Here is a 57,671-nt window from a genome sequence, read left to right as displayed (position 1 = left end):
TGCGGCCAGGTGGCAGACAAGCAAATCACAGCTTCATTTGACAGCCTGGAAGGTGCACGGCTTTTGGCCTGTGAAGTGGATGTACTGACCTATGAGTTTGAAAATATCTCCGCTGAAGTGGCCAACCAACTGGAGCTTAACAGTTACTTGCCCCAAGGATACCGTCTGCTCTATACGACGCAGAACAGAATCAGAGAAAAAGCCGCCATAGAGTCAGCCGGTGTGGCCGTGGCCCCTTATGTTCCGGTCCGCTCTGTAGATGATCTTCGTCACGGATTGGCCTGCTTGGGACGTCCAGCGTTGTTAAAAACGGCGGAAGGCGGCTATGATGGCAAAGGGCAGTTTGTGCTCTCTTCCGCTCGTGATGTGGCCGAAGCTGAAGGGCGGGTCAGAGCGGCAAAACGGGAGTGGGTGCTGGAGCAGTTTGTTCCTTTTGTCAAGGAACTGTCAGTGATTGTGGCCCGTAATCCGCAAGGGGAGCTGAAAACATTTCCCGTAGCTGAAAATATTCATTGTGACAATATTTTACACCTCAGCATGGCCCCGGCCCGGGTGAGTGAGGCCATCAAGCAGCAGGCGGAAGCCATTGCCGTCAAGTTAGCTGAAGCGTTCCAATTGGTTGGTCTGTTAGCCATCGAGCTGTTTCTTCTGGACAACGGACAATTGCTGGTCAACGAGCTGGCTCCCCGGCCTCATAACTCAGGGCATTATACCCAGCAGGCTTGCCGCACGTCCCAGTTTGAACAGCATGTGCGGGCGGTGTGCAACCTCCCTTTGGCTGACACCACACTGATTCAGCCTACAGTGATGGTCAATATATTAGGTGAGCACCTTGCTGCCGTTTTGGATGTCTTGCCCCAGCTGGATCCCTCGTTTAAACTGCACTTGTACGGCAAAAAAGAGGCCAAACCCAAGCGGAAGATGGGTCATCTCAACGTGATGGCTGATGATCCGTCCCAAGCGCTGGCCAAAATCAAAGCACTAAAGATCTGGAACATGGAGGGAATCGAATGATTGAACGTTATACCCGAGAAGAGATGGGACGCATTTGGACGGAAGAGAACAAATTTAAGGCCTGGCTGGAAGTGGAAATCTTGGCTTGTGAAGCATGGGCTGAACTGGGCCACATCCCCAAAGAAGATGTGCACAAAATCCGCAGCAATGCCCGTATCAATGTCCAGCGGATTAAAGAGATTGAAGAGGACACACGCCATGATGTGGTGGCTTTTACCCGTGCTGTGGCCGAAACTTTGGGTCCTGAGTCCAAATGGGTACACTATGGCTTAACCTCGACCGATGTGGTAGATACGGCCTTGTCCTACTTGCTCAAGCAGGCTAATGACATTTTGAAGAAGGACCTGGAGCATTTTATCAATGTGCTGAAAGAAAAGGCGTTGGCCCATAAGTATACGGTGATGATGGGGCGCACCCACGGCGTGCATGCTGAACCGACCACTTTTGGTTTAAAAATGGCTTTATGGTATGCCGAGATGAAGCGTAACCTGACACGTTTTGAGCGGGCAGTTGAAGAGGTCGCCGTGGGCAAGATGTCTGGCGCAGTGGGGACGTTTGCCAACATCGATCCCTTTGTTGAACAGTACGTATGTGACAAACTCGGTCTTAAACCGGCCCCTATTTCCACCCAGACCTTGCAACGGGACCGCCATGCCCACTACCTGAGTGTGCTGGCCTTGATTGCCACCTCCCTGGAGAAATTTGCGGTCGAAATCCGGGGATTGCAAAAGACGGAGACCCGGGAAGTAGAAGAAGTTTTCGGCAAAGGACAAAAAGGCTCCTCAGCCATGCCCCATAAGCGCAATCCAGTCGGTTCGGAAAATATCACCGGTCTGGCCCGGGTCATCCGCGGCTACATGCAATCAGCTTATGACAACGTTCCTCTGTGGCATGAGCGGGACATCTCCCATTCGTCAGTGGAGCGGATTATTCTGCCGGATGTCACTATTTTACTGAACTATATGCTGAACCGCTTTGCCCGCATTGTGGAAAACCTGACTGTTTTTCCGGACAATATGAAGCGCAATATGGAGAAAACGTTCGGGCTGATCTATTCCCAGCGCGTGCTGCTCACCTTGATCAATAAAGGGATGAAGCGGGAAGAGGCCTATGACTTGGTTCAGGCCAAGGCGATGCAGGCTTGGGAGACCGAGCAACCCTTTAAAGCGTTGCTTGAACAGGAGCCAACCATACGAGAAACGTTGAGTCAAAAAGAACTGGATGACATTTTTAATCCGGAGTATCACCTCAAAAATGTGGACTTGATCTTTAAACGGGTCGGGCTTGAGTAGAAACCAGAGGGAACGGACCAAACCGGAAGGAGCGGAACGACGTGAGCCAGGAAACGGTTAATAAGCAAGGGCTGTTGTATGAGGGGAAGGCTAAGAAAATATATACCACAAGCGATGAGCAGTTGCTGTGGGTGGAATATAAGGATGATGCCACGGCCTTTAACGGAGAAAAGAAAGGGACCATTCAAGGCAAGGGACGGTTCAATAATCTGATCAGTGCGGCACTGTTTACTCATTTAACCCAGGCCGGTGTAGCCAATCACTTTGAGCGGCTGCTGTCTGAGCATGAACAATTGGTGCGCAAAGTGCGCATTGTGCCTGTGGAAGTGGTGGTCCGCAATTTGGCGGCGGGCAGCATGGCCAAGCGTCTGGGACTGGAGGAAGGGTGGGAACTTCCCCGCCCTGTCCTTGAATTTTATTACAAGGATGATCAGCTGGGTGACCCGTTGATTATTGAAGATCATATTGACGTGCTCGGTCTGGCTTCCCCGGAACAGGTGGAACAAATGAAAACCGTCGCCTTGAAGGTGAATCAGCTGTTAAGCCGCTATTTTGCTGGGCGGGACATTATCTTGGTCGATTTTAAACTGGAGTTTGGCTTGACAGATGACGGTCAGCTGTTATTGGCTGATGAGATTTCACCGGATACGTGCCGCCTGTGGGACCGGCACACCCGCGACAAGTTGGATAAGGACCGCTTTCGCCGTGACTTGGGCGGTGTAGAGGAGGCTTATCAGGAAATTTTAAAGAGAGTTGGAGGAGAAGCACATGTTTAAATTTAAAATCTTCGTGACGTTAAAAGAGGGTGTCTTGGATCCCCAGGGGCAAGCAGTTAAGCAGTCCTTGCATGCTCTGTCTTATCAGGAAGTGAAAGAGGTCAGGATTGGCAAATATTTGGAGCTGGAAGTTGAAGCAGAGAACCCGGAGGCAGCCCGGGAGCGGGTCAAGCAAATGTGCGACAAACTGCTGGCCAACCCGGTGATTGAGGAGTACCGCATTGAACAGGCGGATTTTGAACCGGTGGAGGGGTAACCATGAAATTTGCAGTCGTTGTCTTTCCAGGATCCAATTGTGACGTGGATATGTATCATGCCGTGAAGGATGGTCTGGGGGAAGAAGTCCATTACGTCTGGCACCAAGAGACAGATTTATCTGGGTACGATGCCATTTTATTGCCCGGTGGTTTTTCCTATGGCGATTATTTGCGGGGCGGGGCCATTGCCCGCTTTGCCCCGGTGATGGAGGCTATTAAGGCAGCGGCGGAACGGGGCATCTTTATTCTGGGTGTCTGCAACGGGTTTCAGATTTTACTGGAAGCAGGGCTCTTGCCAGGGGCGATGAGGCGTAACAACAGTCTCAAATTTCGGTGTTTTCATACCCCTTTGGAAGTCATCAATGCCAACACGCCGTTTACATTGCACTATGCAGCAGGGGAAGTGATCTCCATCCCCATTGCCCACGGGGAAGGGAATTATTATTGCGACCCGGCCACCCTGGCTGAACTTGAACAAAACAGGCAAATCGTGTTCCGCTACAAAGAGAATCCTAACGGATCTGTGGGTGATATTGCCGGGATTATCAATAAAGAAGGTAATGTGCTGGGGATGATGCCTCATCCTGAGAGGGCCGTAGAGCATCTCCTCGGCTCAAGTGATGGTTTGCGTCTGTTTACGTCCATTTTAAAGGCTTGGAGGGAGAAACATGTCACAGTCTAACACAGGGCTGAATGTGACCAACCTGGAACCAACCCCGGAGCAAATTGAACAGGAGCGCTTGTATAGAGACATGGGGCTCTCAGATGAGGAATATGAACGTATCAAAGCGATTTTAAAGCGGCGGCCCAACTATACGGAAACGGGATTATTCAGTGTGATGTGGTCGGAACATTGCAGTTATAAACATTCCAAACCCGTCTTGAAAAAGTTTCCCACCTCAGGGGAGCATGTGCTGCAAGGGCCCGGGGAAGGCGCCGGCATCGTGGATATTGGTGACGGGCAAGCCATTGTGTTTAAGATGGAATCGCACAATCATCCCTCCGCTATTGAACCGTATCAAGGGGCAGCTACAGGGGTGGGGGGCATTATCCGCGATGTGTTTTCCATGGGTGCCCGGCCCATCGCTCTGTTAAATGCCTTGCGTTTTGGGGAACTCTCCTCGCCACGGGTCAAGTATCTGTTCGAACAGGTGGTCGCCGGGATCGCCGGTTACGGGAACTGTGTGGGGATCCCCACCGTGGGCGGGGATGTCTACTTTGACCCCAGCTATGAGGGCAATCCCCTGGTCAATGCCATGTGTGTCGGGCTGATTGATCACAAGGACATTCACAAGGGTGTCGCCCAGGGAATCGGCAATGTGGTCATGTACGTGGGAGCAGGAACCGGCCGGGACGGGATTCATGGGGCCACCTTTGCCTCCGAAGAGTTGAGTGAGGAGTCGGAAGAGAAGCGGCCTTCCGTACAAGTGGGAGATCCGTTTATGGAGAAACTGGTGATGGAAGCCTGCCTGGAGCTCATCCGCTCTGGTGTCGTCGTCGGCATTCAGGATATGGGAGCGGCGGGGTTGACCTCTTCCAGTGCAGAAATGGCCTCCAAAGCAGAAACCGGCATTGAACTGTACCTTGATCATGTGCCCCAGCGCGAACCGGGGATGACAGCTTATGAGATGATGCTCTCTGAATCACAGGAACGGATGCTGATTGTCGTGGAGCCTGGCCGTGAACAGGAGGTTAAAGCCATTTGTGACAGATGGGGGGTTCACTCTGCTGTGGTGGGACGGGTCACCGCTGACCGCCGCTTGCGGGTGCTTCATCAAGGGGAAGTAAAAGCGGATGTGCCGGTGGACAGTTTGGCCAGTGACGCCCCGGTTTATCATGTACCTTCCAAAGTACCGGGATATTACCAGCGCTTTCAGGTCCTAGAGCCAGAACAAATAGAGGTAGAGGACCATACGGCAACATTGCACAAGCTGCTGGCCTCACCCACTATCGCCAGCAAAGAATGGGTGTACAGCCAGTATGATCACATGGTGCGCACCAACACGGTGGTGGGCCCGGGGTCCGATGCGGCAGTCCTGCGGATTCGCGGCACTCAAAAAGCTTTGGCTCTTACGGCCGATTGCAACTCCCGCTACATTTATCTCGACCCCAAGGTAGGCGGAGCGATTGCGGTGGCCGAAGCAGCCCGCAACATTGTCTGCTCGGGGGGCAAACCGTTGGCTTTAACCGACTGTCTCAACTTTGGCAACCCGGAAGATCCGGAAATCTTCTGGCAGTTGGAACAGGCTGTGGAAGGCATGAGTGAAGCCTGCCGCAAGTTGGGCACACCTGTTGTTTCTGGGAATGTCAGTTTGTACAACGAATCCGGCGGCAAGGCCATTTATCCGACGCCCATGGTGGGGATGGTCGGCTTAATTGAACATGTGGACCATATTACTGCGCAAGGATTTAAGCAGGAAGGCGACCTGATTGTCCTTTTGGGGGAAACAAAGCCTGAGTTTGGTGGCAGTGAGCTGCAAAAATGGCTCAAAGGAGAGATCAGCGGGCGCCCACCACAGCTTGATCTTGAACAGGAACTGGCCGTGCAGCAGGTGGTCTTGGAAGCGATTCGCCAGGGATGGCTCGCTTCAGCCCATGATCTGTCTGAAGGCGGATTGGCTGTGGCTGTGGCTGAATCATGTCTCAGCGGCCGACGGGGTGCGGAGTTGGACATTGAGACACAGCTCGCCCCGACAGCCATACTGTTTGCCGAGTCCCAGTCCCGCATATTGGTCAGCCTGCCGGAAACCTATGGGCAACAGTTGTTGCAACTGGCCGATTCCCGTGGGGTTAAGGCCAAAATCATCGGCCGGGTCTCAGCAAGTAATCAGCTGTCCATACGCATCAACGGAGGACAGGTGATTGCAGCTTCGCTGGATGAGTTAGGTCAGTCATGGAAGGAGTCTATCCCATGTCTTATGACGACTTGATGCTGGATAAATTGAATGAAGAATGCGGTGTGTTTGGCATCTATGGCCACGATCATGCACCGGAACTGACTTACTACGGTCTCTTTGCCTTGCAGCACCGGGGACAGGAAAGTGCCGGCATTGCCGTGGCGGACGGCCGTGAACTGCTGCATCACAAGGGAATGGGCCTGGTCACCGATGTGTTTTTAAACGACCGTTTAAGCCATCTGCAAGGCAACCGGGCGATTGGCCATGTGCGTTACACCACAGCCGGGGACAGCCGTATTGAAAATGCTCAGCCGCTTATTTTCAACTTCCGGGCGGGAACGTTGGCTTTGGCTCACAACGGCAATTTGGTTAACGCCGGACAGATCAAACGTTACCTGGAACGGCAAGGCTCTATCTTCCAAACGACGAGCGACACAGAGGTGATTGCACACCTCATTGCCCGCTCCGCGTATGACGAAATTGAGCTTGCTGTCAAAGAAGCCTTAAGCATGATCAAGGGGGCTTATGCCCTGTTGATCATGACCAAGGATAAACTGCTGGCTGCGCTGGATCCCAATGGTTTGCGTCCTCTGTCTTTGGGCCAGCTGGGTGACAGTTACGTCTTATCATCGGAAACATGTGCCTTTGATGTGATTGGAGCCAACTATATTCGGGAAGTTGAACCGGGTGAGTTGATCATCATTGACCACAATGACCTCCGGTCGGAGCGGTTTACCAATCAAACGCAGCGTACCATTTGCAGTTTTGAGTATATCTATTTTGCCCGGCCGGACAGTAACATTAGCGGCATCAATGTCCATCTCAGCCGCAAAGAGCTGGGTAAAAAATTGGCGGCTGAAGCCCCGGTAGAAGCGGATGTGGTGACTGGGGTGCCCGATTCCAGCATCTCGGCTGCGATCGGTTATGCAGAAGCCACAGGCATCCCATATGAATTGGGTTTGATCAAAAACCGTTATGTAGGGCGGACGTTTATACAGCCTAACCAGGCCCTCAGGGCGCAGGGCGTGCGCATGAAACTGAGTGCGGTACGTAAAGTTGTGGAAGGCAAACGGGTGGTGATGATTGATGACTCCATTGTGCGGGGGACTACGTCCAGCCGGATCGTCAAGATGCTGCGCGAAGCCGGGGCAACGGAAGTGCATGTGCGCATCAGCTCTCCCCCGGTGATTCATCCTTGCTATTACGGCATTGACACTTCCTCCCGGGAAGAGTTGATTGCGGCCAAACACTCGGTGGAGGAGATTCGCGAAGCCATTGGTGCTGATTCCTTGGCTTTCTTAAGCATCGAAGGCATGCTGGAAGCCATCGGCCGCTCCGATGCGGCGCCCAACCGGGGCCATTGTTTGGCCTGTTTTACAGGACGGTATCCAACGGAAATCTATACCGAAGAGCGAGAGACGGTATTGAAATAAGCGTGAAAAAGGACGTGACAGGGAATGAGTAAAGCTTACCGGGAAGCAGGGGTTAACCTTGGGGCAGGGTATGAAGCGGTCGGGCGGATGAAGCGCCATGTGGAGAAAACAAAACGTCCAGGCGTGCTGGGCGGTTTGGGAGGATTTGGCGGTCTGTTTCAACTCCCCTGGGAACGGTATAAGGAACCGGTCCTTGTATCTGGAACAGACGGAGTGGGAACCAAGTTGAAGCTGGCTTTTGAGATGGATCAGCATGTGACGGTTGGGATTGATCTGGTGGCCATGTGTGTCAATGATATTATCGTACAAGGAGCAGAACCATTGTTTTTCCTCGATTATCTGGCTTGCGGACAGTTGAACCCGGTTCAGGCAGAAGCCATCGTTAAAGGAATTGCTGATGGCTGTGTAGAGGCGGGGTGTGCCTTGATCGGAGGGGAGACGGCGGAAATGCCCGGTTTTTACCCTCCCGGAGAATATGATTTGGCAGGATTTAGCGTGGGGATCGTAGAAAAAGAGCAATTAATTACCGGGCAATCCATCATCCCGGGTGACGTCCTGATCGGTCTTCCTTCCAGCGGGGTGCACAGCAACGGATTCTCACTGGTGCGGAAAATCATCGCTGAGGTGGGGGTTTCGCTTTCAGACCGGGTGAACAGCCTTGACCGGGAATCCACCTTGGGTGACGTTTTGCTCACCCCCACACGGATTTATGTCAAGCCGGTCTTGTCCCTGCTCCAACAGTTTACAGTAAAAGGAATGGCCCATATTACAGGGGGCGGGATGATTGAAAATATCCCCCGCATGTTGCCTCAGGACTGCGATGCGGTGATTGAGTGGGGCAGTTGGCCTGTTTTGCCGGTTTTCCGTTGGTTGCAAGAGGCGGGCAAGGTGGCGCTTGAGGATATGGTTCAAACTTTTAATATGGGGATAGGTTTTGTGCTTGCCGTACCGGTGGAAGAACAGGATGGGGTGCTGGAGGTTCTAGAGCAGATGGGGGAAACTGCTTATGTGATCGGCACAATCGTTTCCGGCCAGCAGCAGGTCCGGTTTGAAGGTGATGGCTATGCAAGCTAAACGGATCGCTGTCTTTGCCTCAGGTAACGGCTCCAATTTTGAAGCGATTGTGGACAATTGGCAACGGACACAGTTTACGGCCGGTCAAGTGTCACTTGTGGTGTGCAATAAGCCTGATGCTTACGTATTGACCCGTGCCAAGCAATGGAGTGTGCCCACTTTTGTCTGTCAGCCCCGAAACTATTCCAGCAAAGCTGCCTATGAACAAGCCATTTTGCAAGCCTTAGAAACCCATGAGATTGACTTTATCGTTTTGGCTGGGTATATGCGCCTTGTGGGACCCACATTGCTGGCGCCCTACGAAGGTCGGATTGTCAATCTCCACCCTTCCTTGCTGCCGGCTTTTCCAGGGAAAGATGCCATTGGCCAGGCATTGGCCCATGGTGTGCGGGTGAGCGGCATTACCATTCATTATGTGGACGAAGGAATGGATACCGGGCCGATTATTTATCAACAAGCCGTTGCTCTGGATCCTGATGAAACACGTGAATCACTTACTGCCAAAATACAGCAAGTGGAACATCAAGCTTATCCGGAGATTGTCAAAGCCTGTGTCACTGAACAGGTGGTGCTAGAAGGAGGAAAAGTGAAATGGCGGAAACAACCATTCAGCGTGCATTGATCAGTGTCTCAGATAAAACAGGGTTGGTACCCTTTGCCCAGGCCCTTGCCCTCCGGGGAATAGAAATTATTTCCACTGGGGGCACAGCCCGCATGTTAAGCGAAGCGGGCATTAAGGTCACACCTATTTCGGCTGTGACCGGATTTCCCGAGATTTTGGACGGCCGGGTCAAAACTTTGCACCCGCGCATTCACAGCGGCCTCTTGGCTGTCAGGGATAATGAGCACCATACTGCCCAGTTAGAAGAGCATGACATTGCCCCTATCGATCTGGTGGTGGTCAACTTGTACCCTTTTGCCCAAACCATTGCCAAGCCGGATGTGACGTTTGAGGATGCGATCGAAAACATTGATATCGGTGGCCCCTCCATGGTACGGGCGGCAGCGAAAAATCACGCTTATGTCACAGTGGTTGTCGATCATGAAGATTACGGTGAAATCATCCGTCAGCTGGAAGAAGGCGGAGCGATAGAGGAGGAGACGCGCCGGCGTTTGGCTGCTAAGGCGTTCCGCCATACGGCTGCTTATGATGCCTTGATTGCCGGGTACCTGTCCGAGCAGGTGAACGAACGGACACCGGAGAGACTAACGGTCACCTTTGAAAAGGTGCAGGATTTGCGCTACGGTGAAAATCCCCATCAGCAAGCGGCTTTTTACCGCCAGCCCTTGAGTGATGAAGGGGGCATCGCCCAGGCTGAACAATTGCATGGCAAAGCCCTCTCTTACAACAACATTAATGATGCAGACGCAGCGCTGGCCTTGGTCAGAGAGTTTGAACAGCCGGCGGTAGTCGCTGTGAAACATACCAACCCTTGCGGTGTGGGCATTGGCGATGATATCACCAGTGCCTATCAAAAGGCTTATCAGGCTGATCCTGTATCGATTTTCGGCGGTATCGTGGCGGCGAACCGACCGATTGATGAACAGACAGCCCGTCAAATGGCAGAGATTTTTCTGGAGATTATCATTGCGCCGGAATTCACCCCTCAAGCCCTGGACATCTTGACACAAAAGAAAAACTTGCGACTGCTTAAAGTGGAAGAGATGACAAACACGAAACAACCCCCCTTCCGTTACCGCTCTGTTGGGGGAGGGCTCTTGGTGCAGGAGGATGATGTCAAGATCAGTGGCCGGGATGATATGCGCGTGGTCACGGAACGGGCGCCCAGTGAAGCAGAATGGGAGCAGCTCCTTTTTGGCTGGAAAGTGGTCAAACATGTCAAATCAAACGCCATCGTGCTGGCCAAAGGCAGACAAACCATCGGCATCGGTGCCGGGCAGATGAACCGTGTCGGTGCCGCCCGTATTGCTATTGAGCAAGCTGGGGAAAAAGCCCGGGGTGCCGTATTGGCTTCCGATGCCTTCTTCCCCATGAAAGATACAGTAGAAGAGGCGGCCAAAGCAGGAATTACAGCCATTATCCAGCCCGGTGGTTCAATCCGGGATGAAGAATCGGTTGCTGAAGCCAACAAGCACGGCATCACCATGGTCTTTACCGGTATGCGCCATTTTAAACATTAAAATAAAAGTGATTCAAAAATATCGCACTGAGCAGCTTGAAGAGGGAGGGAGCCGGATGAAAGTTCTGGTCATCGGTCAAGGAGGCCGTGAACATGCCTTGGCGTGGAAGCTGAAACAAAGTCCCCGTGTTTGTAAAGTGTATTGCGCCCCTGGAAACGGCGGCACTGCGATGTTGGCCGAAAACATCCCCTATAAAGAAACGGATGTGGAGGAACTGATCCACTTTGTCAAAGAAGAAGGGATTGAATACACGATTGTTGGTCCGGAAAATCCTTTGCTGGCCGGCATTGTGGATGCCTTCCAGCGTCAGGGATTGCGTATCTACGGCCCGACACAGGCGGCCGCCCTAATAGAAGGGAGCAAGTCGTTTGCCAAGGATCTGATGCAGAAGTACGGGATTCCCACAGGGGCCTATGCCACATTTGACAACATGGATGAGGCCTTCACGTATTTGGACCAGCAGCAGGCCCCTATTGTGGTTAAAGCGGATGGTCTGGCCGCCGGAAAAGGCGTGGTGGTGGCCCAGACCATCGGGGCAGCCAAACAAGCGGTGAAAGAGATGATGGCTGACAGGCGTTTTGGGAAAGCTGGTGCCAAAGTGGTGATAGAAGAATATCTGGAAGGGGAAGAGCTGTCCCTGATGGCTTTTGTAGACGGGGAAGTCGTGGTGCCTATGGTGCCTGCCCAAGATCACAAACCTGTTTTTGATGGGGATCAAGGGCCTAACACAGGAGGTATGGGCGCCTACTCCCCTGTGCCGCACATCCCTCAAAAACAGATTAACCAAGCGGTGGAGACGATTTTGAAGCCGGCCGCCAAAGCATTAGTGCAAGAAGGACGGCCTTTTCAAGGAGTTCTGTATGCGGGGTTGATGATGACGGCAGAAGGCCCTAAAGTGATCGAGTTCAATGCCCGTTTCGGCGATCCGGAGACCCAAGTGATTCTGCCGCAATTGGAAACGGATTTACTGGACATTATTGAAGCCACTTATTATCACCGGCTGGACCAAGTGGAAATCACCTGGAGCGACCAAACAGCGGTGACCGTTGTGGCCGCATCAGAAGGGTATCCAGGCGCCTATCCCACAGGCCGGGTGATCACAGGCACGGAGGAGTGGCTGGATGAGCAAGATATCATGGTTTTTCACGCCGGCACCAGGGAAGAAGGGGAGCATCTGGTGACCAGTGGCGGCCGTGTCTTAAGCGTCACCGCACTGGGGGAGGATATTATCTCTGCCCGGGATAAAGCGTATCATGTACTGAAAAACATCTTCTTTGACGGGATGCATTACCGGAAGGATATCGGCCAGAAAGCAATAGACAAAGCTTGATTTTAAATCATTTTTCGGGAGCAAAAGCCGGCTTGTCAAATCATGACCAACAAGCCAGCCTGCAGGTATCAACTGTGGGCTGGCTTTATTATATATGCCCTATTGGTACTATTTAAAATGTTATAATAAAAATTAAAATGAGAGGACAAACGAGAGGGGAAGTGGTCGGTTTGCGCATTCTGATACTGGGAGCTGGAGCAGTGGGAGGTTACTTTGGCGGACGTCTGGTTGAAAAAGGCGCCGATGTCACCTTTCTGGTCCGCCAGCGGCGGGCAGAGCAGCTTAAAGAACATGGGCTGGTAATCCGCAGTGTCCATGGGGACTATTCAACACCAGTCAATATTTTGCTGCCGGGTGGACAAGCTAGGCCTTTTGATGTTGTGATCATTGCTACCAAGGCTTATCATCTGGAACAGGCCCTTGGCAGCGTGCGGCCCTACATAGGTGAAGAGACAGCCGTGTTGCCCTTGCTCAATGGATATGCTCACATCGAACGTTTGCAGCATGAATTTGGTCCTGAACGGGTGCTTGGTGGTTTATGTTTTATCGAAGCAACATTAAATGAACAGGGAGAGATCATGCAAGCCAGCCCCCGGCATGACATTGTTTACGGTGAACTGGATGGCACTCTTTCCGAACGGGTGCGCCGGCTGGATGATACCTTTAATGGTGCGAACTGCACAGCAAGGGCCAGCTCGACGATTGTAACAGACATGTGGAATAAGTATATTTTTATCACCGCGCTGAGCGGAATGACCACCCTGTTTGATTCGCCCCTGGGACCGATCCTCAAGCAGGGCGAGGCTCGTCAGGCTTACCGGCAGCTGGTGAAGGAACTGGTTGCTGTAGCAAAAGCAGAGAAGATGCCATTGGAAGAAAATGTGGATGAGCAAACGATGAAAGTAACTGAAGCTTTGGCTTACGGGATGAAATCATCCATGCTGCGGGACATGGAAAAAGGCTTGCCCGTTGAGGCAGATCATTTGCAGGGCTATTTTTTACAGCTGGCCGGTAAGCATGGCCTGGCCACACCACTATTGGAACTGGTTTACGGCAAGCTGAAAGTGTACGAAATGATCCGAGGGCAGGATTAAAATGGGAAAAGCAGTGATATTTTAAAGATGTATGGTAAAATGCGGGTGGAGGGGAGAATAATGACACTGTTAAGCGACATTTTGTCATTTAATGAGCAGTTTGTTCAAAATAAGGAATATGAGCGTTTTCGGACAACCAAGTTCCCAAATAAAAAGATGGTGATTCTCACTTGTATGGATACCCGCCTGCTGGAACTTCTGCCCCGGGCACTTAATCTGAAGAATGGGGATGCCAAAATCATCAAAAACGCAGGAGCTGTCATCTCCCATCCGTATGGGAGCATTATGCGCAGCATTTTAGTGGCCCTGTATGAACTGCGAGCGAAAGAGGTGCTCATTATTGGACACCATGATTGCGGCATGGCTAAACTAAATGCTAATTCCCTGCTGGAAAAAGCAAAGGAGCGGGGAGTGACAGAGAAACATTTGAATCAAGTGAGCGATAAAGTTGATTTAAAACAGTGGTTAACCGGTTTTAACAGTGTGGAAGAAAGTGTGGCCAAGAGCGTGGAGATGGTTAAATCCCATCCCCTGTTTCCTGCGGATGTGCCTGTGCACGGACTGGTGATTGATCCAGAAACCGGACGGCTGGATCTCGTGGTCAATGGGTATGAGAAACATTGTGCAACTGAGCTTTAATGTGGTAAAGTAATAGCATAGCAAATGGGGGATCGAGATGAGTATCCGGCCAATGACTGCCAAAAATTATCGCAAGTTGATCAGCGTGTCCCAGCGGCAACAGCCGGCAACCGTTTGGTTTAAAGATGCCCATTATTTAAACGTGTACACGGGCCAGGTGGAAAAAGGCCACATCACTCTGTCAGGTGAACGCATTGCCTATGTGGGTGATCAAGAACCGTTGACAAATGATCAAACAACGATTGTTAAACTAAATGAGGAGCAAGTCCTTGTTCCCGGCTACATTGAACCCCATGCCCATCCCTTTCAATGGTATAACCCGCTGACCTGGGGAGAATGGCTGCTGACTAAAGGAACAACGGTCTCCATCAATGATAACATGTTTCTGATCAGAGCTTTAAGTGACCGGGAAGCGATTCAATTTATTGAAGAACTGGATAGCCGGGGGCAGCATATGTGGCTATGGTGGGCCCGGTTTGACGGCCAAACGGCGACGGCTCGCCATGAGGCCCGTTTCAGTGAAGAAAGTGTAAAAAAGTGGCTGGCTCATCCGTTGGTGATCCAAGGAGGAGAATTGACCTCCTGGCCGCTCCTGTTAAAGGGTGACGAGGAACTGGCTAATTGGATGCGGCTGGCCAGGCAAACTTATGGCAAACGTATTGAAGGCCATTTGCCAGGTGCATCTTCAGAAACTTTAAATATACTAGCTGCTGCCGGCGTTGGGGCTGATCATGAGGCCTTGAACGGAGAAGATGTACTGAAGCGGCTGCGTTTGGGCCTCTATGCGACACTCAGATACTCGTCCATTCGCCCTGACCTGCCTGATATATTGCGGGAGATCCGGGAAATGCCCGGAATTAACCCCGCTCTACTGATGTTAACCAATGATGGATCGATGCCCTATTTCGTCGATCAATCCGGGTGTCCGGAGATGCTCAAAATGGTTTTGGAAGCTGGCTTTGTACCTGAAGACGCTTACAGGATGGTCAGCCTGAATCCGGCAACGTATTACGGGCTTGATCAGGAATTAGGTGGCATCGCCCCCGGGCGCCTAGCTCATATCAATATACTTAACGGCCTGGAAAATCCGCAGCCGATCCATGTCATGGTGGAAGGAGAGTGGGTGGTGCGTGATGGTAAGCGCTTGCATCCGCTCTCAGGAGAATGGCTGACGCGTTATTTCCAGCCCCTGAAGGAAAACATAAAGATAAACACAGACGATTTAAAACGGGGGCAGGGCCAGATTGGATTACAATTGGTCAATAATGTGATTACCCGGCCGTATACATATGACCCTCAGCAACCTTTAGCAGATGATGAAGCTTATCTGTCGCTGGTGGCAAATAGGGGCGAATGGGTACTGAACACAAGGGTGAAAGGATTTACCGGCCCTGCCTTAAGCGGACTGGCCAGTACCTTTACCTCTTCAGAACATTATATCCTGGTTGGACGAGACTATAGGCACATGGTGAGTGCGCTGGATCAAGCGCTGCAGCTTGGAGGTGGGATCGCGGCCTTTTTTGAGGATGGTAATCAATTGATCATCCCGCTTCCGCTGGCAGGAGGCATGAGTCTGTTATCCATGGCTGAATTAAAAAGCATCAGTGAAACGTTTGTCAAACAGATGAAGGCCTATGGATATCCCCATCAGGACCCTATTTATTCGCTCTTATTCTTCACGGCCACCCATCTTCCCTATGTACGCCTGACCAGTGACGGGGTTTATCTCATTAAGGAACAGCGTACGGCCACTCCGGTGACGAGATTAGGGTGATACCGGCGTTTCGGCTTGTCTGTCAAATATCGCTTGTCTGCCTAATGTCGAACAGAGAGGATGAAACAGGTGAAGGGAATACGCCTTGTCTTGCTTACTTTCGTGATTTTATTTGCGTTTGCTGCTTGCACTCGTGATGCTGCCCATGAAGAAGCCCAGCCTGAACAGGGCCAGGAAGAGGAACAACAGGATCAGGAAGCGTCCGCAAACACAGGCGTCACTGCACCCTTGACTGGCCTTCCAGTGGATGAACCGCTAACCGAGCGGATTATCGGTGTCATGATCGATAACCACACCCAAGCCCGTCCCCAGTCAGGACTGGCTCAAGCCGATATCGTCTATGAGATTTTGGCTGAAGGCCCCATCACAAGATATTTGGCTTTGTTTCACAGTCAAACCCCCGACGTGATCGGCCCTGTGCGCAGTTTGCGCCCCTACTATATTGACATCGCCCGTGGCTTTGATGCTATTTTGGCTCATGCTGGAGGCTCACCGGCGGCCAAAGAAGAGATTGCCCGTACCGGCTATCCTTCATTTGATGACACAGGAAACGGCGGCTTTGTGTTTTACCGGGCTGAGCACAGGAAAGCACCCCATAACTTGTACACGGGAAGGCATTTATTAGAAGAAGGTGAAGCGCGTTTCGGCTATGATCAAGATTACGAGATCCCTGCCCTGTTGTTTAAACCGGAAACAGAAGAGATGACAGGACAGGAGGCAGAATGGATTGAAATCGTTTATCATGGGCAGTATTATCAAGTGGCTTACGAATATCAGACCCAGACAGGGACCTACACCCGGTATATTGGAAGTGAACCTCATACAGACGCTGAAAGCGGACAACCATTGACAGCTAGTAATGTATTGGTCATTGAAGCAGGTCATAAAGTTCTGGATGATGCTGGCCGGCGGGAAGTGGATGTTCGAGGGGAAGGGAAAGGCTATCTATTTCAACGGGGTAAAGTCCAGGAGATTACCTGGCAAGTTAAGGATGGCGTCATCCGTCCTTTTGCAGATGGACAAGAAGTTGGATTGTATCCCGGACAAACCTGGGTTAACATTATTCCGGATAACCCCGGTTTAGCGGACATCGTTAGTTTTAAGGCCCATTAACCATCACCCTGGCAGCAGAAAGGAGGAGTTTAAGTGCAAATTGACAAAATCCGCGGGCGGGAGCTGGATCAGCTGTTTCAGGCGATTTTAAACTTGGAAACACTTGAAGAGTGTTATATTTTCTTTGATGATTTGTGTACCGTCAATGAAATTAAATCGATGGCTGTCCGCCTGGAAGTGGCCCGCATGCTGCAAGAAGGGTATACCTATCATCAAATTGAGCAGGAGACAGGGGCAAGCACAGCGACCATTTCACGTGTCAAGCGTTGCCTTAATTACGGGACACAGGGTTACCAATTGGCCCTGGATAAACTGAAACAGGTCAATCAACAGGAAGAAAGATAAGGGGTATGTATGGTCCAAGACATAAGTCTGGTTGACACGGGCTGATGAACTGCTTGTCATCCATTCTCATTCTGTGTATAATTGAGAACATAAAATGGACAGCAGTAAAAATTGAAAAATTATGGGAATCCAGGTGTCTGTAAACAGACTTAAAAGGGAATTCGGTGAAAATCCGAAACTGTCCCCGCAACTGTGAGTGTGGACGAAATGAGAAAAACCACTGTACAAGACCGCTGATTGTGGCGCTTGTATGGGAAGGCTCAAAGTAGGATGAAGCACGAGTCAGGAGACCTGCCTGGTTTCCGGTTTCATATCTTCGGGGGGTGAGATGTTGAAACGGCGCGCTTAATTGAAGGAGCAGGTATTATCCATGAGGATAAGACTTTATTGTGCCGTGTTGTCGACTCTGGGCTCTTCCGAATCGGAAGGGTTTTTTATTGCACTTTTAACAGAGTCAATCTATTAGTTTATGCCAATTATGGTTGAAAAGGAAAGGGGAAAATATGATGAACAAGTGGTATACCATTATTTTTGCATGTCTATGTATTGGGAGTTTAGTCGCTTGTAACAATGACGTTAATGATACCGACAGTCAAATGACTGCTGATATTGACACGGCAGAGATAAGTGAAGCAGAAACTGAAAGCACAGTAAGCGAAACAACAGACGAATCAACGGAACAGGCTGAAGGGATTGCCCATCATGATCACTTGCCGTATGAGTGGAGTGCAAGCTATCAGTTGGAGGAAGGGGTATATACTTTATTATTCAATGACAACCAAAATGGTGATGAAAGCATGCGCATCGCGTTTATTCGTCAAAACAGCAATATTAAAGATGTAGAGCATCATGCAGCCCATATTATGGAAGAAGACCAAGGGGTTGAACTGATCGTTGATGGTGGCACTTTCGAAGCCAAGCATGAGTTTGCTTATAACTTGCAGTTAAATCAAGAAGGTTCGACATCGTTTACTTTCACTATAGCCGAAGCAGGAAGCTACGCCATATTTTTGGAACATCACATTGATGAAGTTGCTATGCAAGTGATGAACGAATCCAATGCAGAGATCGAGGCTGTCAATCCGAAAGAATACGAAGGACACGGTCATGATCATAGTCATTAACGTACCAATGCGAGTGAGACGAAAGTGGGTGGATAGAACATGCATCTTTCAGATGGCGTACTCAGCATCCCCGTTGTCATCGGCACGTCAATTGTTGCGGGTGGAATCGTAGCATCTTCGGTTAAACATGTACAACAAGAGGACATTCCGAAAATCAGTTTAATGACTGCAGCATTTTTCGTGCTTTCACTTATCAACATTCCGGTTGGTCCCAGTTCTGTCCACCCGCTTCTTTGCGGACTGTTAGGGATTGTGCTAGGCAGGTTCAGTCCGATAGCCGTTTTTATTAGCCTTTTGTTGCAAGCGATCTTATTTCAACATGGTGGATTGACAACATTAGGCGCGAACACACTGCTTGTTGCCCTCCCTGCCCTCACTTGTTCCGTGCTCTTTCAACAGTTGAAAACGAGAGGGATGAGTTATCTTTCTATGATAGCAGGTGCGGTCGGCTTTATTGGTGTTTTGCTGGCGGTTCTGTTACTGATCAGCGTTTTGATGGTTACAAGCAGCTACTATACAGAAGGGACGCTTTCTGTTGTTCGTTTATTGCTTATCGGCCATATTCCATTGCTTATCATTGAAACGATATTAACAGCGTTTATTGTTAAATTTCTTGCTCAGGTTCGTCCAGAATTGATTGATCGCAACCATCGTTTCAACTAAACCATGAAAATGACTTTATTTAAGAAGGAAGTGTTTTGCCGGTGGCATCTGGCTTCATCGAGGAAATAAAGCAGTTTGAACCTCAACTAGATTCATCATCTTGGGGAGCTCAATGGGAAGTAAGAACAAAAGTTGTGACATGTATATTTTCAATATTTGGAGTCGTCTATATACAGGCACCGCTCATTCTCCTGCTTCTGTTTTTTGGAGTAATGGCAGCGCTGATGTCGATCGGCTTTCGCTTCAAATATGTTGTCTCAAAGTTAGTCATGCTTATCCCCTTTCTCTTGCTAATGAGTGTACCTATCTTATTTTCATCAGGCTTACATATTGATCAAGCAAAGTTTGAATTTGTGCTCAATTTAAATTTGACAGCACTGACAGCTGCGCTGTTCATGATGATCATGCTGCTCACTCAGCCGCTGCATCAGTTACTCAATGGGCTTTCCCGTTTAGGCATTCCAAAAGCGTTGACTATCATTGTTATGCTTGCGATACAATACACAAGACTTTTCGGCAGAACATTAATGGCTTATCAAAAAGCGCTTATATCCAGGCTGTTCAGGCCTTCTCTAAAAGCACAATCGTTTAAGGTATACAGTGCAGTTATGGCCGGACTCATCCTTCGTTCAATCGATCAGTCAGAAAAAGTATTTAAAGCGATGAAGGCCCGTGGCTTTCGAGGGGAGATACCAACGGTCACACCAAAACCAATTGAAAAAAGGGACCTCTTCATATCCGGTTTTTTTCTAGCTGTGATCATCATTTTTATCTTTATTGAGAAGCGGTGGTTTTGAATGAGAATCGATATAGAAGGTTTAAGTTTCATATACCCCGATAATACAAAAGCGATTTCTGACATAACATGTTCTTTTTCCCAGAAAAAAATAGCCATCCTCGGTGCTAACGGCAGTGGAAAGTCAACATTGCTGCAACATCTAAACGGGATTCATGTCCCGCAATCAGGAACTGTGAAAATTGCTGGAGAACCAATAACGAAGCAAACGGCTCCGATCATCAGGGAAAAGGTGGGTCTTGTCTTTGACCAACCGGATCAGCAACTTTTCGCTCCAACCGTGTTTGAAGATGTTGCGTTCGGACCAAGAAACAAGGGGTTGCCAGAGGAAGAAGTGATGCAAATCGTTGAACAAATATTGGAGGTTTTAGGTATCAGTCACTTAAAAGAGAAAGCGCCGTATGATTTAAGTTTGGGACAAAAGAAGAAAGTGGCCATTGCTGGCGTTCTGGCCATGGAACCGGAACTGTTACTATTCGATGAACCTTTCTCGGGCCTCGATCCGCGTGCACTCACTGACATTTTGCAGCTTCTGGATCAACTGACAGCCTCAGGTCATATGATTATTCTAACCACGCATGATGTTGATTTTGCGTACAGTTGGGCGGAAGAATGTTGTATTTTAAAAGGAGGGAAGCTGCTATACCAGGGAGACACAGCGATATTGGAAAATAAAGAAATGATGAGAGAAGCAGGACTGTGTACTCCCCTCCTGTTTTCACTTTTTCAAGATACGGATTATCGGCCTAGAACTGTTGAACAGGGACGCTATATACTGTCGACTTATTTGAATAAACAGAAACATAAAGCGAGGGAGTAGTGATGAGGTATCAATTTTTTTTAATAGGTTTGACCGCTGTTTTCGTTTTGTTTTTACAAACGACAACCGTATATGCACATAAATTGTTAATCGAGCCGGTGTCACCTGGAAAAATAAAAGTCGTATATGAAGATGGCAGTTTTTCTACTCGGACAATGGTCCAAGTATTTGACACAGAGAGAAATGAAATTGAAAGCGGTCATTTGGATTCAGAAGGTTATTTTTATTACGATGAAGAACGTGCAAACTTAATTGTCGCTGATGACGGAATTGGTCACCGTACAGAATGGACGGTAGGAGAGGAAGTTATCGTCAAGTCCGATCCGCATCGCTGGCTGACAGTGGGAATGGTTGTCGTCGTTTTTGTTGTGGTTGCTGCTTATTTTTCATACCGAACCAAAAAGAAAAGAAATATGTAAGTCAAATAATGGGGGAATCTTTTTTAAAATCAACCGTGATATCAATTTCATGATTCCTTAGTGGAAACAATTGACCAACATCTCATGGTTGGATCTTTTTTCATGAATGAACTTCTCCTATACCTTAAACCGTTCCACGGTTTTCATTAAATCCTCTGCAATCGAACTTAAATTTTCTGCCGTCGACGCGACTGCCTCCGACGAAGCCGTCATTTCTTGTGAAGAGGCGGCGACTTCCTCCATGGCTGCTGAATTTTCTTCCGTGACGGCACTGACCTCTTTCAACTCTTTCCATCACAATATCCTTGGACTTCACAAATTTCATCCATTGCCCTATAGGTGGTACCAACTACATCATATTAAGTCTTATCATATAAAAATCTGTCTCAATATGCTTTAGCTCAAGGGAAGTATGCATGTTGTCCTCATAAAGATTGTTCATATCGTTACTTAATATGGCCATTTTTTAAAGAGGAATGAGTAATGTAGCCGATGGATAGCGCGGTGATGACCAGCACAAACATCAAGAGCTTTGTGATTTTTATGTTTTTTAGAATATGGTTACTTCTTTTCACTTGGTTGCCTTGACTTGCCGTTCTTTTTTCGTTCATTTTAGTACCCCTCCCAAAAACATCATAAAAATTGGCTTTTAACTTCATTTCCTTTAGCATTTTCTCTTGTTTCTCATTGCTCTCTCTTAACTCAACACGACTCACTCCCTACTTTTTAAAATGGTGTGCCTTTTTTAAAAAAAAATAAATAGCCCTTAAAAAAAGGGCTAATGTTTCACTCATCTTAGCAACTGGCTGCCATAGTTCAAAACCTTAGGCCCTTTAGCTTTGCGCCCCTGCTTTTCAACAGGTTTGCCTTTGTGAAAATGAGAAAGTATGACGTTATTAGGAATTTGGAACTATGAATCGTTTATTAAAATGGGAATTTAGAACTATGAATAATTTATCAAAAAATGTAAAAACCCGCAACATTTTGTCGAATCATCATTAACTTAACTTTCCCACCTAGAAAATGATCATACAAAACTTCAGGCATTCAATGAAGAGGAAGCGCTCGAATGACGTCGCACTTTTTTCAGATGGGGATATTGATTGAGTTTGCGATACAGTGTTGTACGCCCAATGTTTAAGAGACGAGCAGCCTTTGAAAGGTTGCCTCCGGCGATCTCAATCGCTTTGGCAATTGTTTCTTGTTCCCGGTTTTCAAGTGAAATCTCTTTAACCTTGTTCTCTAAAGGAGGGGAATGGGGAAAAGTGAAATCTTCAGCCGTTAAAACGGTGGATTGGCGAACAAAATACATTTGATACACCGCTTGGCGGATCAGTTGCCGAAGCTCACGAATATTACCTGGCCAGTGATAATTGACGATCGGTTGTTTGCTCTGGCATGATGCTAAGTTCGCTCTCGACATGACGAATAAATTCATGAGCCAGCTCCAATAAATCCGTCCGTTCGCGAAGGGGAGGTAAAACAATTTCCAATTCGCACAATCGATAATATAAGTCGGCCCTGAAACGTTTGGCCTCGATTTCTCTCAACAAATCCCGGTTCGTCGCCGCGATGATTCGTACGTCAATCGGGATAGAGTGATTGGAACCGACGGGCGTCACCCGTTTTTCTTCCAGTACCCGCAATAAAGCAACTTGGGACGCTAACGGCATTTCTCCGATTTCATCAAGAAACTGGGTTCCTCCATTGGCTGCTTGAAACTTTCCTTTGTAGCCGTCGCTTGAGGCACCGGTAAACGCTCCTTTTTCATAACCAAACAATTCTGACTCCAACAATTGATCAGGAATGGCGCCACAATCGACAACAACAAGGGGACCATTTCTTCCACTGTGACGATGAATATCCTTGGCGATGACTTCCTTGCCAGTACCTGTTTCACCTCGAATTAATATGGTTGGATCGGTTCTGGCCACGTTCATCGCCAATTGATACACGCGCTGCACTTTTGGACAAGACATCACCATCCTGGTTGCGGCAGCTTTCCTTCTCTAGGCGTTTTGGCAAGAGAGTTACTTTCCTGTGGAGATGACGGTTTTTCTGGCGACGTCATCACCATTCTGTAAAGTTTCGCTTTCTTATCCGCTCCCGGGTCTTTACGGACAAAGAGCTCAACGAATTAAACAACGCCAACAGCTAATCACCACCACTAAAAACAGGAGCGTTTTAGTTGAAGGTTAACCATGTTGATGGTTAACCTTCTCTATTTTGGTGCAGTGAATAATCTGTTATAATCTCAGTGAACGACAGAAAGGACGAATGGTGATGATTGAAAGCAAACATTGGCGCCATGTGTTTAAGCTGGATCCGGACAAGCCCATTTCCGATGAGGAACTGGAAGAAGTGTGTGAATCAGGCACAGATGCGATTATCGTCGGCGGGACGTACGGAGTCACTGACGAAAAAGTGATTGAGCTTCTCGGCCGCATCAGGCGTTATGCCCTGCCCTGTGTGTTGGAGGTTTCCCGTAAGGAAGCGATTGTCCCAGGTTTCGACCATTATTTTGTCCCTCTGGTGCTCAATGCCAGCAACCCTGAATGGATATTAAAGCCCCATCACCGGGCTGTGAAGGAATTTGGCACCATGATTCCCTGGGAAGATGTTTCGGTTGTGGGCTACTGTGTGCTCAATCCCCGCTCTGCTGTCGCGGAGTTAACCCACAGTGAAACGTCATTAAGCTTTGAAGATGTGGTCGCCTATGGACGTTTGGCTGCCCACATGTTAAAAGTGCCTTATTTTTATCTTGAGTACAGCGGAACGTTAGGGGATGCCCGGTTGGTAAGGGAGGTTTATCAAGCATTAAAACGGGAGACAGATATACACCTGTTTTATGGGGGAGGCATTACCACTGGATCGCATGCGGAAGCGATGCTGAACGGTGCAGACACCATTGTGGTGGGCAATGTAATCTATGAGGATCTCAAACAAGCTTTACAAACCGTGCCTCAAAGGAAATGATAGATGTTCAAGCGAGGAGGATGATCATGGCAGCATCAGTCACGGAACGCCTGTTGGCCGGCATGAATGAACAGCAACGCCAGGCCGTGCAAACAACGGAAGGGCCTTTGCTCATTATGGCGGGAGCGGGAAGCGGCAAAACACGGGTACTTACCCACCGGGTCGCTTATTTGTTAGCGGAAAAAGGCATTGCGCCGTACAATATTTTGGCGATTACTTTTACTAATAAAGCAGCCCGGGAAATGAAAGAGCGGGTGGCCAATCTGGTCGGTCCCGTGGCGGAGGATATTTGGATTTCCACTTTCCATTCCATGTGTGTGCGCATTTTGCGCCGGGATATTGACCGCATTGGTTATAACCGGCATTTTTCCATTCTGGACACCCAGGACCAACTGGCCGCGATCAAGGAATGTATGAAAGAGCTGAATATCGACAGCAAAAAATTTGATCCCCGAGCCGTGCTGGGGACTATCTCTGCCTATAAAAACGAGTTGAAAACACCGGAGCAGGTCAGCCAGCTGATCGGCAACTACTATGACCAGATTGTGGCCAGTGTCTATGAAAAATACCAACAAACCCTTCGGGCCAACCATGCCCTTGATTTTGATGATTTGATCATGCAGACGGTTCATCTGTTTCAACAGGTGCCTGATGTACTGGACTATTACCAGCGCAAATTTCAATATATTCATGTGGATGAGTACCAGGATACCAACCGGGCCCAGTACCTTTTGGTGCGGATGCTAGCTGACTTTCACCGCAATATTTGTGTCGTCGGGGATAGTGACCAAAGTATTTACAAGTGGCGCGGTGCCGATATCAGTATCATTTTATCCTTTGAAGAAGACTACAAAGAGGCTAACGTCATTAAGCTGGAACAGAACTACCGGTCCACCAAACGTATCCTGGAAGCGGCCAATGAAGTGATCAAGCACAATATAAAACGTAAAGAAAAGAAGTTGTGGACGGCCAATGAAGAGGGAACTAAGATTAAATATTACCGGGCCGACAATGAACATGATGAAGCCTACTTTGTGACTCAGCACATTCAAGAAGCGGTCAAAGCTGGCCGCAAATACAGTGACTTTGCGATTTTGTACCGGACCAATGCCCAGTCCCGGGTGTTGGAAGAAGTGTTTGTCAAAGCCAATATTCCATATCAGATCGTAGGAGGAATCAAATTCTATGAACGGAAAGAAATTAAAGATATCCTGGCTTATTTGCGGCTCATTGCCAACCCCAACGACGACATCAGCTTTCGCCGTATTGTTAATGTGCCCAAACGGGGAATTGGCCAGGCTTCGGTAGATAAACTGGCCGTCTATGCTGCCGAAAAGAACATCTCCCTGTTTGAAGCTTTGGCCGAAGTGGATTTTATCGGCTTGCAAAAACGGGCCGTCAACCAGCTGGCCTGCTTTTATGAGCTGATTCGCAATTGGACCCGGCAAGTGGAGTATCTTTCTGTCAATGAATTGACCGAGGATGTGTTGGAGAAGACAGGGTACAAAGAGGCGCTGTTGCAGGAAGGAACGCTGGAGGCCAAAGGCCGCTTGGAAAACGTGGAGGAGTTCCTCAGTGTTACTTTAGAATTTGAAAAGAAAAACGAGGATAAATCATTACCTGCCTTTCTGGATGAGGTAGCCTTGGTCAGCGACATCGATCAGGTGGATGAGGAGCAAGAAGGAAACGCGGTGATGCTGATGACCCTCCACGCAGCCAAGGGTTTGGAATTTCCCGTCGTTTTTCTGGTTGGCATGGAAAACAATCTCTTTCCCCACAGCCGCTCTGCCCTGGATGAAGAAGAGATGGAAGAGGAACGCCGTCTTGCCTATGTGGGGATCACCCGGGCTGAAAAGGAGCTGTATCTGACCAATGCCAAGATGCGCACCATATTCGGGCAGACAGCTATGAACCCCGAATCACGGTTTATCGAGGAAATTCCGGACCATCTGTTGGATAAGCTCCATGAGGATGAGCAAGCAGACACCCGCATCACGTCTTCAGTTGCCCGCCTCAACCGCGGTCCTAACCAGACAAGAAGTAAGCGAATCGGACCGGACCGTTCCCGGGCCAGTGAACTGACCTGGCAGGTGGGTGAAAAAGTGAAGCACATGAAATGGGGTGTGGGCACCATTGTCAGCCTGAAAGGGGAAGGAGATGACCTGGAACTGACCATCGCTTTTGATCCCCCAGTAGGTCTCAAACGGCTCTTAGCCACTTTTGCACCGATTTCCAAACTGGAAAAGAGGGATGAGCATTGAATAAAACAGAAGCACAACGGCGTCTGGAAGAACTCTACGAGCAAATCGAAACCCACAATTATCACTACTTCGTATTGGATCAGCCTTTAATTTCAGACCAAGAATACGATGCTTTAATGCAAGAGTTGATCAAGCTGGAGGAGCAGTATCCTGAATTGAAACAGTCCAACTCACCTTCGGAACGGGTGGGAGGCGAGCCGCTCCCCTATTTTGAAAAAGTACAGCATGAAATCCCCATGCTCAGCCTGGGCAATGCTTTTAGTGAACCGGAATTGCGTGATTTTGACCGCCGGGTGCGGCAAGGGCTGGGACCTGCAGAAGATGTGGAATATGTGTGTGAGCTTAAAATTGATGGGTTGGCTGTTTCCCTGCGCTATGAAAACGGCCAATTTGTACGCGGGGCTACCCGGGGGGACGGTACCACTGGGGAAGATATCACCCAAAACTTGAAAACGATCCGCTCCATCCCCTTGCGCCTGAAGGAACCTGTCGATCTGGAAGTGCGCGGCGAGGCATATATGCCCAAAGCAGAGTTTGAGCGGATTAATGAACTGCGGGCTGAACAGGGGCTGGAGCTGTTTGCCAATCCGCGCAACTCGGCGGCAGGTTCCTTGCGCCAGCTGAACCCTAAGATTGCAGCGGAAAGGAAGCTGGATATTTTCCTGTACGGGATTGCCCAAATAAAGGGAATCGAAGTGGAATCACACAGCGACGGTTTAGCCGTTCTGGAACGGCTGGGTTTGAAGACCAACAGGGAGCGGGCCGTGGTCCATACGGTGGAGGAGATGCTGGACTTTATCCAGCACTGGACCGAAAACCGGGCCAAGCTCCCTTATGAGATTGATGGCATTGTCATCAAAGTCAACCGTTATGATCAGCAGCAAAAACTGGGCACAACGGCTAAAAGTCCCCGCTGGGCCATCGCCTACAAGTTTCCTGCTGAAGAAGCGGTCACCATCTTAACAGGGATTGAGGTTAACGTCGGTCGGACGGGGGCGGTCACCCCAACCGCCTTGCTGGAGCCTGTCTCTTTGGCCGGTACGATTGTCAAGCGGGCTTCCTTGCATAATGAGGACCTGATTCATGAGAAAGATATCCGTATCGGGGATCATGTCGTGGTCAAAAAAGCGGGGGATATTATCCCCGAGGTGGTCCGTTCCCTCAAAGACAAACGGACCGGTACGGAGCAAGTGTACCATATGCCTAAGTATTGCCCGGAATGCGGCAGTGAACTGGTCCGCCTGGACGGGGAAGTGGCTGTGCGTTGTATCAACCCCCAGTGTCCGGCCCAAATCAAAGAAGGATTAATCCATTTTGTCTCCCGCCAGGCGATGAACATCGACGGCCTGGGTGAGCGGATCATCAATCAACTCTATGAACACGAATTGATCCGGGATGTGGCCGACTTGTATTACCTGACCAAAGAGGATTTATTACCCCTGGAACGTATGGGTGAAAAATCGGTCGACAACTTGCTCACTGCGATTAACAACAGTAAAGAGAACTCACTGGAGAAACTGCTGTTCGGACTGGGGATCCGTTTTGTGGGCGCCAAAGCAGCCAAACTTTTGGCCCAGCATTTTGAAACACTGGATCATTTGATGCAGGCCACCCAAGATGAGCTGGAGGCGATAGATGAGATCGGACCGAAGATGGCCCAAAGCATTGTCGAGTACTTTGCCAAGCCTGAGGTTCATGAGACGATTAACCGTTTGAAACAGGCTGGCGTCAATATGACTTATAAGGGACCTAAACCGGTTCAGGCTGAGGACGGCGAATCGCCGTTTGCCGGCAAAACCATCGTCCTGACCGGTAAATTGGAACAGATGACCAGGGAAGAAGCCAAAGAGAAGCTGGAAGCCTTGGGGGCCAAAGTGACAGGCAGTGTTTCCAAAAATACAGACTTGGTGATCGCCGGGGAAAAAGCGGGTTCCAAACTGGAGAAGGCCAAGCAACTCAATATCGAAGTGATTGATGAAGCCGAAATGATCAAACGGCTGGGGATGTAATACCAGGCTTTTGATAAATTAAGATAGCCCCAAACCAAAGGAGAATATGTTCCTGTGGTTTGGGGCTTGCTTTTCTTGGTTATGAATCATCTAAGCTAATCGGTCTCGTGTCAAAGTGGATCTCAGATTGGGGCTGACAGGTTGGCCGGAAGGTGTTACTCCTGCTTAAACTCAATTTTCATCGCTTGGGCGATACGGTGTGGCAGTTCAGTGTTATCCATCCATCCGCGGAACAAGTCTGCTCCGGCTCCATAGGCATAAACGGGAACATCGACACCGGTATGGGCGGTGCTGCTCCAGCCGACGTAAGCGCGCTCACTGATGATCGTGTTGATGGCCATGGTGCGGTTTTCCGCCTGTTGAATACGCTCAACCTCTTCATCAGTCAGTTCCAAATTGGCATATTCGCCCAGCACCTGGCGGATATTGTTGCCCTGCTCATCAATCTGAGCCGCCAAAAATTGTCCGGTTGCTGTCACGTTGTGCAAGATCTCCACATTGCTGTTATATTCATCATAACCGCCCACTGACATGCCGCCAGTATCGTGGTCACTAGCCACTATGACAAGAGTACGGCCATCTTGTTGGGCAAACTCTACCGCTTCTTTCACAGCCAGTTCAAAGGCCTCCGTGTCTTTCATGGCCCAGGCTGCATCATGGGCATGGCCGGCCCAATCGATTTGGCTGCCTTCTACCATCAGGAAGAATCCTTTTTTGTTTTGCTTCAATACCTCAATTGCTGCCCGGGTCATTTCAGCCAGGCTGGGCTCCCGTGTCTCATCCCGGTCCAACTCAGCTGCCATGGGCCCGTCAGCAAACAGACCAAGCAGCTTTTTCCCTTGTGCAGCGAGTAATTCGTCACGGTTTTCTATCAACTGATAGCCATTGGCTTGAGCTTCTTCAAGCAGATTGCCTTCTTTCTGTTTCCCCCCTTCAGACTCAGGCAGGAAAAATTGCTTTCCGCCTCCAAGGAGCACGTCCACTTTGTTAAGCAGTTGAGGGGCGATATCCGCTTCCTGGCCTCGGGATTCCACTTTGGCGGCGAAAGCAGCCGGGGTGGCATGGGTAATGGTGGAGGTGGCTACCAGGCCGGTGGATTTACCCTGTTCCTTGGCTGCCTCAAGGATCGTTTTCAGCACTTTTCCATCCGGTGTCATTCCCAGCATGCCGTTGTTTGTTTTCACACCTGTGGCCATGGCTGTTCCAGCCGCAGCAGAATCTGTCACGGCATTGTCAGCAGATGAGGTTTGCATCATCCCGACCAACATCTGGTCAAATAAAGTCGGTTCCCCTTTATAGAGCCTGTAATTGGTGGCATAAGCAGCTGAGAAACCATCGGGAATCAGCAAGATGACATTGTGCGCCTTGCCTTGCGCATGCTGTGGGCGGGCATCAGCCGTGTCCGTATACAGGCCGGTGCCCGCTGCAGTAAAGATGAGAGCCAGCATCAGCAATCCGATAAACAGCTTTCTGACCATCAGCACGTCCTCCCCAAAAAGTTTTGGTTGAAAATACGTTTATGTATTTTCATTTGCATTGTATAACCCTCATATTAAATGCGAGTTAAAAAGCGATTAAAAATATGTAAAAATTTTCAGGATCAAAGACTTGGTTCATCTGTCCTAATTGAAATTTTGCCCAAGATGGCGGGAATGTATTGACGCCACAGACAGGTCGTTTTATAATGGGTTATATCTATAATTCCTATTAGCTTTATATGAATTATGTATCTATATCTAAATATCATTGTTTAGTTATGTTTATTTAGTTATAAGTGCTATGGACAGGAGGGGGAATGATGGGCTTACAGGTCAAAGGGGTTAGCAAAATTTTCTATAAACATGACGAGCCTTTTCATGTTTTTGATGATATCAACCTGAATGTTGAAACGGGTCAGTTTGTCTCCTTATTAGGCCCCTCCGGATGTGGGAAATCAACCTTGCTTAATATTATTGCCGGATTGGAACAAGCCACCAAGGGAGAAGTGGTGGTGGACGGCAAGAAGGTGGAAGGCCCCGGGCCTGAACGGGGGGTTGTCTTCCAGGAACCGGCGTTGATGCCTTGGCTCAATGTGTTGGAAAACGTGACATTTGCCCTGAAAGGAATGGATAAAGCCAAGCAAAAAGAGATCGCCTTGCAACATTTGAAGTTGGTCCATTTAAGCAAATTTATTCATTCCTACCCCCATGAACTGTCCGGGGGAATGCGGCAGCGGGTGGCCATTGCCCGGGCTTTGGCCATGAATCCGCAGGTGCTTTTGATGGATGAACCATTCGGTGCCTTGGATGAACAAACCAGAATGATGTTGCACCGGGAACTCTCCTACATTTGGATGCAAACCAAAAAAACCATTGTCTTTGTGACTCATAACATACGGGAAGCTGTGCAGCTCTCGGACCGGATCGTGTTGATGGGCACGCGCCCCGGACGCATCATTGAAGAGTTTGAGGTCAATCTGCCACGTCCGCGTCAAACAACAGATCCCCGGGTGGCTGCCCTTGAAGAGCAAATTATGGAGCTGTTGGGGGGAGAGATCGAAAAGGTGATGAGAGAGGAGATGGGGGATGACTACAATTCTCAGAAAGCTGCTCTTCTTTATGGCACTCATCGTGATATGGGAAGTCACATATAGGTTAAACCTGCAGTTCGAATGGATGCCCACCCGGTCATTTCCCGATTTATTGGGCGTGTTGGAGCAGCTTTATATTGGTTTTTTCGGTGAACACAAAGTCTTATTATACGCTATTTTTACCAGTCTCAAACGACTGTTGGTCGGCTTTGCCTTGGCGCTGGTCATTGGCACCTGTTTAGGCATCTTGCTGGCCCGCTATAAAGCGGTGGATGAAACACTGGGCTCCCTCATTATAGCTCTGCAGAGCATTCCCAGCATCGTCTGGTTGCCGCTGGCCATGATTTGGTTTGGCCGCAATGACATGGCTATTATTTTTATCATCGTCATTGGCGGGACATGGTCGATGGCCCTTAATACGCGCATGGGCTTCAAGAACGTGCAACCACTGCTTTTACGGGCGGCCAAAACGATGGGATACTCGGGATTTGATTTGTTCCGTAAAGTCACTTTTCCCGCTTCGATCCCTTACGCCTTAACCGGCGCCAGATTGGCCTGGGCTTTTAACTGGAGAGCCTTGATTGCCGCCGAGCTCTTGGCCACCGGTGGTCTGGGAAGTACGCTGCTCTTGGCCACTGATTTCTTTAATATGAATCTGGTTGTCGCCATCATGGTGATTATTTCAGTGATTGGCATCATTATGGACCAGCTTGTCTTCCAGCGCGTGGAGAAACGTGTTCTCACACGCTGGGGATTGGAGAAAGTGTAAAGCTTGCGATGCATTCCATTCCGGGTCAGATCAAAAACCGGAACCACATTAGACTGATATGTGTTGAAAGGAGCGATATGACATGCGTCAATGGTCTTTTTCAATCCTGTTAATCTTATTAGTGAGTGTAGGCCTCGTTGGTTGCGGTTCATCAGAGACAGGGGGGGACGAATTGGATCAAGTCCGCATCGGTTACTTTCCCAATCTAGACCATGCCGCTGCTATTGTGGGCATCGAGAAAGGCTTCTTTGAAGCAGCCCTGGGTGACGTTGAGCCTGAATTTATTCACTTTCCAAATGGTAATGACTTTATTAACGCCCTGGATGCCGGGGAGTTGGATATCGGTTATGTCGGCCCAGGCCCAGTGATTAACTACTTCCTTGGTGGGGGGGATGTGGTCATTCTCTCTTCTGCGGCCAACGGGGCCACACTGATTGTGGCCCACAAAGATTCCGGCATTCAAAGCCTGGAAGACTTTGCAGATAAAAGTTTTGGTACCCCGGGAAATGGCTGCACCCATAATGTCCAACTGGAAGAAATGCTGCTTGAATTGGGGTTGAAATCTAACCGGGTTGGTGGCAATGTGGAGCATCAGCCGCGTATTCCTCCGGCCAGTGTAGCCAGCCTGTTTGAATCAGGACAGGTGGATGCTTATGCTGCACCGGAACCATGGGGGACCTATCTGGTTGAAGAAGGATTGGCCAATGTCGTAGTGGAATGGGATGAAGTAGAGTGGGGTACAACGTTATCCAGTGTCGTGTTGGTCAGCACAAAAGACTTCGTGGAGAAACATCCTGAAACAGTGGAAAAAGTGCTTAAAGCCCATATTCAAAGCGTGCAATTTGCCCAGGACAATCAAGAGGAAACCCTGGAAATGGTCAATGACCGCATTTACGCCCTGACTCAGGAGCGCTTGCCGGAGCAAGTGTTAGACAAAGCATGGGAGCGCATGGCTGTCACCTACGAAACCCATGCAGACGCCTTGCAGGAATGGGCGGATTCTTCCCATCGCTTAGGTTTTATAGATGTCGAACCCAATTTGGACGGATTAGTGGATACGTCTTTGCTGGAAAAAGTATTGAGCAGTGAAGTGGCCTCCAAGTAGCGGCGGACAGAATCTTTACCGCCAGCTTTGAGCCATTGAATAAGCCAAAACCAGTCTCTCCGCAGGGGGAGACTGGTTTTTTAACTTGATGTGCATGTTGGCACCGTTCAAAGCAGCTTGAAGCACCACAGCAAATAAAGAATGAAAGGCAAAACAAAGAGCAAAGCCAGTACAAAGGGGGCGTTCTTTCTGGCAATCAGCCATGCCGAAGAGCCGGTTAATCCCGCTGTCATCAAAACCGACCCGGAGAAGGGTGAAAGTTGTGTGGCCAGTGACCAAGCCATGACCAGCAACATGGCCATAAAGCCGGGGGAAACACCAAACAATTCGGGGCTGAGGGCACTGCCGATACCGATGACCACAATCACCGGATGGATCCCCACCAAGGCCAGCAAAACAGCCAGGGTGATGATCAGCACGGACATAAAATACACCGATTCAAATGAAAGGGCCAGAATCATGTGTGACACATGGTCACCCATACTTGTATAAGAGATAGACACACCAAAATAGCCCGCACTGATAAAAATAGCCAGCTCATTTTTCAAACGTTCAAAGGAATGGCAAACATCCTGCACGATCGCTTGAACATACTCCCGGAAAGCACCGCTGGCCATGGACCAGACAACGGGAAAAATGAGTGCCAGAACAGAGACAATGGTTAGCATGCTGACCTCCACCAGTACATCAAGGGTGAAAGATAAGGCTAACAGAGCGAGTAACCATAAACTCAGGGCCACGATTTTTTTTCCGGAGGAGCTGGCTTCGGGGACTGGACGACTTAGCCGGTTTACTGGCTGATCATGCTCAAAGTCTAGCCAGCGGAAAAAAATAAATCCCGTCATCATATAGACTGTGGCGATGATCAGTCCGGCGGCACCAATCGAGGTCCAGGAGACATCAAACAGGACGAGGACAAGTCCGACGTTAACAAAGTACGGGGACCAGAACATGCAAAATCCGAAAGCTCTCAGAATCACCATGCCCATTTTTTTACGGGTAAAAGCTGAAAAACTTTCTTCAGCAATGCGGTAGGCAATGGGCATGGCTCCCAAATTAAGAATAACCCCCATGCTTGAAGTCAGCAGTGAGCTGAGGCGGTAGGGATGTGGCTGGTGCTCTCGTTCATAGTGTTGAATGTAATGCTTTAGAGCGGTTAAATATCCTCCAATCGACATCATGATGCCGTAATAAGGAACGAGCAGAAACAACGTAAGCAGGTTCATGTTGCGGCCAAAACTGTGAATCACTGTCTCCCACTCCACGGACTGCTGCCAAAAGATGGACGTTCCGGTCACAACAAGGAGCAAGGCTGTGATACGGTTGCTCCAACTTATGACCAGCAACGCAGCCAAAAACAGGAGGGCGGCCAAGCTGCTGTAAATGGTGGATAGTAACTCAGAAGGTCGGAACACATCGGCTAAGTAAATCAAGGCGCTGAGCAGCAAGATGACACCCAAAACGGACGAAAGCCCTTGTGTGTGTTCAACATACAAGTATGGTCTCTCCCTTTGTTTTTTAACTGTCTCTCTTTTCTTTGTTATATCACAATATCGAAAAAGATGAAATGGCACCCAACGGGGATTAAACAACTGTTTAAGGTTATTGGTACAGTAAAAAACTCACCCCTGGCTGCTTGATGTCAGCGGGGTGAGTTTACCGTTACAAGGCGTGACCGAGGTTGCCCTGCCGCCCTATGGATATTTTCCCGTTACTATTTGAAAAGGGGGTCACGCAACATGCGTTCAATTTCGATCTTGTGTTTCGTTTCATCAGCAATCAAGTCTTCCAGTTCAATCTTAAGGCCGATTTCTCCAGCGGCTTCAGCTTGTTCAACGCGCTGGGTATAACGCTTGATGGTATCAATCTCGGCTTGCAGCGTATTTTGCAGCATTTCCCTGACATCAGTGGTATGCTTGACCGGTTTCGGTTCAACGGTTGGAGTCCCACCCAAATACACAATTTTTTCTGCCAAGAACTGGGCATGGCCAATCTCATCATTCACTTCACCTTGGAAGAATGGCTTTAGCACTTGACCAGCTAAACCACTTACAGTGGCTGCGTAATGGTTGTAAGTAATAATAGCCGCATACTCATTGGCAAGGTCTTCGTTTAACCCGTCAATCAAGGCCTTTTTTTTGTCATCCATTAACCTGCACTCCTTTTAATAAATATTTGTCCCACACTTAAAATAACCTTTTTATCATGCTTCTAAACCTAAATTTATTATTAGTGAAGCCTGGATTGGGAGGCCTTTGTGCTATGATAGGAATAAAAGAATCAAGGAGTGATCTAGGCGTGCGTATTGTTTCCATCTGTCCCAGCAATACGGAATTGTTGGCTTATCTTGGGCTAACTTCATCCCTGGTGGGGGTGGATAATTACTCTGATTGGCCGGAAGAGGTCCATCATCTTCCACGCGTGGGCCCTGATTTAGATATTGATATGGAGGCGGTTAAGAAGCTGAACCCCGATCTGGTGCTGGCCTCCTTAAGCGTCCCGGGCATGGAGAAAAACATCGAAGCATTACAAGCGGCCCAACTGCCTTATGTTGTACTAAACCCCAACAGTCTGGAAGAAATCGGTCGGGATATACTGGAGTTGGGGAAGCATACTCAGCGGGAACAGGCAGCCATCCGAGTTTATGATGCCTATCAAGCCCTGTTGGCAGACTACAGGGAGAGGAGCCAAAGGGTGGCGGATCGTCCAGGGGTGTACTGGGAATGGTGGCCAAAGCCTGTTTTTACACCGGGGAAAATCAATTGGCTGACGGAGATCAGTGAATTGGCCGGGGCAAGGAATGTGTTTGCCGACAGGCCTGAACCCAGTGTGCAAACCGATTGGAATGACGTTCTTGAACGCCAGCCTGAGTACATTTGTCTGGTTTGGGTGGGCGTAGAGAAACGGCGTATCAAGCCGGAACTGGTGCGCACGCGCCCCGGGTGGGCTGCGCTAAAAGCCGTACAGGAGAACCGCATCCTTGTCCTGGATGAACCACTGTTTTGCCGTCCTTCCCCACGCCTGTTGACCGGTTTGCAAAAATTAGCCTCCCTGCTTCATCCCAGCCATTTTCCAGCCTGCCAGGAAGGAAGAGACCTGCTGAGAGACCGTCTGGAAAGGGGGAGATGAGTGTGTATGTGCTTGGTCAAGATGATATGAGGAAGATGGACCGGTATACCATTGAACAGCTTGGCTTGCCCGGCGCAGTATTGATGGAAAACGCCGGAGCCAGGGTGGCAGATGAAGTCAGTCGCTTGTTTACCAAAAATGGAGGGAAACAGACACGAGGTATCATCGTTGTTTTGGCTGGACATGGCAACAATGGGGGAGATGGATTTGTTATTGCCCGCAGGTTGGCTGACATGGGGTTGGAGGTTAAGTTGTGTTTACTGGCAGCGCCTGACAAGATCAGGGGAGATGCTCAGATTCATTATCAGGTGTACCGCAAACGGAAACTCCCCTTTTGGTCCGTCCGGGATCACGCGTTGGAAGATTTATTTGGCTTGTTACAGCAGGCTCCGGTTATTGTTGATGCCCTGCTTGGTACAGGCGTTAAGGGTGAGGTCCGTTCCCCTTATAAAGAGGTCATTGCCTGGATAAACCGTCACAGAGAGGGCAAAACGATCGTCGCTGTTGACCTTCCCTCTGGTTTGTGTGCGGAGACAGGCAAAGTGCAGGGAGAGTGCGTACGTGCCACAAACACCATCACCTTTGTCTGCCCTAAAAAAGGGTTTTTCTTGCAGGACGGCCCTCAATACATCGGAGAGTGGAAAGCCGTTGACATTTCCGTCCCACTATCCTTGGTTCAAACCCTGAAACTGAATGTACCATCCTTGATCACGGACAGCGTTGTTCAGCAGGCCATACCCAGCAGGGCCACGCATGGGCATAAAGGTAGTTTTGGACATGTGCTGGTGGTTGGAGGATCACCCCCTTATATTGGGGCCCCGTTTTTTGCTGCCCAGGCAGCGATGAGAAGTGGAGCAGGACTAGTCACACTGGCTATGCCGGATGTGATTTATCCTCAGCTGGCTGCTCAATCGCCGACCACTATTTTCCTGCCTTTACCAACGGAAAATGGTTACTTATCCATAGAAGCAGTCAAAATGCTGATAGAAAAGCTCCAGACGTACGATGTCCTTGTGGTCGGTCCAGGATTGGGACGCTGGCCTGATGGAGGTCACTGGCTTATCCAGCTGTTAAAACAGGCTGATATGCCGGTTGTGGTGGATGCAGATGGATTGTCTCTGCTCAAGCCACATGTGCATGAGCTGGCTGAACGGGATCATCCTCTCATTTTGACCCCCCACCAAGGTGAGATGGCCCGGTTGTTGGGCACTTCTGTCAGAGAAGTGGAAAGTGACCGGCTCGGGGTAGCTACACGTTATGCCCGGGAACATGGTGTATATGTGGTTCTTAAAGGACACCGTACTGTACTGGCCACGCCGGAGGGTAAAATCTGGATCAATCCGCTTGGCCATGATGCTCTGGCCAAAGGGGGATCGGGAGACATTTTGTCCGGAATGATTGCTTCCTTTGTCGCTCAGGGTGCGGCACCCGAACAAGCAGCTATCGCTGCCGTGTATATTCATGCCTTGTCAGGTGAACGTTGTGCCGTGGAAAAATCCAGGTACAGCGTCCTGCCAACCGATATTTTGGAAGCCCTCGGTCAAGCGATATCGTCTGTCATTGAGCGTGCCTGATCAGATAAGCGAAAGTGGCTTAGATCCCAAAAGCAACATATTTCGTCATAAAACGACATAAATAAAAGAAATCTCTTGATCTTTTGGGCCTTTTGTTATATATTTAAACAGCAGGTCCCATTAATTTGAAGGATATAAACAATGCAAATATATTAAATTGACAAACAAATGGAAATACTAAATTGTCCTTAACATTTAGTATACGTCACAAAAAATGTAACCATCATACTAATATGACGATGAAGAAGGAGGATACAACATGGGACAACCTCGTGAACAATGGGCATCACGCTGGGGATTTATGTTGGCAGCCGTGGGATCTGCAGTTGGTCTCGGTAACATCTGGCGCTTTTCTTATGTTGCTGGGGAAAACGGTGGAGCAGCGTTTTTGCTTATTTACGTTTTGTGTGTGCTTCTGATTGGCTTTCCGGTCATGATGGCTGAATTTATGTTGGGGCGCCGCGCGCAAAGTGATGCGGTTGAGTCCTTTACTAAACTGGCACCCGGAAAGCCCTGGTTCATCGGGGGTGGGATCGGTGTGGCCGCCGCATTTATTATCTTGACATTTTATGGTGTCATTGCCGGCTGGTCCTTAAAATATTTTGTGGCTTATCTAACCGGTGGATTGTGGGACACTCCTGCAGTCGAAGACGGTTTTGCCGGCTATTTTGTCAACTTTATTACCGACCCAGTTGAGCCGATTATTTGGCAAGCAATCTTTATGGCCATTACCATCGGGATTGTTATTTTGGGTATTAAACAGGGCATTGAAAAAGCCAACAAATTTCTCATGCCAACATTGGCCATTTTGGTTGTGTTGCTGGCTGCTTACAGCTTGACACTGGGAGGGGCCCGGGAAGGGTTAGCGTTTTTGTTTGCTCCGGATTGGAGTGCCTTGACAGAGCCCAGTGTTTATTTGGCGGCTATGGGACAAGCCTTTTTCTCCCTCAGCCTGGGAATGGGTGTGATGATTACGTACAGCAGTTATTTGGCTGAGCAGCATAAATTGCCGAGTGCGGCTGGTACCATTATCGGTTTTGACACGTTGTTTGCTGTCATTGCCGGTGTGATGATCTTTCCTGCTGTATTTGCCTTCGGGGGGGAAGCGGATGCCGGACCCGGTCTGGTGTTTATTACCTTGCCTGGTATCTTTGAAAGCATCGGCGGATTCGGCATTATTGTCGGCCTGTTGTTCTTCTTCTTGTTTACGGCAGCGGCGCTATCTTCGGCCATTTCCTTGCTTGAGGCTCCTGTGGCCTATGTGATACGCAAGTTTAACCTGAACCGTAAAGTGACCGCCTTAATCGTTGGTGTTCTCGTCTTCGTAGGAGGTATCCCTTCCTCACTTGGCATTGGGGTGTTATCAGGTGTCACACCACTGGCTGATCGGGATATTTTGGACTCGCTTGATTACATCTCTGGTAACATTATGTTGCCATTGGCAGGTCTGATTACGGCCCTGTTTGTCGGCTGGGCTTGGAGCCGGTCCGAGATTTTAAAGCAATCCGACTTGGGTGATAGTGGCTTAGGTCAGGCATTCTTATGGATCTTACGCATTCCGGTTCCCATCTTCATTGCCATAGTTTTCATCTGGATGGCCTCACAACTGTAAGCTATTGAGAATCAGCCCCAGTGTACAGGCTTTGCACTGGGGAGCCTTAAAAAATGGTTAGAAAATATAGAATTAACAATATAAGTGGGAATGTTCATTTGCAACGCCGTATATCATGGTATAAACAAATGTACATTTTCAAAGTAATGTGCATTTGTTTATCATAATAATCTGAAAAAAAGGAGGAAAAAGCATGGTAAACAATCGTGAACATTGGGCGACACGATGGGGGTTTATCCTGGCGGCAGCAGGATCAGCCGTCGGCTTAGGTAACATTTGGCGGTTCTCATATGCAGCAGGAGAAAATGGCGGTGCCGCTTTTTTGATCATTTATGTTTTATGTGTTATTTTAATCGGTTTCCCTGTGATGATGTCCGAATTCATGATTGGACGGCGGGGACAGAGCGATGCCGTCGGCTCTTTTCAAAAGTTGGCCCCTGGTAAACCCTGGTTTATTGCAGGTGGATTAGGTGTTGCTGCAGCATTTATCATTTTATCCTTCTACGGTGTCATTGGCGGCTGGACACTCAAATACCTCATTTCCTACTTAACAGGTGGACTGTGGAGTACACCGGCAGGTGATGATGGTTACGCCGGCTTCTTTGTTGACTTTATTACCAGCTCTGTCGAACCCATTATCTGGCAAGCTATCTTTATGGCGATCACTATTGGCATTGTCGTGTTTGGTGTTAAGAGAGGGATTGAAAAAGCCAATAACATCCTCATGCCAGCATTGGCAGTTCTCATTGTTTTGCTGGCTATCTACAGTTTGACGCTCGGGGGTGCCCGGGAAGGATTGGCGTTTCTGTTCAGCCCGGACTGGAGTGCGTTTACTAACCCACAGGTCTATTTGGCTGCCATGGGGCAAGCTTTCTTCTCCTTAAGCCTGGGCATGGGAGCCATGATAACCTACAGCAGTTATCTGGAGCAGCATCACAGACTGCCCGGTGCGGCAGGAACAATCATTGGATTTGATACCTTGTTTGCCATCTTTGCAGGTATTATGATTTTCCCCGCAGTATTTGCCTTTGGTGGAGAGCCCAACGCAGGCCCAGGGCTGGTCTTTATCACCTTGCCTGATATTTTTGAAAGCATTGGCGGCTTTGGCATCATTGTCGGTATTTTGTTCTTCTTCCTGTTAGCAGCAGCGGCTTTGTCCTCAGCGATGTCACTTCTGGAAGTTGCGGTAGCTTATTTTATCCGCAGGTTGTCCATGGACCGCCGTACAACCACATTGTTGATTGGCACAATCATCTTCTTACTGGGTATTCCTTCTTCTTTGGGAATGGGAGTCCTTTCTGACGTGACACCGTTGGCTGAACGGGATATTTTGGATTCTCTCGACTATATTGCTAGTAATATTATGTTGCCTTTGGGTGGTTTAATTATTGCCCTGTTTGTGGGCTGGGCTTGGAGCCGGAAAGAGATTTTCAAAGAATCTGATCTAGGTGACACACCTCTGGCCAATGCCTTCTTGTGGATCTTGCGCATTCCGGTTCCCATTTTCATCGCCATTGTCTTTATCTGGATGGTTTCTCAACTGTAATGCTTCAAGGTTTTAAAGTATCAATGGATTAGAATTAAAAGGCTCTTCCAAAACGTGTTCTCACTCTTTTGGGAGAGCCCTTTTTCATTTAAAATGGAGATATGCGTGTTTTCATCAATCTCTGTTAAAATAGAAACAGGCATGCCCTGTGAGGAGAGAGAATCATGGAGCAAGAACGTTCGTCCCAGGAGAGGGAACAAGCGGAGCAAGCAACAGGTACCACACCGAAAAGGAAACGGCATTTGGTGCTGATTTCCATTATTTTTGCCATGTTTATGGTCGCCATCAACGCCTTGATTGTGGCCACAGCGATGCCTAGTATTGTAGGGGATCTGGGCGGCTTCTCATTGTTTACATGGGTATTTTCGTCTTATTTGTTGATTCAAGCCGTCACTGTTCCTATTTACGGCAAGTTGGCCGATTTATTTGGACGTAAACCAGTTTTTACTTTTGGTATTATCGTGTTTATGATTGGCTCCCTGCTATGCGGTTTTGCCCATTCTATGCTGGCACTGATTATCTATCGCTTTATACAGGGGTTTGGGGCAGGAGCTGTTCAGCCTATTGCCACCACGATTGTCGGGGATATGTATACTTTGAAGGAGAGGGCCAAAATTCAGGGTTATCTGGCCAGTGTATGGGGAATTTCCTCTATATTGGGCCCCTTATTGGGTGGTGTTTTTGTCCAGTATGTTGACTGGTCCTGGGTATTTTGGATCAACATTCCATTAGGGGTTATCGCTTTGACGGGTGTGGTGTTCTTTTTTCGGGAGGAAGTTAAACAGAAAAGACATCAGATTGATTATGTGGGGGCCATGCTGCTATTGATTTCAGTGTCGGCCCTGATGGTTGTGTTGATTCAGGGCGGCGTTGCCTGGTCTTGGACTTCTATGCCAGTGATATTCTTAGTAGCCGTATTTGTCTGTGGATTACTTGCTTTTGTCTATCATGAGACACGTGCTCCGGAGCCTTTAATGCCCTTGGTGATCTGGAAAGACCGTTTGCTAGTGATGGCCAATACCGGAGCATTAACCACTGGGGTTGTATTAATAGGTGTTTCTACATTTTTACCGACCTATGTACAGGGTGTGATGGAACAATCCCCCACAGTGGCAGGTCTAAGTTTGACTGTGATGTCCGTTGGCTGGCCCATTGCCTCTACCTTGGCCGGACGTCTGGTGCTTAAAATGGGGTTCCGCCTCACAGCTGTGCTGGGTGGTTTGGCGCTGTTGATTGGATCCATTCTGTTTGTTTTGCTCGATCCGGGAAAAGGTCCGGTCTGGGCTGGGGCGGGGTCCTTTTTCATTGGTTTGGGCATGGGCTTCACTACAACCACGTTTATTATCTCTGTACAAAGCCATGTCAGCTGGAAAACGCGCGGGGTGGCCACTTCCTCCAATATGTTTATGAGGCTGTTGGGAGGAACCATCGGTGCTGCACTTTTGGGGGGCATTCTCAACAGCCGGATGATTCGCTATCTGGAGACAGAAGGGGCATCCCAGGTGCTGCCGGAGGGGGATATCGATTTTACCAATGTGCTGCTGGATCCAGAAACGATGGCGTCTATGTCCCCTGAGTCGATAGACGTTTTGCAATCAGGCTTAACTATAGCGCTAAATGATGTATACTGGGGTGTGTCTCTTTTTGCTCTGGCCAGTTTAGTGCTTGTTTTTTATCTGCCCAATCGGGTCAAAGAGGAAACGAATGAGGAAGGAGAACAGTGAACGTGTTAAGGTTAAAGGAACTATTAGGAATCGGGTTTATTGCCTTGCTAGTTGCTGGTCTAAGCGGCTGTTTGCCAAACCAGGAGCAGGAAGAGATCGTCGAACCGGATGATCCTGCTGAACAGGTGCAGCGGGTGACTCCCACTGTTCAAATTACCGAGACCCATTATGCTGGGCTGTCTCCTTTACAAGAAAGCCCGACACGACATTTGATTAATGAACGGCTGCGGGGCTACCGGTTGGATCAGGACCGTCTGGAGCTTGGACTGCTTGAAATTGCCCAAGAATATTTCCCCCCTGATAACTATTTGTTTGTGGGAGGGCAATTGATCTCTCGCGCGGAAGGAGCGGAGTGGCTAAAGGAAGCAACAGAAAGTCCTGAGAGTCTTAACCCTGCTGAAGCCCCTAGTCATGTTTTGCAGCATATTTTGGAGCACAACTATTTAGCACTGAACGGTCAAGACCTGCAAGGTGTCGTCATTGGTTTATCGTTGGTCTCCAGTTATGAAGTCGAAAGGGAGGATGGAACGAAACAAACATTATATTACACTGCCGATCAATTGCGCAATTATGGTTTTGCAATGGCGGATGAACTAGCACAGCGCTTGCGGGCTAAAGTGCAAGATGTGCCCATTGTCATTGCTTTGTATCAGTTGGAGGAAAGTCAGGCCTACCGACCAGGCAATTTTTTATCTGTGGGTTATGTAGAGCCTCATGCGCAAGAAGTATCTGAGTGGCGGACCATTAACGAAGTTTATCTGCTGTTCCCGTCTCCCGAGTTGAGTCGCTTGAACAGCCAGTTATCCAGCGATTATAACTCCTTTGTCCAGCGTATTCAGGATTTCTTTCCCCGCTATGTGGGTGTGGTGGGGACCGGGCGGTTTGTTAATGAGGAGCTGGTTGAGCTCAACCTGGAGGTCACCACCGAGTTTGCCAGTATTGCGGAAGTCATCCAGCTGACTCAGTATTTAGGCTCAGAAGCCATGGAGACCTTCCCGGAGAACATATATTTAAACATTTATGTGGGCAGCGTCAATGATCAAAAAGCCCTGTTTACCCGCTCACCTGGAAGTGAACCGTTTATCCATGTGAACCGTTAAGACAACGATTCTGAGCCTTCATGTTGGCGGGATTTTCGTTGCTGCAAGCATAAACCGGCCGGGCTCGGGGCAGGATGAGAAGAGATTTGCAGTAAAAAGTGCATATCGTTTGCAATAGGAATTGGGAATAAAAGTGTTTTCATTTTGAAGCAGGAGGATGTTAATCATGGTCATTGAGTTTAAACCCGAGCCCTTTACCAACTTTAAGGATGAGCAGAACGAAACGGATTTTCAGCAGGCGCTGGATAAAGTTGAAGAAGAATTGGGCCAAACCTATCCTCTGATAATCAAAGGTAAAAAAATCACCACGGAAGAGAAGATTGTTTCCATTAACCCCTCCCGTACTGATCAGGTCGTAGGGGTTGTTTCCAAAGCAGACCAAACTTTGGCTGAACAAGCGATCCAGGCTGCTGCAGAAACATTTGCAGAGTGGAGGCGTGTTCCGGCCGAAGCGCGGGCACGGATTCTGTTTAAAACAGCAGCCATTCTGCGCAGGCGTAAACACGAGTTCTCTGCCTGGCTGGTGAAAGAAGCCGGAAAGAGCTGGGTGGAAGCTGATGCTGACACAGCCGAGGCAATCGACTTCTTGGAATATTATGGCCGGCAGATGATTCGCTTGTCTGAGCCACAGATGCTAACAGGTCTGCCGGAAGAAGATAATGAAGTCTTTTACATTCCGATGGGGGTAGGTATTATCATTCCACCGTGGAACTTTCCCCTGGCCATTATGTGCGGTATGACCGCTTCCTCCATTGTGTGCGGCAACACAGTTGTACTGAAGCCTGCCAGTGCTACCCCGGTCATTGCCTATAAATTCTATGAAGTGCTTAAGGAAGCAGGCTTGCCTGATGGGGTCGTCAACTACCTGCCGGGCAGCGGGGGAGAAGTGGGTGACTTCTTGGTTGAACATCCCCAGACCAGGTTTATCAGCTTTACGGGTTCAAAGGATGTGGGTTTGCGCATTAATGAACTGGCGGCCAAGCGTTCACCTGAACAACGCTGGATCAAGCGGGTGGTGGCCGAGATGGGCGGCAAGAACAGCATTATTGTTGACAAGGAAGCCGATTTGGACATAGCTGTCACTAACATTGTTAACTCAGCTTTCGGCTTCTGCGGGCAGAAGTGTTCAGCCGGGTCCCGGGCCATCGTTTTGGAGGAAGTGTATGACGAAGTGCTTAATCTGGTTGTTGAAAAAACGAAGCACCTGAAAGTGGACGATGTCAGCGATCCCCAAGTTTTTACCGGTCCGGTGATTGATGAGTCGGCCATGAATAAAATATTGGCATACATTGAGATTGGCAAACAAGAAGGACGGTTGGTTTTGGGTGGGAACAAAGGCCCTGATTATGGTTATTACATTGAGCCTACCATATTTGCCGACGTGGATCCCAAAGCGCGGATCGCTCAAGAAGAAATCTTTGGTCCGGTTTTGGCCTTCATTAAAGCTAAGGACTTTGACCAAGCCCTGGCTATTGCCAATGATACAGAGTATGGCTTAACCGGAGGAGTCTTCTCCCGCAACCGCTTTAACTTGGAGAAAGCCCGGGAAGAGTTTCATGTGGGCAATTTGTACTTTAACCGTAAATGTACCGGAGCCATTGTGGGTGTGCATCCCTTCGGCGGTTTCGACATGTCCGGCACCAATGCCAAGACCGGTGATCCAGATTACCTGTTAAATTTCCTGCTTAAGAAGGCCGTTTCGGAGGTTATGTAAAACAAACAGGGTTACTACAAGTCAAACGGAATTTTAGGGAGCTGCACGCTCCCTTTTGTAATTGTCGGTTGTAAAGAGGAGAGAAAGGGGGGATGTTAGATTAGTTGTTTGCTTGAATCTGCCTATTTTCTCTGCTATTATCATGTTTATGGACAATCTTGCTGGGGGTGTCAAGATGAGTACGATTAGCAAACAGGAAGTGGAGCATGTAGCCCGTTTAGCCCGATTAAACTTAACGGAAGAAGAGAAAGAACAGTTTACCAAACAGCTGGACAGCATCCTTAATTTTGCTCAAAAGTTAAATGAACTGGACACGGACAATGTGGAACCTACCAGTCATGTCTTACCGCTCGTCAATGTCATGAGAGACGATGTGCCCCATGAATCATTGCCAGTTGAAGAAGCGTTAAAAAACACGGCTGAGCACCAAGATGGCCAGGTAAAAGTGCCAAGCGTCCTGGAAGAATAGAGAGGAGGAAGACGATGTCAGTTTTTGACCTGCGTATTCGAGAGATACATCAACAACTACGCAACAAGCAACTGAGTGTCAGTGAGCTTGTCGATGCTTCACTGCAAAGGATCAAGGAAGTGGATGGACAGCTCAATGCATTCATTACCCTTGACGAAGAAGGTGCCCTAGACAGAGCAAGGCAGTTGGACAACCTGGCCGGTGAAGATGAAACCGGTCTCTTATTTGGCTTGCCCATGGGGATTAAGGATAATATGTCCACCAAGGGTGTCAAAACCACCTGTGCCAGCAAAATCCTGGCTAATTTTGTCCCGGTGTACAATGCCACTGTGGTGGACAAGCTGAATGAGGCCCAAGCTGTCATGGTGGGCAAACTCAACATGGATGAGTTTGCCATGGGTTCATCAAATGAAAACTCAGCATTCGCACCTGTACGCAACCCGTGGAATACCGACTATGTCCCCGGCGGCTCCAGCGGCGGTTCAGCGGCCAGTGTGGCGGCGGGTGAAGTCTATTTTGCCCTCGGCTCTGATACAGGGGGATCCATTCGCCAGCCAGCTGCTTTTTGCGGGGTTGTTGGCCTTAAGCCAACTTATGGATTGGTCTCCCGTTTTGGTTTGGTCGCCTTTGCTTCGTCGTTGGATCAAATCGGGCCGGTCACCAAAAATGTAGAAGATGCGGCTTATGTGCTGCAAGTGATTGCCGGCTATGACAAACATGACTCTACCTCGGCCAAGGTGGATGTGCCTGACTATGTATCTGCATTAACAGATGATGTGTCCGGTCTGAAAATAGCTGTGCCCAAAGAGTATATGGGAGAAGGCATCGATCCTGAGGTTCGGGAAAAAGTGTTGGAGGCACTTAATGTGTTGGAAAGCCTGGGTGCCACTTGGGAGGAAGTTTCCCTGCCACATTCCGATTATGTCATTCCGGCTTACTATATTATCGCTTCCTCTGAAGCCTCATCCAACTTAGCCCGCTATGATGGCGTGCGCTATGGCGTAAGGGCTGACCAGGCGGAGAATTTGCTCGATATGTACAAAGAAACCCGCAGCCAAGGTTTTGGCGCCGAAGTGAAACGGCGCATTATGTTGGGTACATATTCGTTAAGCTCGGGATATTATGACGCCTATTATAAGAAAGCACAGCAGGTGCGCACCTTAATTAAGCAAGACTTTGAGCAGCTGTTTGAGACATATGATGTCATTGTCGGTCCAACAACACCGACTACAGCGTGGAAAATCGGGGAGAAAGTGGATGATCCGCTGACCATGTATGTAGAAGACATTCTCACTTGCCCCGTTAATCTGGCCGGCGTGCCAGCGATCAGCGTACCGTGCGGATTTGACAGCAAGGGCTTGCCCGTTGGCTTGCAGATTATTGGCAAAGCCTTTGCTGAATCCACCATTTTGCGTGTCGCTCATGCTTATGAACAACATACCGAACATCATCAAGCACGTCCACAACTGTAAAAGGGGGGTTGAGAAGATGAAGTTTGAAACCGTCATTGGCTTGGAAGTGCATGCCGAATTATCCACTGAAACCAAAATTTTTTGCGGCTGCCGCACCACATTTGGCGCACCCCCGAACACGCACACATGTCCCATCTGTTTAGGACATCCAGGGGTATTGCCTGTCTTAAACCAGAAAGCATTGGAGTATGCCATCAAAGCGGCTTTGGCCCTCAACTGTGAAATTGCCACTGAAACCAAGTTTGACCGCAAGAACTATTTTTATCCGGACTTGCCCAAAGCGTACCAAATTTCTCAATATGACCAGCCCATCGGCCAAAACGGCTGGCTGGAGATTGAGGTGAATGGCCACAAGAAACGGATCGGCATCAAACGTTTGCACCTGGAAGAAGACGCCGGTAAGTTGACCCATGTTTCCGGTGAGAACTACTCCCTGGTAGACTATAACCGGGTGGGAACACCGCTGATTGAGATCGTCTCTGAACCGGATATCCGTTCCCCTGAGGAAGGTTATGCCTATCTGGAGAAATTGAAGGCCATTCTGCAATATACTGAAGTCTCCGATTGTAAAATGGAGCAGGGCTCTCTGCGCTGTGATGCCAACATTTCCATCCGCCCAGTCGGACAAAAGGAATTTGGCATCCGCACCGAGCTGAAAAACATGAACACCTTCCGCGGGGTGCAAAAAGCGTTGGAATATGAAGCACGCCGCCAGGAAGAAGTGATTCGCGCCGGGGGCCAGGTGGAACAGGAGACCCGCCGCTGGAATGAAGCCACAGGTGAAACGGTTAAAATGCGCGGCAAAGAAGAAGCCCATGACTACCGCTACTTCCCAGAGCCTGACCTGGTAAAGGTGGAGATCACCCAGGAGCTCCTGGATGAAGTGAAGGCCACCATCCCGGAATTACCCGACGCCAGGAAAGCACGCTATATGGAACAATACGGCTTGTCTGACTACGATGCGGGTGTCTTGACTGCTCAAAAATCTCTGGCTGATTTCTTTGAAAAAGCCACTAAGTATTGTGAGGATCCCAAACTGGTGGCCAACTGGATGATGGGGGATGTGCTGGGCTATTTGAACGCCCAGCACAAAGAACTGGATGAAACGGCCCTCAAGCCTGAACAGTTGGGCAAAATGATTGCCTTGATTGAAAAAGGCACCATCAGCAGCAAAATTGCCAAGCAGGTCTTTGCCGAACTGGTGGAAAAGGGCGGCGACCCGGAAACGATCGTGAAAGAGAAAGGGCTGGTTCAAATCTCCGATGAAGGAGAGCTGGCCAAGATTGTCAATGCGGTCATTGACAACAACCCGCAATCTGTTACGGATTTCAAAAACGGCAAGGACCGGGCCATCGGCTTTTTGGTGGGCCAAGTGATGAAAGAAACCAAAGGTAAAGCCAATCCGCAACTGGTCAACAAATTGTTGCGTGAGGAAATTGCCAAACGGTAAAAATTTTTCCTTGAGAAAAGAAAGCGCGGCTGTCCCCACCATACGATGCAATGGATGGGGGCAGCCGCGTTAGTGTTGTTGTTCAGGCTGGTAGTATTATTTCGTTTTCTTTAGGCTTTCAGGTATTTTGGGAGCATGAGTAAATGGGCTGGAGGCATTAACAAACACTTTGGAAAGAGCAAGGGTCATTTTTGAGATGCATTTAGCTGTTTTTTTCATGGTTTTCACCTCCTTTGGCAAGCATTGTATTCAACATATGGGTGAGATTAATCCCAGCCGGGGTTAGTGACAACGCTTGCAGCAGAGCACCGAAGAGCAACCCGGGCTGAAGGAAGAAGTGATAGAGCACGATGCTGATGATCACCCATATAATTGCTAACAATTTTTTTTTGCGCTCCCATTGTTGTGAATGTTTCAACTGGTGAGGTTCATAATAGGGAGCATAGCGAAGGAGCAACAGGATGGTGGCGGCAAAGTAACTGTTCATCAATAAGTCGTTAATTGGAAGTAAAAGGGACACTAAAATATACAGTATACTTGCTAGTGAGCAGGCGAGAGAATGATCCAAATGGGCGCCCCCAGTCAGGATACGGACGATCATAAAGGATAGAGCAACTTGCAGGACAAGGAAGGGGACCTCCAACAGCCAGCCAATACAGAATAAAAGGAACAATGTAAACAATACATTAAACAAGATCGTAAAGCCAAAAACAAGGACGTCATGAGGTTCCGTTTCTTCCGGGTTGGCTTTTTTAATGTAGTCGGCGGCAGTTACAGCCCACTTTTCAAACATGGTACACACCTCTTTGTTAATATAACGGACAGAAAATGGAGAGTTGCACTGGGCTTAAGACGGATTGAACTGTGGCATTATCTTTTTCGAATTGAAACATGACGTCGAAAAGTTTCAAGCTCGCACTCTGCTCCTCACTAACTATCAGATCGCTGACTATCTGAAAACGAATGCCTTCTTCTAGTTTTTGAATCTGAAAGTGAAGCTCTTTCTCCTTGTCGTTAGAAGCTTGATAATGGAGAAACAGCAACTCATCTATAATGGTACTTAAATAACGAATTTGCTTGAATGAGACGGGAACATCGCATTGACTATCAGCAGTTACAATAAGAGTTATCCCTAATAAATCTGCTAATTTGCGTTTGTTTACCAAAAAAGCATAAAGCAGTTCATCAACGGATTCCACATTTGCAAGGAAACTTCCTTTTGATAAAAATGATGAATCGATATGTAGACGGCGTTTCTCAACATAGTCTTTAATGAGTTGAGCGGAATTGCGCTCACAAAGCTTTAACAGGGCTTGAAAATGACCAATATAGTCTTTTTTTAGCTTTTCCACTATTGTGGCCACTTGTTGTTCCTGATCAAGATAAAACTTCTTGGCTTCAAGCAAGCGTTTTCTCTGAAATTGGGTATGCAGGATCAGATAAATCGATAAGATGATAAATAACACGATAATACAAGACAATACGAAAGGGTACCGGAAATTTAATTCATCATTCAGCATTGTAAAAGCAGCAAGGCAAATAAAGATAAATGTGAGCAAAGAAATTGTAATAATGATCGTTTTAAATTGCTTTTCATGCTTTTGGGCTTTTAAATTGTCACGAAACTCCAACAAGTGGTAATGGTTTTTATGTACTAAATAACAAATTGTTAGCACCAAAAGTGCAGTTATACTTTGGTGGAAGTATTTAATATTGGAGAAGAGTAACTCGAAATAATTGTATGATGATAAAGATATGATTACTTCCGCTATTAACAGATGAAGAAAAACATAAAAACCGTAGCCAATTCCGGTCAGTACAAGGGACTCCAAATAATTTGATTTATAGAATAATTTTTTTAAAAATATGAGAATTATTATTTGGGATGCAATAATAACAAATAGATGTAAGGAAGTGAGCCGTAGAAGTAAAGAGAATAAACTTATGATTAAAGCAATGAGGGTAATTCTTTTGATATATTTCTGATAGTGATATCCTAATAAAATAATTGGAAAGGATAAAAGGGCAATCCATTCTACTACTGATACTAAGTAAAACACTAACAGATGATTCATGGCTATCTCCTATCTCTCAACGGAAATATTCAACTTTTGTTCGCAACTTGTCGGCTTAAGGGAAATTCCATTTTCACGTGAGCGCCTTTGGTGGGATGATTTTCAATGGTGATTGTACCACCTAACGTTTCGGTAATCGCCTTGCATATCGGCAATCCCAATCCTGTTCCGGTTTCTTTGGTGGTAAAGAAGGGATAGAAGACTTGCTCAAGCTGGTCAGGTGCAAATCCCGGACCGCTGTCAATAATTGAGAGTAATACAGTGTCGTTTTCTTTTGCAACACTGACTTCAATCGTTCCATCGTTTTTAATGGCTTCGACTGCATTTTTGACTAAATTGATCAGCAATCTTTCAAAACGTACAGTGTTTCCCGTAATATACACTTCGTCTGCTAAAGAGGTAATGAAGCGGATATTGTCATTTTGGGTCTGCATGGAATAGATGGCGACAATTTTTTCAACACTGCTTTTTACATCAATAATGGACAGGTTGTCTTGGTTTAAATGAGACTTTGACAAAGTCAGCAGTTCTTGAATTAAGGACTCCATGCGTATGGCTTCTTCCTTAATAATAGAAATATATTGAGAGATGTGAGGCTCTGATTTGATGTGCGGATCCTGTTCTAAAAACTGAGAAAAACCGATAATCGTTGTCAAAGGGTTGCGTATTTCGTGAGCGAAAAAAGCGGCCATACGACCAATGACTGTATGGTAATCTTCAGGTTGAACGGGTTTCGTTTCTGTGTCAGCACCACTTTCGTGGGTTGCTTTTTCTTTACTTTTTTTCGTTAATTTGTTGTGCCATTTTTGTAAGTATTTTTTAATAAATGGAATGTTCATAGGGAACTCCTAATTGGAATAAATAGTGACTGCATCTGGATGAGACAAAGATAGGTTGGTGTAATTAGGATATTTTTATAGTTCGATAAAACTTTTGACATTCCTTCTTCGGAGAAGAAATTTTTTTAAACATGAAATCGGATTCGGTTCAAGGCACAGCGAGCATACTGTACGCATACAATGATGACAAGCCTTACCAATTCGAGTATGATAAGGATAGCGTAGTGAAGGTATTTTTCTATTTGTTTTGCGTGCTGTGTGGAGCACTGAAACCTTTTGAACACGAGGAGCGTCTACTATGTATAAACGGGCACGCATCATTTACAATCCTTCGGCAGGGCGGGAGCTGTTCCGCAAATACATACCAAGCATACTGGAGAAGCTGGAAAGAGCCGGGTACGAAGCCTCCTGTCATGCCACCACCGGTGCGGGAGATGCCATACGGGCAGCCGAGACTGCCGTTCAGCGCCGTTATGACCTGGTGATTGCTGCAGGGGGAGACGGTACCGTCAATGAAGTAGTCAATGGCTTGGCTGAAAAAAAACACCGTCCCCAACTGGGGATTATCCCAGCTGGCACTACAAATGATTTTGCTCGTGCGCTGGGTATTCCCAAAGATTTTGAAGCGGCCTGTGATGTCATTATTAAAGGAAAAACCACCAGCATTGACGTGGGCAAAGTGAACCGGCAGTATTTTGTCAATATTGCCGGCGGAGGGACGCTCACCGAGCTCACTTACGAAGTGCCCAGCCGGCTCAAAACAATGTTTGGCCAATTGGCTTACTATGTCAAGGGTATCGAAAAACTGGCCTGGTTGAAGCCCACCCGGGTAACCATCACCTCTCCCAAACGGGTCATTGATGAAGAGATTATGCTGTTTTTAGTCACCAACAGCCATTCGGTGGGGGGCTTTGAGAAACTGGCCCCCCAGGCAGTGATGAACGACGGCTACTTTGATGTGCTGGTGGTACGCAAAACAACCATGCCTGAGTTTCTGAAGATTGCCACGCAAGTCATCAGGGGGGAGCATATTCATGATCCCCGTGTGATTTACTTTCAAACAGCTGAACTGAAAGTCACCTCTCTTGATCCCGTCCAGCTGAACTTGGACGGTGAGCGGGGAGGAACGTTACCCAGCCATTTTAAAGTGCTGCATAAACACCTGGTTTTGCGCACCCCGGGCTAATCCTGCTCACAAATATGAGACAAGCATGTATAATTGAAAGCAAAAGTTAATAGACATAGATTATAGAAGCCCTTTAGTGGGAAAAATAGAATGGGAGGGTGGTTTTAGCCGCATTTTTCCCCCATAAAGAAAAGAAAACGGGGCGAATATAAGAGATTAGACAAGGGAAGAAAAACGCTAACATGTGTTTCATTTTATTGGAATTAAGGAGGGACAACCCATGTTATGGATGATGGAAAAGCCTTATAAAAAATGGCTTGCAAGTTTGGCTTTATTCACTTTGCTGGTGTTTAGTTTTGTCCTGCCGGTTTCTGCTGATGCCATCACCGGGGAAACAGTGGTGACCCTTGGTGAGAACCTGACCCAGGAGCAACGCCAACAAATTTTGGCTGAAATGGGTGTTGGTGAAGATGTGGAAATTATCTACGTATCCAATCAGGAGGAACATCAATATCTCGGTCAGTATATTGATGAAAAGACGATTGGCACACGGGCCATCTCTTCTGCCAGGATTACGCTTCTGGAAGAAGGGGCTGGCCTCACAGTCAGCACCAACAACATTGATTGGGTTACAGAAGAAATGTATGCCAATGCCATGGCCACGGCCGGCATCCAGGATGCTGATGTGTATGTGACGGCCCCATTTGGTGTCAGTGGCACAGCCGGTCTGACGGGGATCATCAAAGCCTTTGAGGCAGCAGCAGATATTGAAATTGACGAAGAACAGAAGCAAGTGGCCAACGAGGAAATGGTCACAACGGCCGAACTGGCCGATAAGATCGGCTCAGAAGAAGCGGCCGAACTGATGAGACGGCTTAAAGAAAGATTGGCTGACACCAAGCTGGAAACCGATGAAGATTACCGTAATCTGATTCGGGAGATCGCCGCAGAACTGGGCATTGAACTTACAGAAGAGGATATCGATGCACTAGTACATTTGCTAAAGCGTCTTAAAAGCCTGGATATCAACTGGGAGCAAGTCAGCAACCAGCTCAAAAATATTCGGGATAACTTAAATGAGATTTTGGACCGGGAAGAAACCCGCAATTTCTTGCGTAAAGTTCTCGATGTAATCATTGCCTTCTTTGAAAGATTAAAAGATGTCTTTTCAAGTTAAGCTGCTCGACTCTCCGTTGAGCACAGAACGGGGGATCTGCCATGGCTACAGTGGCCGCCATCCAAATGGCACCTCACGTTGGCCAAGTTGAACGCAACAGGAAGAAGGCAGATAACATGGTCCGGGAAGCCCATGCACGGGGTGCCCAACTGATTGTGCTGCCGGAACTGTGGGTGACCGGATATGATCTGGAACCTGCCCTTTTCCGGCGCTATGCTGAACCAGTCTCCGGCCCGACCGTGCAGCAGTTTCAAGCTTTGGCCAGAGAACTGCAGACGGTGTTGATAGTCCCGTTTCCCGAACAGGATGCCCGTGACGGGAACCGCTTGTATATTTCGGCTGCAGTGATTAATAATGACGGGGCAGTGTTGGGGGTTCAGCGCAAATCATTATTATGGGGACAGGAAAAGGAGGCTTTCTCTGCGGGTCCGTTGGATTACCAGGTGTTTGAGACGGCTCTGGGGCTTGTGGGCGTCCTGATTTGTTACGATTTGGAGTTTCCTGAACCGGCCCGCTTACTGGCCCTGAAGGGAGCGCAGCTGATCATCTGTCCTTCCGTCTGGAGCAAAACAGCGGAACCCCGCTGGGAGATTCAAACCAGAGCCCGGGCCCTGGACAATCTATGTTATGTACTGGGGGTAAATGCCGCCGGAAGCAGGGCATGCGGCCGAAGCAGGTTGGTCAACCCGTGGGGACAGGTGATCACAGAATCTGGCTCTGACAGGGAAGAAATCATCCTTGCGCCTTTTGATCCGTCATTGGTCAAGGGCGCCCGGCAACACATTCCCTATTTCAGTGATTATCCGTCAGCCTTTATTCCGGGCGGGCAGCTTAAATAAGCGTTATTCCCATGTGTTCCGGCCTCTGGGCTGGCTTTTTTGTTCTATTGGCAAACTTTTGTCCATAAAAAAGTATTGAGAAAATGCTTGTTCTATGGTTAAATCTAGTTGTGGCATAGATATAAACATAGTCTTTTAAATATACAGTTCTTATACATTTTGCATTCTTAATACTATTAATACTATACTATATAGACATAGACAGAAAGAATAGAGATGAGCATGAGCAGAGTCGGAAATTAAAAGAATGATACAAGGGGGAAATGAGATGAAAAAATCGTTATGGTTGGGTCTGGTGTTTTTAGTTTTAACAGCGCTGTTGGCTGCTTGCGGTTCAGGCCAGCCGGCAGACACCAATGAAGCAGCTGGAGAGGAAAATAGTGAAACAGCTGTAGAGGAAAAACAGCAATTAATCGTCGGCACAGAAGCTGCTTTTGCCCCGTTTGAGTTCTTGGACAAAGGAGAAATTGTCGGTTTTGACATTGACTTGTTAGCGGCTGTAATGGAGGAAGCGGGATTCGAGCATGAAGTGCGCAATTTGGGTTGGGATCCCCTCTTTGTTGCCGTGCAAAATGGAGAAGTGGACCTGGCTATCTCAGGCATTACCATTACCGATGACCGCATAGAAAGCTATGATTTTACCCGTCCCTATTATGAATCCACCCACATGATTCTCGTCCCTGAGGATTCCGATATCAAAAGCGCCACTGACTTAGTCGGTAAAAAAGTAGGGGTACAAAACGGGACGACGGGACAATTTGCCGTGGAAAAAATCCTCGGTGAAAACCATTCCGATATTTTGAAGTATGAAAGCTCTGCTGTCGCAATTATGGCCCTGAAAAACGGAGATGTTGAGGCCGTTGTCACTGACAACGCCGTGGTGAACGAATACCTGAAGAACAACCCCAATGATAATTTCGTAGGCATTGAAGATCCGGAGAACTTCGAATCCGAATTCTATGGCCTCATGTTCCCTAAAGGTAGTGAACTGGTAGAGATTTTCAATGAAGCCTTAACAACCGTTATTGAAAGCGGGACTTATGCTGAAATTTATGAAAAATGGTTTGGTACAACGCCAGATGTTGAAACTCTCTTAAATGCGGAATAGGGCAAGCTAACGGCTGTGGGTTGCTCCTATGGGTTGGCGTAACGTGTGTGCGTTACGCTCTTTTTCTACCTGGACTTCATTTTCGGTTATAAATCAAGTGACTTAAAAGGAGTTTTATGCTTATGTCGCCGGAAACCGTTCTAATGTCTGTGGAAGCCTTTTTAGCCGAAACGTTTAATTTCCGTCTCCATGTGATTATCGCTTATCTTCCGTTTTTTATTAAAGGCACTTTGCTGACGATTTGGATCTCCCTGGCAGGGGTGATCGTAGGGACCGTTTTAGGCCTGATGATCGGCTTAGGCAAAATGTCCTCCAATTTTTTCATCCGTCTGCCCTTTGTGTGGTACATTAACTTTTTTAGGGGAACGCCGCTTCTGGTCCAGATCTTGCTGATCCATTTCGGTCTGATGCCCATGTTGATGAGTCCCGTTAACTCTACTGCTTCGATCATTGTCGCCCTTGCTTTGAACTCTGCTGCCTATATTGCCGAAATCTTCCGGGCCGGGATCCAATCCATCGACCGGGGGCAGATGGAAGCTGCCCGGTCACTGGGCATGACGCATACCCAGGCCATGCGCTATATTATTTTGCCCCAGGCCTTTAAGCGGATGGTGCCTCCTCTGGGGAACGAATTTATTATCTTGTTAAAGGAGTCGTCCTTAGGGGCCATCATTGCAGTACCCGAGCTGATGTACTGGGGAAGGGCAGCTCAGGCCCAATACTTTGCCGTATGGGAACCTTATCTGATGGCAGCGCTGATCTATCTCACCTTAACGCTCAGCTTAACGCATCTGCTGAACTACATTGAACGGAGGATGAAGACAGAATGATCAAGGTGACCAATCTAAAAAAGTCCTTTGGTGATCTGGCGGTTTTGAAGGGAATCGACATAGAGATCCGGCCGCAGGAAGTAGTGGTCGTTATCGGTCCGTCCGGGTCGGGAAAATCAACGTTTCTGCGCTGTCTAAACCTTTTAGAATCGATTACGGATGGACATGTGTATATTAACGGGGTGGATCTGGCGGATAAAAAAACCGATATTAATCAAGTACGCACAGAGGTGGGGATGGTTTTTCAACAATTTAACCTTTTCCCCCATATGACGGTTTTGGAAAACATTACGTTGGCGCCGATGAAGGTGAGAAACTGGCCGAGGACAAAGGCAGAGGAAAAAGCGATGGCCCTTTTAAACAAGGTTGGGTTAGCGGAGAAAGCGGGGGTTTATCCCGACTCCCTGTCAGGGGGACAAAAACAGCGTGTCGCCATTGCCCGAGCGTTGGCCATGGAACCAAAAGTGATGCTGTTTGATGAACCCACGTCAGCCTTGGACCCTGAGATGGTCGGTGAAGTATTGGCGGTCATGAAACAATTGGCCAAGGAAGGGATGACCATGGTTGTGGTCACCCATGAAATGGGCTTTGCTCGTGAAGTGGCGGACCGGGTCATCTTTATGGATCAAGGCGTTATTATGGAGGAAGGGGACCCTCAGCAACTGTTTAGCAACCCTCAGCATCCCCGTACACAGGCATTTTTAAGTAAGGTGTTGTAGGAAATCGCTTGTTGTTCAAACCTATACAGGCCTACAAACAAAGAGCTGTCACGGAGGACAGCTCTTTAGTATCGGAGAGACTCAGCTGTTATTAAGATTGGCTGAAAGCTTGTTTATGATGAATGGACTTGTTGGCTGTGGGAGTTTTGCATCACTCTTTTTTCCCACTTTTCTTCGATTTGTTCAAGCCACTCCTTGCTGTTCAGGATATCCGCTTTATACTGGTCAATCAAATGGGCAATGGAATGAGCCGCTTTTTTTCTGGCCATACCTAATCCTCCTTCATAGTTGTATTCTGTTAATATCCTATTATTAGTGTGCTCACTATGCTAAATTTTTAAACAATTAATTGGCCTCAAGACAAAGTGTAGGTGGGGGAGGTTCAAACAATTTAGTATGTATATGCAGTTTTTGTAGAGATGTTTGTTTCTTTGTGTAAGTATGGTACAATCCGTGAAGGATAATAAGTGAGTGTAT

General features: G+C 48.2%; 55 protein-coding genes and 2 riboswitches (1 of these 57 only partly in view). Of the genes, 43 read left to right on the top strand and 12 right to left on the bottom strand.

Going from position 1 to position 57,671, the window contains the following annotated elements; all coding sequences use genetic code 11:
• The 21 genes from purK to J2S00_RS14335 all read left to right on the top strand — a co-directional run.
• Nucleotides 1-1,014, top strand: the 3' portion of a protein-coding gene (gene purK / locus J2S00_RS14435; protein WP_307341210.1) for a 5-(carboxyamino)imidazole ribonucleotide synthase. It extends 165 nt beyond the left edge of the window; the window shows 1,014 of its 1,179 coding nt (coding positions 166-1,179); its start codon lies beyond the left edge, outside the window; its stop codon occupies nucleotides 1,012-1,014.
• A complete protein-coding gene (gene purB / locus J2S00_RS14430; RefSeq protein ID WP_307341208.1) occupies nucleotides 1,011-2,306 on the top strand; it encodes an adenylosuccinate lyase in 1,296 nt (431 codons plus the stop codon). Before purK ends, purB begins: the two co-directional genes overlap by 4 nt.
• Nucleotides 2,307-2,347: 41 nt before the next feature.
• Nucleotides 2,348-3,082 (top strand): phosphoribosylaminoimidazolesuccinocarboxamide synthase, encoded by a 735-nt coding sequence (purC, locus tag J2S00_RS14425; RefSeq protein ID WP_307341206.1) that lies wholly within the window; start codon nucleotides 2,348-2,350, stop codon nucleotides 3,080-3,082.
• On the top strand, nucleotides 3,075-3,338 hold the full coding sequence (gene purS / locus J2S00_RS14420) for a phosphoribosylformylglycinamidine synthase subunit PurS (protein ID WP_307341204.1): 264 nt from the start codon (nucleotides 3,075-3,077) through the stop codon (nucleotides 3,336-3,338). Before purC ends, purS begins: the two co-directional genes overlap by 8 nt.
• Nucleotides 3,339-3,340: 2 nt before the next feature.
• Nucleotides 3,341-4,021: a phosphoribosylformylglycinamidine synthase subunit PurQ gene (gene purQ, locus J2S00_RS14415; protein ID WP_307341201.1), complete on the top strand. Its 681-nt coding sequence runs from the start codon at nucleotides 3,341-3,343 to the stop codon at nucleotides 4,019-4,021.
• On the top strand, nucleotides 4,008-6,269 hold the full coding sequence (gene purL / locus J2S00_RS14410; protein ID WP_307341199.1) for a phosphoribosylformylglycinamidine synthase subunit PurL: 2,262 nt from the start codon (nucleotides 4,008-4,010) through the stop codon (nucleotides 6,267-6,269). Before purQ ends, purL begins: the two co-directional genes overlap by 14 nt.
• Nucleotides 6,251-7,669 (top strand): amidophosphoribosyltransferase, encoded by a 1,419-nt coding sequence (purF, locus tag J2S00_RS14405; protein ID WP_370875881.1) that lies wholly within the window; start codon nucleotides 6,251-6,253, stop codon nucleotides 7,667-7,669. Before purL ends, purF begins: the two co-directional genes overlap by 19 nt.
• A gap of 24 nt (nucleotides 7,670-7,693) precedes the next feature.
• A complete protein-coding gene (gene purM / locus J2S00_RS14400; RefSeq protein ID WP_307341197.1) occupies nucleotides 7,694-8,743 on the top strand; it encodes a phosphoribosylformylglycinamidine cyclo-ligase in 1,050 nt (349 codons plus the stop codon).
• On the top strand, nucleotides 8,727-9,365 hold the full coding sequence (purN, locus tag J2S00_RS14395; protein WP_307341240.1) for a phosphoribosylglycinamide formyltransferase: 639 nt from the start codon (nucleotides 8,727-8,729) through the stop codon (nucleotides 9,363-9,365). The genes purM and purN overlap by 17 nt, the downstream gene beginning before the upstream one ends.
• The gene (gene purH / locus J2S00_RS14390) at nucleotides 9,335-10,885 is read left to right on the top strand and encodes a bifunctional phosphoribosylaminoimidazolecarboxamide formyltransferase/IMP cyclohydrolase (RefSeq protein ID WP_307341195.1); all 1,551 of its coding nucleotides are present in this window, start codon (nucleotides 9,335-9,337) and stop codon (nucleotides 10,883-10,885) included. Before purN ends, purH begins: the two co-directional genes overlap by 31 nt.
• A 55-nt stretch (nucleotides 10,886-10,940) precedes the next feature.
• Nucleotides 10,941-12,215, top strand: a complete 1,275-nt coding sequence (gene purD, locus J2S00_RS14385) for a phosphoribosylamine--glycine ligase (RefSeq protein ID WP_307341192.1) — start codon at nucleotides 10,941-10,943, stop codon at nucleotides 12,213-12,215.
• 170 nt (nucleotides 12,216-12,385) lie between these two features.
• A complete protein-coding gene (locus J2S00_RS14380; RefSeq protein ID WP_307341238.1) occupies nucleotides 12,386-13,309 on the top strand; it encodes a ketopantoate reductase family protein in 924 nt (307 codons plus the stop codon).
• Between the two features lie 60 nt (nucleotides 13,310-13,369).
• A complete protein-coding gene (locus J2S00_RS14375) occupies nucleotides 13,370-13,948 on the top strand; it encodes a beta-class carbonic anhydrase (RefSeq protein ID WP_307341188.1) in 579 nt (192 codons plus the stop codon).
• Between the two features lie 37 nt (nucleotides 13,949-13,985).
• Nucleotides 13,986-15,722, top strand: a complete 1,737-nt coding sequence (locus tag J2S00_RS14370; protein ID WP_307341187.1) for an adenine deaminase C-terminal domain-containing protein — start codon at nucleotides 13,986-13,988, stop codon at nucleotides 15,720-15,722.
• A gap of 69 nt (nucleotides 15,723-15,791) precedes the next feature.
• Complete coding sequence (locus J2S00_RS14365) at nucleotides 15,792-16,835, top strand: DUF3048 domain-containing protein (protein ID WP_307341184.1); 1,044 nt, start codon at nucleotides 15,792-15,794, stop codon at nucleotides 16,833-16,835.
• Nucleotides 16,836-16,868: 33 nt separating this feature from the next.
• Nucleotides 16,869-17,180 (top strand): YerC/YecD family TrpR-related protein, encoded by a 312-nt coding sequence (locus J2S00_RS14360; protein ID WP_307341181.1) that lies wholly within the window; start codon nucleotides 16,869-16,871, stop codon nucleotides 17,178-17,180.
• Nucleotides 17,181-17,294: 114 nt separating this feature from the next.
• Nucleotides 17,295-17,493: riboswitch (cobalamin riboswitch) on the top strand.
• A 193-nt stretch (nucleotides 17,494-17,686) separates the two neighbouring features.
• Nucleotides 17,687-18,304 (top strand): hypothetical protein, encoded by a 618-nt coding sequence (locus J2S00_RS14355; RefSeq protein WP_307341178.1) that lies wholly within the window; start codon nucleotides 17,687-17,689, stop codon nucleotides 18,302-18,304.
• 39 nt (nucleotides 18,305-18,343) lie between these two features.
• Nucleotides 18,344-18,967, top strand: coding sequence for a cobalt transporter CbiM (gene cbiM, locus J2S00_RS14350; protein WP_307341175.1), 624 nt, complete (start codon nucleotides 18,344-18,346; stop codon nucleotides 18,965-18,967).
• A gap of 41 nt (nucleotides 18,968-19,008) precedes the next feature.
• Nucleotides 19,009-19,764: an energy-coupling factor transporter transmembrane component T family protein gene (locus J2S00_RS14345; protein ID WP_307341236.1), complete on the top strand. Its 756-nt coding sequence runs from the start codon at nucleotides 19,009-19,011 to the stop codon at nucleotides 19,762-19,764.
• Nucleotides 19,765-20,583 (top strand): energy-coupling factor ABC transporter ATP-binding protein, encoded by an 819-nt coding sequence (locus J2S00_RS14340; RefSeq protein ID WP_307341172.1) that lies wholly within the window; start codon nucleotides 19,765-19,767, stop codon nucleotides 20,581-20,583. It begins immediately after the preceding gene.
• Nucleotides 20,584-20,585: 2 nt separating this feature from the next.
• Nucleotides 20,586-21,002 carry a hypothetical protein gene (locus tag J2S00_RS14335; protein ID WP_307341169.1) on the top strand — a complete coding sequence of 139 codons (417 nt, stop codon included), beginning with the start codon at nucleotides 20,586-20,588 and terminating at the stop codon, nucleotides 21,000-21,002.
• Nucleotides 21,003-21,119: 117 nt separating this feature from the next.
• Here J2S00_RS14335 and J2S00_RS14330 read toward each other — a convergent pair whose 3' ends face one another.
• The 4 genes from J2S00_RS14330 to J2S00_RS14315 all read right to left on the bottom strand — a co-directional run bounded on the left by J2S00_RS14330 (nucleotide 21,120) and on the right by J2S00_RS14315 (nucleotide 22,981).
• Nucleotides 21,120-21,287 (bottom strand): hypothetical protein, encoded by a 168-nt coding sequence (locus J2S00_RS14330; RefSeq protein ID WP_307341166.1) that lies wholly within the window; start codon nucleotides 21,285-21,287, stop codon nucleotides 21,120-21,122.
• 161 nt (nucleotides 21,288-21,448) lie between these two features.
• Entirely contained in the window at nucleotides 21,449-21,613 is a 165-nt protein-coding gene (locus tag J2S00_RS14325; RefSeq protein WP_307341163.1) for a hypothetical protein, read from the bottom strand.
• A gap of 183 nt (nucleotides 21,614-21,796) precedes the next feature.
• A riboswitch (cyclic di-GMP riboswitch) is annotated at nucleotides 21,797-21,880 on the bottom strand.
• A gap of 161 nt (nucleotides 21,881-22,041) precedes the next feature.
• Nucleotides 22,042-22,425: a helix-turn-helix domain-containing protein gene (locus J2S00_RS14320; RefSeq protein ID WP_442319991.1), complete on the bottom strand. Its 384-nt coding sequence runs from the start codon at nucleotides 22,423-22,425 to the stop codon at nucleotides 22,042-22,044.
• The gene (locus J2S00_RS14315; protein ID WP_307341160.1) at nucleotides 22,358-22,981 is read right to left on the bottom strand and encodes a sigma 54-interacting transcriptional regulator; all 624 of its coding nucleotides are present in this window, start codon (nucleotides 22,979-22,981) and stop codon (nucleotides 22,358-22,360) included. The genes J2S00_RS14320 and J2S00_RS14315 overlap by 68 nt, the downstream gene beginning before the upstream one ends.
• A 304-nt stretch (nucleotides 22,982-23,285) precedes the next feature.
• On the opposite strand from J2S00_RS14315, the gene pcrB reads away from it, so the two are divergent.
• Genes pcrB through ligA form a run of 3 tightly spaced genes read left to right on the top strand, consistent with a single transcriptional unit; the run spans nucleotide 23,286 to nucleotide 28,248 of the window.
• Nucleotides 23,286-23,978 carry a heptaprenylglyceryl phosphate synthase gene (gene pcrB / locus J2S00_RS14310; protein WP_307341156.1) on the top strand — a complete coding sequence of 231 codons (693 nt, stop codon included), beginning with the start codon at nucleotides 23,286-23,288 and terminating at the stop codon, nucleotides 23,976-23,978.
• A 26-nt stretch (nucleotides 23,979-24,004) separates the two neighbouring features.
• The gene (gene pcrA / locus J2S00_RS14305; protein ID WP_307341153.1) at nucleotides 24,005-26,239 is read left to right on the top strand and encodes a DNA helicase PcrA; all 2,235 of its coding nucleotides are present in this window, start codon (nucleotides 24,005-24,007) and stop codon (nucleotides 26,237-26,239) included.
• Nucleotides 26,236-28,248, top strand: coding sequence for an NAD-dependent DNA ligase LigA (gene ligA / locus J2S00_RS14300; RefSeq protein WP_307341150.1), 2,013 nt, complete (start codon nucleotides 26,236-26,238; stop codon nucleotides 28,246-28,248). Before pcrA ends, ligA begins: the two co-directional genes overlap by 4 nt.
• 155 nt (nucleotides 28,249-28,403) lie before the next feature.
• Here ligA and J2S00_RS14295 read toward each other — a convergent pair whose 3' ends face one another.
• A complete protein-coding gene (locus tag J2S00_RS14295; protein ID WP_307341147.1) occupies nucleotides 28,404-29,726 on the bottom strand; it encodes an alkaline phosphatase in 1,323 nt (440 codons plus the stop codon).
• A 317-nt stretch (nucleotides 29,727-30,043) separates the two neighbouring features.
• Between J2S00_RS14295 and J2S00_RS14290 the strand changes: the two genes are divergently transcribed.
• The 3 genes from J2S00_RS14290 to J2S00_RS14280 all read left to right on the top strand — a co-directional run bounded on the left by J2S00_RS14290 (nucleotide 30,044) and on the right by J2S00_RS14280 (nucleotide 32,691).
• Nucleotides 30,044-30,880 (top strand): ABC transporter ATP-binding protein, encoded by an 837-nt coding sequence (locus tag J2S00_RS14290; RefSeq protein ID WP_370875880.1) that lies wholly within the window; start codon nucleotides 30,044-30,046, stop codon nucleotides 30,878-30,880.
• Nucleotides 30,813-31,586, top strand: a complete 774-nt coding sequence (locus J2S00_RS14285) for an ABC transporter permease (protein ID WP_307341142.1) — start codon at nucleotides 30,813-30,815, stop codon at nucleotides 31,584-31,586. The genes J2S00_RS14290 and J2S00_RS14285 overlap by 68 nt, the downstream gene beginning before the upstream one ends.
• An 82-nt stretch (nucleotides 31,587-31,668) precedes the next feature.
• The gene (locus tag J2S00_RS14280; RefSeq protein WP_307341139.1) at nucleotides 31,669-32,691 is read left to right on the top strand and encodes an aliphatic sulfonate ABC transporter substrate-binding protein; all 1,023 of its coding nucleotides are present in this window, start codon (nucleotides 31,669-31,671) and stop codon (nucleotides 32,689-32,691) included.
• Nucleotides 32,692-32,798: 107 nt separating this feature from the next.
• On the opposite strand, the gene J2S00_RS14275 is transcribed toward J2S00_RS14280, so the two are convergent.
• Together J2S00_RS14275 and J2S00_RS14270 are read right to left on the bottom strand one after the other, a co-directional pair.
• Nucleotides 32,799-34,187: a hypothetical protein gene (locus J2S00_RS14275; protein ID WP_307341138.1), complete on the bottom strand. Its 1,389-nt coding sequence runs from the start codon at nucleotides 34,185-34,187 to the stop codon at nucleotides 32,799-32,801.
• Between the two features lie 218 nt (nucleotides 34,188-34,405).
• A complete protein-coding gene (locus tag J2S00_RS14270) occupies nucleotides 34,406-34,840 on the bottom strand; it encodes a ferritin-like domain-containing protein (protein WP_307341134.1) in 435 nt (144 codons plus the stop codon).
• 149 nt (nucleotides 34,841-34,989) lie between these two features.
• Here J2S00_RS14270 and J2S00_RS14265 point away from each other — a divergent pair, with 149 nt between their 5' ends.
• The 10 genes from J2S00_RS14265 (at nucleotide 34,990) to gatB (ending at nucleotide 48,481) form a co-directional block, all read left to right on the top strand.
• Nucleotides 34,990-35,820: a cobalamin-binding protein gene (locus J2S00_RS14265; protein ID WP_307341234.1), complete on the top strand. Its 831-nt coding sequence runs from the start codon at nucleotides 34,990-34,992 to the stop codon at nucleotides 35,818-35,820.
• Nucleotides 35,821-35,822: 2 nt separating this feature from the next.
• The gene (locus J2S00_RS14260) at nucleotides 35,823-37,394 is read left to right on the top strand and encodes an NAD(P)H-hydrate dehydratase (RefSeq protein WP_307341131.1); all 1,572 of its coding nucleotides are present in this window, start codon (nucleotides 35,823-35,825) and stop codon (nucleotides 37,392-37,394) included.
• Nucleotides 37,395-37,653: 259 nt separating this feature from the next.
• Nucleotides 37,654-39,006, top strand: coding sequence for a sodium-dependent transporter (locus J2S00_RS14255; protein WP_307341128.1), 1,353 nt, complete (start codon nucleotides 37,654-37,656; stop codon nucleotides 39,004-39,006).
• Between the two features lie 193 nt (nucleotides 39,007-39,199).
• Nucleotides 39,200-40,552 (top strand): sodium-dependent transporter, encoded by a 1,353-nt coding sequence (locus J2S00_RS14250; RefSeq protein WP_307341125.1) that lies wholly within the window; start codon nucleotides 39,200-39,202, stop codon nucleotides 40,550-40,552.
• A 164-nt stretch (nucleotides 40,553-40,716) separates the two neighbouring features.
• Complete coding sequence (locus J2S00_RS14245) at nucleotides 40,717-42,276, top strand: MDR family MFS transporter (RefSeq protein WP_307341105.1); 1,560 nt, start codon at nucleotides 40,717-40,719, stop codon at nucleotides 42,274-42,276.
• A 2-nt stretch (nucleotides 42,277-42,278) separates the two neighbouring features.
• Nucleotides 42,279-43,376 (top strand): CamS family sex pheromone protein, encoded by a 1,098-nt coding sequence (locus J2S00_RS14240; RefSeq protein WP_307341102.1) that lies wholly within the window; start codon nucleotides 42,279-42,281, stop codon nucleotides 43,374-43,376.
• A gap of 166 nt (nucleotides 43,377-43,542) precedes the next feature.
• Nucleotides 43,543-45,090 (top strand): L-glutamate gamma-semialdehyde dehydrogenase, encoded by a 1,548-nt coding sequence (pruA, locus tag J2S00_RS14235; protein ID WP_307341100.1) that lies wholly within the window; start codon nucleotides 43,543-43,545, stop codon nucleotides 45,088-45,090.
• A 175-nt stretch (nucleotides 45,091-45,265) separates the two neighbouring features.
• Nucleotides 45,266-45,559: an Asp-tRNA(Asn)/Glu-tRNA(Gln) amidotransferase subunit GatC gene (gene gatC, locus J2S00_RS14230; protein ID WP_307341098.1), complete on the top strand. Its 294-nt coding sequence runs from the start codon at nucleotides 45,266-45,268 to the stop codon at nucleotides 45,557-45,559.
• A gap of 14 nt (nucleotides 45,560-45,573) precedes the next feature.
• Entirely contained in the window at nucleotides 45,574-47,031 is a 1,458-nt protein-coding gene (gatA, locus tag J2S00_RS14225; RefSeq protein WP_307341096.1) for an Asp-tRNA(Asn)/Glu-tRNA(Gln) amidotransferase subunit GatA, read from the top strand.
• Nucleotides 47,032-47,047: 16 nt separating this feature from the next.
• The gene (gene gatB / locus J2S00_RS14220; protein ID WP_307341094.1) at nucleotides 47,048-48,481 is read left to right on the top strand and encodes an Asp-tRNA(Asn)/Glu-tRNA(Gln) amidotransferase subunit GatB; all 1,434 of its coding nucleotides are present in this window, start codon (nucleotides 47,048-47,050) and stop codon (nucleotides 48,479-48,481) included.
• A gap of 96 nt (nucleotides 48,482-48,577) precedes the next feature.
• Here gatB and J2S00_RS14215 read toward each other — a convergent pair whose 3' ends face one another.
• Genes J2S00_RS14215 through J2S00_RS14200 form a run of 4 tightly spaced genes read right to left on the bottom strand, consistent with a single transcriptional unit; the run spans nucleotide 48,578 to nucleotide 51,395 of the window.
• Complete coding sequence (locus tag J2S00_RS14215) at nucleotides 48,578-48,700, bottom strand: AgrD family cyclic lactone autoinducer peptide (protein WP_307341092.1); 123 nt, start codon at nucleotides 48,698-48,700, stop codon at nucleotides 48,578-48,580.
• Nucleotides 48,684-49,274 carry an accessory gene regulator ArgB-like protein gene (locus tag J2S00_RS14210; protein WP_307341090.1) on the bottom strand — a complete coding sequence of 197 codons (591 nt, stop codon included), beginning with the start codon at nucleotides 49,272-49,274 and terminating at the stop codon, nucleotides 48,684-48,686. The genes J2S00_RS14215 and J2S00_RS14210 overlap by 17 nt, the downstream gene beginning before the upstream one ends.
• Before the next feature lie 16 nt (nucleotides 49,275-49,290).
• Nucleotides 49,291-50,556, bottom strand: a complete 1,266-nt coding sequence (locus J2S00_RS14205; RefSeq protein WP_307341088.1) for a hypothetical protein — start codon at nucleotides 50,554-50,556, stop codon at nucleotides 49,291-49,293.
• Nucleotides 50,557-50,585: 29 nt separating this feature from the next.
• Complete coding sequence (locus J2S00_RS14200) at nucleotides 50,586-51,395, bottom strand: sensor histidine kinase (protein ID WP_307341087.1); 810 nt, start codon at nucleotides 51,393-51,395, stop codon at nucleotides 50,586-50,588.
• Nucleotides 51,396-51,693: 298 nt separating this feature from the next.
• Here J2S00_RS14200 and J2S00_RS14195 point away from each other — a divergent pair, with 298 nt between their 5' ends.
• The 6 genes from J2S00_RS14195 (at nucleotide 51,694) to J2S00_RS14170 (ending at nucleotide 57,194) form a co-directional block, all read left to right on the top strand.
• Nucleotides 51,694-52,581 carry a diacylglycerol kinase gene (locus tag J2S00_RS14195; protein WP_307341085.1) on the top strand — a complete coding sequence of 296 codons (888 nt, stop codon included), beginning with the start codon at nucleotides 51,694-51,696 and terminating at the stop codon, nucleotides 52,579-52,581.
• A gap of 220 nt (nucleotides 52,582-52,801) precedes the next feature.
• Nucleotides 52,802-53,698 carry a DUF1002 domain-containing protein gene (locus J2S00_RS14190; protein WP_307341083.1) on the top strand — a complete coding sequence of 299 codons (897 nt, stop codon included), beginning with the start codon at nucleotides 52,802-52,804 and terminating at the stop codon, nucleotides 53,696-53,698.
• 41 nt (nucleotides 53,699-53,739) lie between these two features.
• Nucleotides 53,740-54,537 (top strand): carbon-nitrogen hydrolase family protein, encoded by a 798-nt coding sequence (locus tag J2S00_RS14185; RefSeq protein ID WP_307341081.1) that lies wholly within the window; start codon nucleotides 53,740-53,742, stop codon nucleotides 54,535-54,537.
• 268 nt (nucleotides 54,538-54,805) lie between these two features.
• A complete protein-coding gene (locus tag J2S00_RS14180) occupies nucleotides 54,806-55,645 on the top strand; it encodes a basic amino acid ABC transporter substrate-binding protein (protein ID WP_307341080.1) in 840 nt (279 codons plus the stop codon).
• Between the two features lie 122 nt (nucleotides 55,646-55,767).
• On the top strand, nucleotides 55,768-56,475 hold the full coding sequence (locus J2S00_RS14175; RefSeq protein ID WP_307341079.1) for an amino acid ABC transporter permease: 708 nt from the start codon (nucleotides 55,768-55,770) through the stop codon (nucleotides 56,473-56,475).
• Nucleotides 56,472-57,194, top strand: coding sequence for an amino acid ABC transporter ATP-binding protein (locus tag J2S00_RS14170; RefSeq protein WP_307341076.1), 723 nt, complete (start codon nucleotides 56,472-56,474; stop codon nucleotides 57,192-57,194). The genes J2S00_RS14175 and J2S00_RS14170 overlap by 4 nt, the downstream gene beginning before the upstream one ends.
• 113 nt (nucleotides 57,195-57,307) lie before the next feature.
• Here J2S00_RS14170 and J2S00_RS14165 read toward each other — a convergent pair whose 3' ends face one another.
• Nucleotides 57,308-57,463: an FbpB family small basic protein gene (locus J2S00_RS14165; RefSeq protein WP_307341074.1), complete on the bottom strand. Its 156-nt coding sequence runs from the start codon at nucleotides 57,461-57,463 to the stop codon at nucleotides 57,308-57,310.
• Nucleotides 57,464-57,671: the final 208 nt, after the last annotated feature.

This window comes from Caldalkalibacillus uzonensis (assembly GCF_030814135.1).
Classification (GTDB): Bacteria; Bacillota; Bacilli; order Caldalkalibacillales; family Caldalkalibacillaceae; genus Caldalkalibacillus; species Caldalkalibacillus uzonensis.
This window is presented reverse-complemented; position numbering and strand designations above follow the sequence as displayed.

Coding starts and splice junctions, on each gene's coding strand:
- purB (WP_307341208.1), top strand. CDS start 1,011: ATGATTGAACGTTATACCCGAGAAGAGATGGGACGCATTTGGACGGAA.
- purS (WP_307341204.1), top strand. CDS start 3,075: ATGTTTAAATTTAAAATCTTCGTGACGTTAAAAGAGGGTGTCTTGGAT.
- purQ (WP_307341201.1), top strand. CDS start 3,341: ATGAAATTTGCAGTCGTTGTCTTTCCAGGATCCAATTGTGACGTGGAT.
- purL (WP_307341199.1), top strand. CDS start 4,008: ATGTCACAGTCTAACACAGGGCTGAATGTGACCAACCTGGAACCAACC.
- purF (WP_370875881.1), top strand. CDS start 6,251: ATGTCTTATGACGACTTGATGCTGGATAAATTGAATGAAGAATGCGGT.
- purM (WP_307341197.1), top strand. CDS start 7,694: ATGAGTAAAGCTTACCGGGAAGCAGGGGTTAACCTTGGGGCAGGGTAT.
- purN (WP_307341240.1), top strand. CDS start 8,727: ATGGCTATGCAAGCTAAACGGATCGCTGTCTTTGCCTCAGGTAACGGC.
- purH (WP_307341195.1), top strand. CDS start 9,335: ATGGCGGAAACAACCATTCAGCGTGCATTGATCAGTGTCTCAGATAAA.
- purD (WP_307341192.1), top strand. CDS start 10,941: ATGAAAGTTCTGGTCATCGGTCAAGGAGGCCGTGAACATGCCTTGGCG.
- J2S00_RS14375 (WP_307341188.1), top strand. CDS start 13,370: ATGACACTGTTAAGCGACATTTTGTCATTTAATGAGCAGTTTGTTCAA.
- J2S00_RS14370 (WP_307341187.1), top strand. CDS start 13,986: ATGAGTATCCGGCCAATGACTGCCAAAAATTATCGCAAGTTGATCAGC.
- J2S00_RS14355 (WP_307341178.1), top strand. CDS start 17,687: ATGAACAAGTGGTATACCATTATTTTTGCATGTCTATGTATTGGGAGT.
- cbiM (WP_307341175.1), top strand. CDS start 18,344: ATGCATCTTTCAGATGGCGTACTCAGCATCCCCGTTGTCATCGGCACG.
- J2S00_RS14340 (WP_307341172.1), top strand. CDS start 19,765: ATGAGAATCGATATAGAAGGTTTAAGTTTCATATACCCCGATAATACA.
- J2S00_RS14335 (WP_307341169.1), top strand. CDS start 20,586: ATGAGGTATCAATTTTTTTTAATAGGTTTGACCGCTGTTTTCGTTTTG.
- J2S00_RS14325 (WP_307341163.1), bottom strand. CDS start 21,613: ATGAACGAAAAAAGAACGGCAAGTCAAGGCAACCAAGTGAAAAGAAGT.
- J2S00_RS14320 (WP_442319991.1), bottom strand. CDS start 22,425: ATGTCGAGAGCGAACTTAGCATCATGCCAGAGCAAACAACCGATCGTC.
- J2S00_RS14315 (WP_307341160.1), bottom strand. CDS start 22,981: ATGTCTTGTCCAAAAGTGCAGCGCGTGTATCAATTGGCGATGAACGTG.
- pcrB (WP_307341156.1), top strand. CDS start 23,286: ATGATTGAAAGCAAACATTGGCGCCATGTGTTTAAGCTGGATCCGGAC.
- pcrA (WP_307341153.1), top strand. CDS start 24,005: ATGGCAGCATCAGTCACGGAACGCCTGTTGGCCGGCATGAATGAACAG.
- J2S00_RS14295 (WP_307341147.1), bottom strand. CDS start 29,726: ATGGTCAGAAAGCTGTTTATCGGATTGCTGATGCTGGCTCTCATCTTT.
- J2S00_RS14290 (WP_370875880.1), top strand. CDS start 30,044: ATGATGGGCTTACAGGTCAAAGGGGTTAGCAAAATTTTCTATAAACAT.
- J2S00_RS14285 (WP_307341142.1), top strand. CDS start 30,813: ATGACTACAATTCTCAGAAAGCTGCTCTTCTTTATGGCACTCATCGTG.
- J2S00_RS14280 (WP_307341139.1), top strand. CDS start 31,669: ATGCGTCAATGGTCTTTTTCAATCCTGTTAATCTTATTAGTGAGTGTA.
- J2S00_RS14270 (WP_307341134.1), bottom strand. CDS start 34,840: ATGGATGACAAAAAAAAGGCCTTGATTGACGGGTTAAACGAAGACCTT.
- J2S00_RS14255 (WP_307341128.1), top strand. CDS start 37,654: ATGGGACAACCTCGTGAACAATGGGCATCACGCTGGGGATTTATGTTG.
- J2S00_RS14250 (WP_307341125.1), top strand. CDS start 39,200: ATGGTAAACAATCGTGAACATTGGGCGACACGATGGGGGTTTATCCTG.
- J2S00_RS14245 (WP_307341105.1), top strand. CDS start 40,717: ATGGAGCAAGAACGTTCGTCCCAGGAGAGGGAACAAGCGGAGCAAGCA.
- pruA (WP_307341100.1), top strand. CDS start 43,543: ATGGTCATTGAGTTTAAACCCGAGCCCTTTACCAACTTTAAGGATGAG.
- gatC (WP_307341098.1), top strand. CDS start 45,266: ATGAGTACGATTAGCAAACAGGAAGTGGAGCATGTAGCCCGTTTAGCC.
- gatA (WP_307341096.1), top strand. CDS start 45,574: ATGTCAGTTTTTGACCTGCGTATTCGAGAGATACATCAACAACTACGC.
- gatB (WP_307341094.1), top strand. CDS start 47,048: ATGAAGTTTGAAACCGTCATTGGCTTGGAAGTGCATGCCGAATTATCC.
- J2S00_RS14215 (WP_307341092.1), bottom strand. CDS start 48,700: ATGAAAAAAACAGCTAAATGCATCTCAAAAATGACCCTTGCTCTTTCC.
- J2S00_RS14210 (WP_307341090.1), bottom strand. CDS start 49,274: ATGTTTGAAAAGTGGGCTGTAACTGCCGCCGACTACATTAAAAAAGCC.
- J2S00_RS14205 (WP_307341088.1), bottom strand. CDS start 50,556: ATGAATCATCTGTTAGTGTTTTACTTAGTATCAGTAGTAGAATGGATT.
- J2S00_RS14200 (WP_307341087.1), bottom strand. CDS start 51,395: ATGAACATTCCATTTATTAAAAAATACTTACAAAAATGGCACAACAAA.
- J2S00_RS14195 (WP_307341085.1), top strand. CDS start 51,694: ATGTATAAACGGGCACGCATCATTTACAATCCTTCGGCAGGGCGGGAG.
- J2S00_RS14190 (WP_307341083.1), top strand. CDS start 52,802: ATGTTATGGATGATGGAAAAGCCTTATAAAAAATGGCTTGCAAGTTTG.
- J2S00_RS14185 (WP_307341081.1), top strand. CDS start 53,740: ATGGCTACAGTGGCCGCCATCCAAATGGCACCTCACGTTGGCCAAGTT.
- J2S00_RS14180 (WP_307341080.1), top strand. CDS start 54,806: ATGAAAAAATCGTTATGGTTGGGTCTGGTGTTTTTAGTTTTAACAGCG.
- J2S00_RS14175 (WP_307341079.1), top strand. CDS start 55,768: ATGTCGCCGGAAACCGTTCTAATGTCTGTGGAAGCCTTTTTAGCCGAA.
- J2S00_RS14170 (WP_307341076.1), top strand. CDS start 56,472: ATGATCAAGGTGACCAATCTAAAAAAGTCCTTTGGTGATCTGGCGGTT.
- J2S00_RS14165 (WP_307341074.1), bottom strand. CDS start 57,463: ATGGCCAGAAAAAAAGCGGCTCATTCCATTGCCCATTTGATTGACCAG.